The sequence below is a fragment of the Zoogloea sp. genome (genome assembly GCF_017302315.1).
Classification (GTDB): Bacteria; Pseudomonadota; Gammaproteobacteria; order Burkholderiales; family Rhodocyclaceae; genus Zoogloea.
Genome location: NZ_JAFLDT010000020.1, coordinates 1 through 53,315 on the forward strand (window position 1 = coordinate 1; position 53,315 = coordinate 53,315).

At 61.7% G+C, this 53,315-nt stretch carries 36 protein-coding genes; 18 read left to right on the top strand and 18 right to left on the bottom strand.

Annotated features, from left to right (window positions below; all coding sequences use genetic code 11):
- The first annotated feature begins 5,102 nt into the window (after positions 1-5,102).
- From J0L98_RS08485 to J0L98_RS08500, 4 genes are all read left to right on the top strand, one after another.
- Entirely contained in the window at positions 5,103-6,845 is a 1,743-nt protein-coding gene (locus J0L98_RS08485; RefSeq protein WP_296411243.1) for an autotransporter assembly complex family protein, read from the top strand.
- Positions 6,846-6,929: 84 nt separating this feature from the next.
- A complete protein-coding gene (locus tag J0L98_RS08490) occupies positions 6,930-8,990 on the top strand; it encodes a thioredoxin domain-containing protein (protein ID WP_296411244.1) in 2,061 nt (686 codons plus the stop codon).
- A gap of 43 nt (positions 8,991-9,033) precedes the next feature.
- Positions 9,034-9,348 carry a c-type cytochrome gene (locus J0L98_RS08495; RefSeq protein WP_296411245.1) on the top strand — a complete coding sequence of 105 codons (315 nt, stop codon included), beginning with the start codon at positions 9,034-9,036 and terminating at the stop codon, positions 9,346-9,348.
- A gap of 263 nt (positions 9,349-9,611) precedes the next feature.
- Positions 9,612-10,775 (top strand): porin, encoded by a 1,164-nt coding sequence (locus J0L98_RS08500; RefSeq protein WP_296411246.1) that lies wholly within the window; start codon positions 9,612-9,614, stop codon positions 10,773-10,775.
- 183 nt (positions 10,776-10,958) lie between these two features.
- Here J0L98_RS08500 and proB read toward each other — a convergent pair whose 3' ends face one another.
- From proB to J0L98_RS08545, 9 genes are all read right to left on the bottom strand, one after another.
- On the bottom strand, positions 10,959-12,077 hold the full coding sequence (gene proB / locus J0L98_RS08505) for a glutamate 5-kinase (RefSeq protein ID WP_296411247.1): 1,119 nt from the start codon (positions 12,075-12,077) through the stop codon (positions 10,959-10,961).
- The gene (gene obgE, locus J0L98_RS08510; protein WP_296411248.1) at positions 12,058-13,218 is read right to left on the bottom strand and encodes a GTPase ObgE; all 1,161 of its coding nucleotides are present in this window, start codon (positions 13,216-13,218) and stop codon (positions 12,058-12,060) included. Before obgE ends, proB begins: the two co-directional genes overlap by 20 nt.
- An 87-nt stretch (positions 13,219-13,305) precedes the next feature.
- Positions 13,306-13,569, bottom strand: coding sequence for a 50S ribosomal protein L27 (gene rpmA / locus J0L98_RS08515; RefSeq protein ID WP_296401798.1), 264 nt, complete (start codon positions 13,567-13,569; stop codon positions 13,306-13,308).
- 12 nt (positions 13,570-13,581) lie between these two features.
- Positions 13,582-13,893, bottom strand: a complete 312-nt coding sequence (gene rplU / locus J0L98_RS08520) for a 50S ribosomal protein L21 (RefSeq protein WP_296401799.1) — start codon at positions 13,891-13,893, stop codon at positions 13,582-13,584.
- Between the two features lie 83 nt (positions 13,894-13,976).
- Positions 13,977-14,852 carry a DUF4440 domain-containing protein gene (locus tag J0L98_RS08525; protein WP_296411249.1) on the bottom strand — a complete coding sequence of 292 codons (876 nt, stop codon included), beginning with the start codon at positions 14,850-14,852 and terminating at the stop codon, positions 13,977-13,979.
- A gap of 111 nt (positions 14,853-14,963) precedes the next feature.
- Positions 14,964-15,383: a hypothetical protein gene (locus J0L98_RS08530; protein WP_296411250.1), complete on the bottom strand. Its 420-nt coding sequence runs from the start codon at positions 15,381-15,383 to the stop codon at positions 14,964-14,966.
- A 4-nt stretch (positions 15,384-15,387) separates the two neighbouring features.
- Positions 15,388-16,599 (bottom strand): hypothetical protein, encoded by a 1,212-nt coding sequence (locus tag J0L98_RS08535; protein ID WP_296411252.1) that lies wholly within the window; start codon positions 16,597-16,599, stop codon positions 15,388-15,390.
- Positions 16,596-19,046, bottom strand: a complete 2,451-nt coding sequence (locus J0L98_RS08540; RefSeq protein WP_296411254.1) for an EAL domain-containing protein — start codon at positions 19,044-19,046, stop codon at positions 16,596-16,598. The genes J0L98_RS08535 and J0L98_RS08540 overlap by 4 nt, the downstream gene beginning before the upstream one ends.
- Positions 19,047-19,190: 144 nt before the next feature.
- Positions 19,191-20,912, bottom strand: a complete 1,722-nt coding sequence (locus J0L98_RS08545; RefSeq protein ID WP_296411255.1) for a glutamine--tRNA ligase/YqeY domain fusion protein — start codon at positions 20,910-20,912, stop codon at positions 19,191-19,193.
- 289 nt (positions 20,913-21,201) lie between these two features.
- Here J0L98_RS08545 and J0L98_RS08550 point away from each other — a divergent pair, with 289 nt between their 5' ends.
- The 4 genes from J0L98_RS08550 to J0L98_RS08565 are packed head-to-tail and all read left to right on the top strand — an operon-like array spanning position 21,202 to position 28,749.
- The gene (locus J0L98_RS08550; protein WP_296411256.1) at positions 21,202-23,232 is read left to right on the top strand and encodes a TonB-dependent receptor; all 2,031 of its coding nucleotides are present in this window, start codon (positions 21,202-21,204) and stop codon (positions 23,230-23,232) included.
- A gap of 11 nt (positions 23,233-23,243) precedes the next feature.
- The gene (locus J0L98_RS08555; protein WP_296411257.1) at positions 23,244-23,795 is read left to right on the top strand and encodes a YfiR family protein; all 552 of its coding nucleotides are present in this window, start codon (positions 23,244-23,246) and stop codon (positions 23,793-23,795) included.
- Positions 23,792-26,569 (top strand): response regulator, encoded by a 2,778-nt coding sequence (locus J0L98_RS08560; protein ID WP_296411258.1) that lies wholly within the window; start codon positions 23,792-23,794, stop codon positions 26,567-26,569. Before J0L98_RS08555 ends, J0L98_RS08560 begins: the two co-directional genes overlap by 4 nt.
- Complete coding sequence (locus J0L98_RS08565; RefSeq protein WP_296411259.1) at positions 26,566-28,749, top strand: EAL domain-containing protein; 2,184 nt, start codon at positions 26,566-26,568, stop codon at positions 28,747-28,749. The genes J0L98_RS08560 and J0L98_RS08565 overlap by 4 nt, the downstream gene beginning before the upstream one ends.
- A gap of 127 nt (positions 28,750-28,876) precedes the next feature.
- Here the strand turns inward: J0L98_RS08565 and J0L98_RS08570 are convergent, their stop codons facing one another.
- Genes J0L98_RS08570 through J0L98_RS08590 form a run of 5 tightly spaced genes read right to left on the bottom strand, consistent with a single transcriptional unit; the run spans position 28,877 to position 34,672 of the window.
- Positions 28,877-30,169, bottom strand: coding sequence for an HD domain-containing phosphohydrolase (locus J0L98_RS08570; protein WP_296411261.1), 1,293 nt, complete (start codon positions 30,167-30,169; stop codon positions 28,877-28,879).
- Positions 30,166-31,977 carry a PAS domain S-box protein gene (locus J0L98_RS08575; protein WP_296411262.1) on the bottom strand — a complete coding sequence of 604 codons (1,812 nt, stop codon included), beginning with the start codon at positions 31,975-31,977 and terminating at the stop codon, positions 30,166-30,168. Before J0L98_RS08575 ends, J0L98_RS08570 begins: the two co-directional genes overlap by 4 nt.
- A 3-nt stretch (positions 31,978-31,980) precedes the next feature.
- Positions 31,981-32,814, bottom strand: coding sequence for an HDOD domain-containing protein (locus tag J0L98_RS08580; protein WP_296411263.1), 834 nt, complete (start codon positions 32,812-32,814; stop codon positions 31,981-31,983).
- On the bottom strand, positions 32,811-33,125 hold the full coding sequence (locus J0L98_RS08585; protein ID WP_296411264.1) for a hypothetical protein: 315 nt from the start codon (positions 33,123-33,125) through the stop codon (positions 32,811-32,813). Before J0L98_RS08585 ends, J0L98_RS08580 begins: the two co-directional genes overlap by 4 nt.
- The gene (locus J0L98_RS08590; protein WP_296411266.1) at positions 33,110-34,672 is read right to left on the bottom strand and encodes an EAL domain-containing protein; all 1,563 of its coding nucleotides are present in this window, start codon (positions 34,670-34,672) and stop codon (positions 33,110-33,112) included. Before J0L98_RS08590 ends, J0L98_RS08585 begins: the two co-directional genes overlap by 16 nt.
- Positions 34,673-34,860: 188 nt before the next feature.
- On the opposite strand from J0L98_RS08590, the gene crcB reads away from it, so the two are divergent.
- The 3 genes from crcB (at position 34,861) to J0L98_RS08605 (ending at position 39,863) form a co-directional block, all read left to right on the top strand.
- The gene (gene crcB, locus J0L98_RS08595) at positions 34,861-35,265 is read left to right on the top strand and encodes a fluoride efflux transporter CrcB (protein WP_296411268.1); all 405 of its coding nucleotides are present in this window, start codon (positions 34,861-34,863) and stop codon (positions 35,263-35,265) included.
- Between the two features lie 48 nt (positions 35,266-35,313).
- Entirely contained in the window at positions 35,314-39,387 is a 4,074-nt protein-coding gene (gene hrpA / locus J0L98_RS08600; RefSeq protein WP_296411269.1) for an ATP-dependent RNA helicase HrpA, read from the top strand.
- Between the two features lie 62 nt (positions 39,388-39,449).
- Positions 39,450-39,863, top strand: coding sequence for a hypothetical protein (locus tag J0L98_RS08605; RefSeq protein WP_296411271.1), 414 nt, complete (start codon positions 39,450-39,452; stop codon positions 39,861-39,863).
- Positions 39,864-40,004: 141 nt separating this feature from the next.
- On the opposite strand, the gene J0L98_RS08610 is transcribed toward J0L98_RS08605, so the two are convergent.
- Positions 40,005-40,586 (bottom strand): hypothetical protein, encoded by a 582-nt coding sequence (locus tag J0L98_RS08610; protein ID WP_296411272.1) that lies wholly within the window; start codon positions 40,584-40,586, stop codon positions 40,005-40,007.
- A 153-nt stretch (positions 40,587-40,739) separates the two neighbouring features.
- Here J0L98_RS08610 and J0L98_RS08615 point away from each other — a divergent pair, with 153 nt between their 5' ends.
- The 3 genes from J0L98_RS08615 (at position 40,740) to J0L98_RS08625 (ending at position 43,968) form a co-directional block, all read left to right on the top strand.
- Complete coding sequence (locus J0L98_RS08615) at positions 40,740-41,579, top strand: tetratricopeptide repeat protein (RefSeq protein WP_296411273.1); 840 nt, start codon at positions 40,740-40,742, stop codon at positions 41,577-41,579.
- A gap of 163 nt (positions 41,580-41,742) precedes the next feature.
- Positions 41,743-42,684 (top strand): hypothetical protein, encoded by a 942-nt coding sequence (locus J0L98_RS08620; protein ID WP_296411276.1) that lies wholly within the window; start codon positions 41,743-41,745, stop codon positions 42,682-42,684.
- A gap of 78 nt (positions 42,685-42,762) precedes the next feature.
- Positions 42,763-43,968: a hypothetical protein gene (locus J0L98_RS08625; protein WP_296411277.1), complete on the top strand. Its 1,206-nt coding sequence runs from the start codon at positions 42,763-42,765 to the stop codon at positions 43,966-43,968.
- A gap of 53 nt (positions 43,969-44,021) precedes the next feature.
- Here J0L98_RS08625 and fusA read toward each other — a convergent pair whose 3' ends face one another.
- Positions 44,022-46,073 (bottom strand): elongation factor G, encoded by a 2,052-nt coding sequence (fusA, locus tag J0L98_RS08630; RefSeq protein ID WP_296411278.1) that lies wholly within the window; start codon positions 46,071-46,073, stop codon positions 44,022-44,024.
- A gap of 104 nt (positions 46,074-46,177) precedes the next feature.
- Positions 46,178-47,992, bottom strand: a complete 1,815-nt coding sequence (locus J0L98_RS08635; RefSeq protein ID WP_365954480.1) for a SulP family inorganic anion transporter — start codon at positions 47,990-47,992, stop codon at positions 46,178-46,180.
- 142 nt (positions 47,993-48,134) lie between these two features.
- Between J0L98_RS08635 and J0L98_RS08640 the strand changes: the two genes are divergently transcribed.
- Positions 48,135-49,358, top strand: coding sequence for an MFS transporter (locus tag J0L98_RS08640; protein ID WP_296411279.1), 1,224 nt, complete (start codon positions 48,135-48,137; stop codon positions 49,356-49,358).
- A gap of 13 nt (positions 49,359-49,371) precedes the next feature.
- Here the strand turns inward: J0L98_RS08640 and J0L98_RS08645 are convergent, their stop codons facing one another.
- The gene (locus tag J0L98_RS08645) at positions 49,372-50,508 is read right to left on the bottom strand and encodes a GNAT family N-acetyltransferase (protein WP_296411280.1); all 1,137 of its coding nucleotides are present in this window, start codon (positions 50,506-50,508) and stop codon (positions 49,372-49,374) included.
- A gap of 104 nt (positions 50,509-50,612) precedes the next feature.
- Between J0L98_RS08645 and J0L98_RS08650 the strand changes: the two genes are divergently transcribed.
- The 3 genes from J0L98_RS08650 to J0L98_RS08660 form a co-directional block, all read left to right on the top strand.
- Entirely contained in the window at positions 50,613-52,232 is a 1,620-nt protein-coding gene (locus J0L98_RS08650) for an NAD+ synthase (protein ID WP_296411282.1), read from the top strand.
- Positions 52,233-52,303: 71 nt separating this feature from the next.
- Complete coding sequence (locus J0L98_RS08655; RefSeq protein ID WP_296401841.1) at positions 52,304-52,642, top strand: P-II family nitrogen regulator; 339 nt, start codon at positions 52,304-52,306, stop codon at positions 52,640-52,642.
- Between the two features lie 105 nt (positions 52,643-52,747).
- A partial coding sequence (locus J0L98_RS08660; protein ID WP_296411283.1) for a glutamate--tRNA ligase family protein occupies positions 52,748-53,315 on the top strand: 568 nt, incomplete at its 3' end.

The window sequence follows — 53,315 nt, forward strand, 5'->3', positions numbered from 1 at the left end:
AGAAACTCATAAGCAATAAATAAATTAAAAAATCATCCGAAAACAGAATAAGTTAAAAATGGTATTCCGATAATAAAAAATTCAAAATAGAAATGGTAATAAAAAAAGAGATAAATAAAATCTCCTTCAAAATTATAAAAATAAGCATAAGCCCTTCAAAAACAGAAGGGATACCGAATTCAAAAGCCTGATTAAGTGTTTGATTAGCTATAAAAATAGAAGTAATAGCCAAGACTGAAACAACTACGCCCAACATAGATAGTGACAAATAACATAAAAAATGCTAAAAATTTGCTAAACGAAGGCGAATAGGAGTCAATAAAGAAAAATAGTATGAATAGTAAAAATAATAGTATGAGCAGTATGTACAACAATAAAGACAGTTAAAATAGCCCATCAATAATGTACAAATTCTCTCCATCCCCATTGAAGCATGCAAACATCTCAATCGAGCCTATCCAGTAATAAACATAAGGTAAAAATATGATAAATCTGATGAATCTGCGAAATAGTAACAAATTATCATCGAATAGCAAAAATGGGCAGAATAAAATATAAAGGATAATATCGACATGTTTGTTCAGGCTGAATCAGCAAAATTTCGATTATACAAAATGTAAATATTAAATAAATTAACTGTAAATAATAATAAACAATAGTTACCATATATCGTACTCGCATATAAATAAAATTAAACTAATATACAGCTAATTTAACCGTCCTTAAATTAAACTCACTTACCTACACACAGCTGATGATATTAGCAAAAGCAGAGAAAGCTATAAAGCTCATGTATCAAAATAAGTGGATGGGATGGCTGCTAAAAATGGGAGGCATACTTACGACCCTCGGAGTAGTTTCGTGGACAATATGAACATCAATTCGGATGGGAAATAAAAGGAATAATAATTTACATGTGCGAATGCTATTAGTCGATTTATACTATATTCTCCAGCATCATTACCCGAAAACTATTAAGAGAACCCCAGATATGCCAGGTACTCAAATTAGATACGTTGGCTGTTACTTCGCATATGCTGACCAATGGATTGAAATCACATGATTCCCAGCATGTTACATTTAATTACTCTGTCGATGGCACCATCATGAAAAAATCCAAGCATCTAAGAAACTGGGAAAAAAGATACGTGCGAATTGACAACTTTAACTTAAAATCATATAGAGTCACCTACTTGCCCATATCACAGAGCCAAACCCTCAAAAAACGATCTGGCAAATAGTCGCCAACATCATCCCCCAATCCTTTGTATGATTCCTACCCTGACTACAGATAATCGTATAGAGAGGGAATTGAAAAGATATCAAATTAATGTACATTTTAATTGAATTCCATTAAATAATTATGGACAAGATTTGAGATCATTGACAGGAAGTATCTGGTTTTGAAAATGCATAAAAAGAACAAAATATAAAAAATAGAATTTGGGATTCCTGTTATCAATTATTCGAATGTGCACTCAAGAGATAATTGGTTGTTTGGATTTGTATCTTTATTGAAAGGAGAAATTTGAGTATTTATTTAACAAATAATAATCAATTTTTATATATTATATCTTCAGTATATTTATCCTTTATCAGATAGTTCTATTCGTAAGTTAATTTATAATATGCGATATATAAAAGAATTAATATTAATAAGTTAAAACATTTCAATCATTAAGCTGAGTGAGCATTGCAACACCTCTTTGCACCCAGTGATCTGAATTTGTTGATTTCTATATGGGCAAATCGATACTTAAAACATAGTTTGTTGAATGGCCTGTCGTTGATAAGACACCTCTTCTGATTGAAGTTTTGTATACTGGACTTATATAATATTAATTCTATGTTATTTCAGCTTTTGTGTCTGTGGGCTTTAGCCAAATGTAAGGAACCTTTGAATAAAGGACTTTATTATGTGACTAATTTAAGCATTACAACTATTCGTCCCATCTTGCCCCATCTAAAAATAGACCATGGATGTAGCAACCATCTTTTGGTGAATGACTTACATCGAAATGTTTGGCACCTTTTCCAATAACCGAAAATTCAAATTGAAGGGTATCAATTGGTTTCTTGTACTTTCTGGCATAGTTTTGAAGGACACCTGTCAAGAATGATTGAGTAAAGAAGAACCCAGAAATCCAGAAGTTAGGAGGAGCACCCTAATCAATCCATTTTTGCATAAATTTCAGTCTCTAAACAAAGTCATTAACCCAACTACCCAACGGTTTCAAGCTGGGATAGGCAGCTTTATGCCAAGCATCAGGCACTTTATTATCAAATATACTATTGAACACTAGTTAGAGATCGTGACTCATGACCACGAAACCATCGATAGCCTTATCAACGTTGACCAAAGTTGACTTTACAGTATTAAGTAGCTTATTGAATCTGAATAATTATTGCTGTAGGACAGTATTCATAGACTCCTCATATTTAACTGGATGCTTCTTTGAAGCTTCAATGATATCGAATGGTTTGGGTATTTTAGCTAAAATCTATTTGATTTTTCCTTTAATAATTTATTCAGTTGAAGCACCTCCACCACCAACGTTTCTAGGAAGTAGAGCTAAAACCGTCGAGCAAATGAAATCAGTTTAAATAATGGCTGATGAAATTTCGGCATTTGGATGAAGGCCAAATACTTAAGTTCCATCATTGATTGGTAAATTTTTAATATAATCCATAGCAAGTTCAAAGTTAGGTTAGTCTAAGATTTTGTAAATTCCATCTGAGGTCATTTTAAATCCATTATCCATTATATGTGGACTATAAAATCTCTTTAGTATAATTTTAATTAATCTTCTATCCATGGGATCTGTGACTCTGCCACCATAGTTAGCTTAGGCTGCCATATAATTGAGTGCTTCATAGGGAATTAATTCATAAGCATTTAAAAACATTTTTAATTGAGATTGAGATATAGCGAAGTCAGCAGCTGTGAATTAATAAGGAATATTCCAACCTAAAGGACCAAACTTTCTCCTTTCTAAAATTAAAGCATGGAAGAAAGAAAGACCTAAGAACATTTTTTTCCACTCCTTTGGCTTTTAGCATTATTAGAAAGTTACTGCATTTTGAGTGCCAAAAGATCTTAGCAAGTTATTTTTTAACCCTCTTGGAGGTTCATAAGTCATTTTAATACCTTTCATTAGGATAGTGACTGGGAACACATTTGATGGCATACTAGTTAACCAAATTCTGAAGTTAGGGTTTGAATGTTAATCATTTTATAAGATAATTTACAATTGAGGCATAAATGAAGGAGCCAAATGACAATTTTGTAGAAGAACCCATCTACCTTCGTCCATTGCTAATTTGATAGCTCTTTCTGCAAGTTATCCTTGACCTTGACCCAATGACAAGCTGGAAAGACTATCTTTAAATCCAACTTTTTCTGCCAAGTTCGTAATTTAAATACGAGGATCAGCACCGGGACTTAAGATAAAGATTAAAGGAGTATGGCAAGTTGAGTCATCATATGCTTGTTGTAGGTTGAAAGGTGGAGGCTCGATAAATTAACTGCCTATTTATTTGCTGATCAAAATTTGGAGCGATTGTGAGAATTTGTCGGGTCGAATAACTCTGGTGATGATAAGTCTTTTAAATAAAGAAACTTAATTCCATTATCCAGGCCATTTTTAAGTAAATGGATTAGAACTGTTATAAATATGAGTCCATTCTCTGCCATTCTTTTTAAAACTTTAAACTATGTTTCCAAATCCATCTACAGTTTTTTGAAGCTCACATAATGTAAACCAAATTTTACTTGATACCCAATCTAGTTATGCAGGAATTGGCTCAGGAGCTTCAATCCAAGTACCTCCAACCATCATAAATCTTACTTAATTTGAATTTATTTTCTTTTATGCAGTTAAAATTTTGATGCAAATTAACAAAGAGAATATTAATTTATCTTTTTACAATAAACTTCGACAAAGTGACTCATAAAACAAACTTTGGAATTTATCGATGATATTTTTGCATCTGTTTTATTTTCCAGGTATTGATTTCTAAATGGCTCTTTCGAACAAGTTGATATAAAACTAAAGAGACCATTGATAAGTTGGTTAAATGTTGGCAAGATCAAGAGTAATGAAATACAAATTTGAAACTCTTTTTGAGACATCTTTATAGAAATTTCTAATATTGTTAAATTGAGTCCTGAAGAATTCAAGTTTTTCCATTTTCTAAGCAATTTATTAAGCTTCTTTTTGAGAATTTTTCAATGTATCGATAAGCTTTTCATCGTCCAGCAAATTACTTCCAGCTGATCCCAAAAGCTTCAAAATTAAATCTTCAGTTTACTTTTGTTTTCTCTTATTTTCGGCAAACTATTTTATATTTCTTTGTTTTTGTTATTCTTTAATTGGTTATTATTTCTTGACAACAATATTAAGCATTTGATCATCCAAACCTTATAATGTAACTTGGAAGTTCAACAAAGTGACCATGACACAAATTTACGGAGAATAATGAGGTCTGGCTAATTTAGTAGTCATATAAAATCTGAATTTTTAGTCATAATCCAATTCTCTATCCCCAGCCTTGATACGATAAGAGGCACCACTTTTAATTAGTTTCCTTTGGAGGACAAAGTCATAAAATGAATCTACAGTTTCACCAATATTTTCAAGTAATACAGGCATACCATTTTAAATAGCTCCATAAAGTTTATTTTCTATTTACTTTTAACTACTGTTTTGTTTAAGAATAATAAGTTCTCTTTATGGTTCTCTCTATTTGTTCTTAATCCAATTGTTAGCTTGGATTTGAGGATCAATCATTAAAGGCCATCTTTTTGAATTATTGAGAATAATTGCATTGTCAATTGAAAAATCGTCATTAGGTAGTTGTTGTTAATTGGTCCATCTGCCTATCTCGAGAGGATCTCCCGCCTGATCGTCGAGCGCTGTGTCAGCGTGAACGTGGCGGCAACGGGCGGAAATACCAGCTTGCTGCAACTTGGGGAGGCTTGACCGGCGCATTGATCGCCACAATCTCCTTCGTCAGTGGCTTGCGGCCACGGCGCAGCGTGGCGTGAAGGCCTTGAAGAAGGCCGGTCCCGATGGTCACTGTCCGGCTGTTAGAATCAAACGGTGTCGCGCCTTTTCATTTTCCTCCGTCTGCTGTGTGTATGCCTTGCCTTGTCCGGAGGTGCGTCGGCCCATGCGGCAGACGCGGCTGTCGAACTCCAGGTGCCTGACGCTTTGCGTCCCCTGCTCGAAAAACATCTTGATTTTCTTGAGCTTGCGCCGGATCAGTTGCTCGATGCCGGCGGCCGTATTGCCCTCATGCGGCGTGCACGCAAGGAGATCCGGGAAATGCTCGCCACCGAAGGCTATTTTTCACCGACCATCGAGCGGAGGGATCTTGAGAATGGGCGTCTTCTCGTTGTTGTGACACCGGGGGCGCGCACACATATCTCTTCCGTCGATCTGCGCTTTACCGGCGATCTGGCCGGAGTTGAGGGGGATCGGCCGGCGCGCCTGGCCGAGCTGCGCAGCTCGTGGGGGCTCCAGGCGGGTCAGCCTTTCCGGCAGGCGGATTGGGATGCCGCCAAACAGCGGCTGCTCGATGCCCTCTCCACCCGCGAATACGCTGCCGCCAGCATTGTGGAGAGCCAGGCGGTGATCAACCCAGATACGGCCAGTGCTGAGCTCAAGGTCGAAATGGACAGTGGCCCTGTGTTTCGCTTCGGCCCCATGGAGGTCAGCGGGCTTTCCGATTACGAGGAAAGCCTCGTGGAACGCTATCGCCCGCCCGAGCGTGGGGAGCTCTACAGCCAGGAGCGGCTTCTGCGTTTCCAGACGGCCCTGCAGAACACCAGTTATTTTGCTTCGGTGGTCGTCGATATTGATCGCAGCACACCCACGCCAGAGGCGGTGCCGGTGCGCGTTACGGTCATTGAGGCCAAGCCCAGGCGCATCGGTTTTGGTAGCGGCATCAGCAGTAACACCGGCTATCGGGTGGAAACCAGTTATCGGGACGCGCACTTCATGGGCCAGCCCTGGACCCTGGTGAGCGGTGTTCGGGTCGAGCAGCGTCGCCAACTTGGCTACGCAGACGTGTTCTTGCCGCCATCCCTGTCCGGGCACCTCGATAGCTTTGGCGTGCTTGCGGAGCACACCAACATCTCCGGTTTGCAGACCCAGCGCCAGTCGATTGGGGTGGTCCGGACGATTCCACGGGGCAGTATGGAAAACCGTCTGGCTCTCAATTTCCAGCATGAAATCCTGACCCCCGAGGGAAGCCTCCGGTCAAGCCGTTCTGCGCTCACTGCCAACTGGTCATGGACCTATCGGGCGGTGGACAACATTCTCGATCCCCGGCGTGGGCAGGTGGTGAATTTCCAGCTTGGCGGTGCGTCCCGGGCTTTCCTGTCGGACCGCAATTTTGTGCGTCTCTACGGGCGCTACCAGCACTTCTTTCCCGTCGCAGAGCGGGATGTACTGATTCTCCGGGCGGAGGGCGGGATGACGTTGGCGACGTCCCGCGACGGTGTTCCCCAGGACTTTCTGTTTCGTACTGGCGGTGCCCAGTCCGTGCGTGGCTACGCCTACCAGAGCCTCGGTGTGACCGAAGGAAGCGCGACGGTGGGCGGACGCTATCTGGCAGTGACCAGTGCGGAATACGTCCATTGGTACGAGGGCAACTGGGGCGTTGCCGCATTTGTCGACGCTGGCAACGCGAACGACGAGCGGGAACTGTTCAAGATGAATCTCGGTTACGGGTTCGGTCCCCGCTGGCGCAGTCCGGCAGGGCCGATAGCCGTCGATCTTGCCTATGGTCAGAGTGATCACCGGGTCCGGCTTCAGTTTGCCGTCGCCATCGCCTTCTGAATCCGGAGGCGGGGGAGCAAACATGGGTGAAACCCGGATGTAACGAGGCCTGAACCCAAGGTCCACTTTTCAACTGGAGCCCTCATGCCGAACCGACTTCAGCACCAAACCTCACCCTATTTGCTGCAGCACGCCGACAACCCCGTGGACTGGTGGCCGTGGGGCCAGGAAGCGCTTGATGAGGCACGCAGGCGGGACAAGCCGATCCTCTTGTCCATCGGCTATTCTGCCTGTCACTGGTGTCATGTGATGGCCCACGAGTCCTTTGAGGACGAGGCGGTTGCCGCTCGGATGAATCAGCTCTTCATCAACATCAAGGTGGACCGGGAGGAGCGACCGGATCTTGACCAGATCTACCAGTCGGCCCATCAGATGCTGGCCCGGCGCAATGGGGGCTGGCCGCTGACCATCTTCCTGACGCCGGATGGGGTGCCGTTTTTCAGCGGGACCTATTTTCCAAGAGAGTCCCGCCACCGTCTGCCCGGCTTTCCGGAGGTGCTGACGCGTATCGATGAGGCGTTTCGAACCCAGCGAGCAGCCATTGTCGAGCAGAGCCACGGGGTGGTGGCGGCGTTGGCGCGCCATGACGGGGGTGTGCGCGCCCACTCTGCCGATTTCTCTCCGGCGCCGCTGGACGCTTTGCGCGATACGCTCTTCTCCACATTTGACCGGGAAAACGGCGGCTTTGGTAGCGCGCCAAAGTTTCCTCATCCGGTGGAGCTGGAGTTCCTGTTGCGCCACCATGCGGCGAGGGGAGACGAAGCGGCCCGCGATATGGTGCTCACGACCCTGCGCCACATGGCCGAAGGGGGCATCTTCGACCACCTGGGGGGCGGATTTGCCCGTTACAGCGTTGATGATCGCTGGAATATTCCGCATTTTGAAAAGATGCTCTATGACAACGGTCCGCTACTGGCCTTGTATGCCGATGCCTGGCAGATGACCGGGGAACCCCTGTTCGCGAGGGTGGCTGAGCAGACCGCCGAGTGGGTGTTGCGTGAGATGTGCCTGGAAGGGGGCGGTTTTGCTTCCTCGCTCGATGCCGACTCTGAGGGGGAGGAGGGCCGTTACTACATTTGGGACAGGGCCGAAGTCAGGGCTCTGCTGGATGAAACCCGATTCTCCATTGTGGCCCGCCACTATGGCTTGGCGCGCCGCCCCAACTTCGAGGGCGAGCACTGGCACCTCCATGTGGCTGAGCCCCTCGAGCGGATTGCCGAAGATCTTGGCATCGGCGAGGTGGAGGCTCGGGCACTGCTGGATGAGGCCCGAAAGACACTCCGTGATCGCCGGGCCTTGCGCGTTCCGCCCGCCCGTGACGACAAGCTGCTGGTGAGCTGGAATGCCCTGATGATCAAGGGGCTTGCCCGGGGCGCCCGGGTCTTCGGCCGATCCGACTGGCTCGCCGCCGCGTTCGCGGCAGTTGATGCCATTTGCGACACATTGTGGGTCGATGGGCGGCTTCTCGCGACGGCACGGGCCGGCAAGGCCCATTTGAATGCCTACCTGGATGACCACGCGCTGCTCATCTCCGCGCTCATCGAGCTCATGCAGACCCGTTTTCGGCCTGGAGATCTCGCTTTTGCAGAGGATCTGGCCGACGCCCTGTTGGATGACTTCGAGGACCGGGGGCGGGGCGGTTTCTTCTTCACCCGTCACGATCATGAGGCGCTGATCCATCGGCCGCGCAGCGCACACGACGGCGCCATGCCTTCCGGAAATGGGGTTGCCGCCCAGGTTCTTGGCCGCCTCGGGCATCTCACCGGTGAAACGCGTTACCTGGATGCGGCCGAAAGAACCCTTCAGGCCTTCGTGACGGCCCTTCATCAGTCTCCTGCAGGGCATGCCAGCTTGGCGCTGGCCCTCGCAGAGCGTTTGCAGCCACCTGCCGTGCTGATCCTTCGGGGGCCGGAGGAGAAGGCCATGTGGTGGGCGAAACAGCTCGCCAGCCTGTATTTGCCTTCCGTCATCGGGCTGGTCCTGCCCGAGGGCATCCAAGGTTTGCCTCCGGTACTCGACAAACCCGCCAGTGGCGAGGTCAACGCCTGGTTGTGCTCCGGCGTTGAGTGCTTGCGACCTTATGCCACGTGGACGGCACTTGAAGAGGAGCTCATGAGAATTGGCAAACCTGCGGGGGAAGTTTAGACTTCCCTGATATTTTTTCGCCACACAACCCGAGAGGATCACAATGAAGAAACTCGTTGCTGTTGCTGCCGTCGTCGGCCTGATGGGCTCCACCGCCGCCTTCGCCGACGCAGGCGCCGATCTGGCCAAAGCCAAGAACTGCCTGGCTTGTCACGCCGTGGACAAGAAGCTTGTCGGCCCGGCATACAAGGATGTCGCCGCCAAGTACAAGGGCGACAAGACCGCTGAAGCCAAGCTTGCCGAGAAGGTCGTCAAGGGCGGTGTCGGCGCCTGGGGCCAGATCCCGATGCCCCCCAACCCGCAGGTCAGCGCTGCGGAAGCCAAGACCCTCGTCGCCTGGGTGCTGGCACAGAAGTAAGCAGAGCCCCGTCGCTGAGGCCAGCCTGCGGGCTGGCTTTTTTGCTTTTTTGGAGGGCGGTGTTGGGGGTCTGTGGCAAGTGCTTTTGTTCTTGTCGCGAAATTGCAACACTTCATCCGGTCGTCGCGTCCAAAAAACAACGCTGTCCTTGCCTCACCCTTTGCCTCGCACCCACAATGCAGGCCAACTTCTCGTTAGAGAGGTGAAATTGGTCGGCCCCGTGAAAGCGGTGCGTGCCAGTCTTCAATCAAGAGGAGAAACATATGCAAAAGAAACTGATCGCTCTGGCCGTCGCCGGCCTGGCTTCCACCGGTGCCTTCGCTCAAGCCAACGTGACCGTTTACGGTGTGGCTGACGCTTCCTTCGACGTCGTCAAGATCTCTGGCGATGCCAACAACGAACTCGGCAACACCACCCGTGTTTCCACCAACTCTTCTTTGCTTGGTTTCAAGGGTGCTGAAGCCCTGGGCAACGGCCTGACCGCCGTGTTCCAGTTTGAAACCGCTGTTGGTTTCGACAACGCCGGTGCCCTGGGCGCCAACCGTGACAGCTACGTCGGTCTGGCCGGCGGCTTCGGTACCGTGGTTCTGGGTAACCTGACCGGCCCGACCCGCGCTCTGGGCGGTGCTGTTGATGTCAACGCTGGCGCCACCGGCATTGGCGCCAACGCTGCCCTGCTGGGCAAGCTGGGCAACAACCTGATCGGCACCACCGACGCCAACGGTTCCTATGGCGGCGGCTCCACCTGCGGTCGTTCCTCCACCTGCACCTCGATCTTCGACACCCGCTGGAAGAACGCCATTGCCTACGTGTCCCCGAGCTTCGCTGGCCTGAACGCCACCGTCGCTTACGTGGCCAACGAGAACAAGGCTCTGAACGGCCTGGCCGCTGCCAACACCACCGGCTACGACGTCGGCCTGAAGTACGCCAACGGCCCGGCCATGGCTGCTGTGACCTACAACGCCGTGTCCGTCGGCAACGCTGCTGACCTGAAGGTTAGCGACCTGCGCGTTGGTGGTAGCTTCAACATGGGCGCCGCTTCCCTGCGCGCCATCTTCGATCTGGCCCGTGCTGACAACTTCGGCGGCAACAAGGTTACCCAAGCCGTCTATGGTCTGGGCGCCACTTTCAACGTGACCCCGGCTTCCAAGCTGCTGGGTCAGGTGTATGTTGCTCGTGACCTGAAGGTCAACGGCTCCAGCGCCAACGACACCGGTGCCAAGCTGTTCGAACTGGGCGTCGAGCACAGCCTGTCCAAGCGCACCATGCTGAAGGCCACCTACGCCATGATCAACAACGACAAGGGCGCTGCCTACGACTTCGGCATCAACGCCGCTGGCATCAACACCGGCACCCTGCCGGGCGGTGCCAACGCTGTTGGTGGCACCGTTCAGGGTCTGTCCCTGGGCCTGCGTCACACCTTCTAATCCAGACTTCGTCTGAATTAGAAATTGACGGGCACCTTCGGGTGCCCGTTTTTCATGGGCTTCGCCGGGATGTGTTGGTATGGAGATGGTTTTTCCTGTTGCCGGAATGGAGTATGGCAGCGTTCGAATCTGCAAATGAAATGGCCACCCGAGGGTGGCCATTTCATTTGCAGTGTGCTGGGTTCAGCCTATCCTGATCAGATTATCCCGGTGAATCAACTCCGGCTCTTCGACAAAGCCGAGAATGCTCTCGATCTCGGTTGAGGGCTTGCGGGCGATCCGGCGGGCATCGTTGCTGGCGTAATTGACCAGGCCGCGGGCGACTTCGCGGCCATCCGTATTGCGGCAGGCCACCACGGAGCCCCGGGTGAAGTCGCCTTCCACGGCGGTGACGCCAATGGGGAGCAGGCTTTTTCCGGACTCCAGGGCTTCGATGGCGCCCTGGTCGAGGGTCAGGCTTCCGGCGAGCTGGAGGTGGTCGGCCAGCCATTGCTTGCGCGCAGCCAGGGGGGTGCTGGTGGCGTACAGCAGCGTGCCGATGTCGTTGCCGGCAGCGACCCGTAGCAGTGCATCCACTTCGCGGCCGCTGGCAATGCAGGTGTGGGCGCCGCTGCGTGCGGCGCGTTGCGCCGCGCGGACCTTGGTGATCATGCCGCCCTTGCTGATGCCGCTGCCAGCGCCACCTGCCATCGCTTCCAGGGCGATATTTTCGGCGCGGTCCTCGCTGATCAGGCTCGCGCCCGGATCCTTTCGCGGGTCTGCCGTATAGAGCCCCTGCTGGTCGGTGAGGATGATCAGGGCATCGGCATCGATCAGATTGGCCACCAGCGCGCCGAGGGTGTCGTTGTCGCCGAACTTGATCTCGTCGGTGACGACCGTGTCGTTCTCGTTGATGATCGGTACGACGCCCAGTTCCAGCAGGGTGACCAGGGTTGAGCGGGCGTTGAGGTAGCGCGTCCGGTCGGCCAGGTCGGCATGAGTCAGCAGGATCTGGGCTGTGTGGAGCTTGTTCTGGGCAAAGACGCTTTCATAGGCTTGGGCCAGCCCCATCTGGCCGACTGCGGCGGCGGCTTGAAGGTGGTGCATTTCCTGGGGGCGGGTGTTCCAGCCCAGGCGCTGCATGCCGGCGGCGATGGCGCCAGAGCTGACCAGGACGACTTCCCGGCCTTCGGCACGCAGTCCGGCGATCTGTCGGGCCCAGTCAGCAAGGGCCTCAAGGGCGAGACCTTCGCCGTTGTTGGTCACAAGGGCGCTGCCGACCTTGACGACCAGCCGGCGGGCGTTACGGATTGAGGTTCTCATCGTCGTCTTCTTCTTCGTATTCGTCGTCAGCGTCGTCGTAGTCTGCTTCGAGTGGCTCGGTGCCGGATGTGGCCGCCAGTTCGAGGGCTGCGGCGGCGGCTACGTCAGCGGCGGCCTGGGCGGCGGCCTTTTCTTCGTCGAGGATGTCCTGAATGGCGAAGACGACGCCCTGGCAGCCATCGCGGCTGATGGCGGAAACTTCAAAGTGGCGCTCCACCGGGCCGTAAGCATCCAGGAAGGCCTTGATGCGTTCCTTGCGCTCATTCTCATCAGGGATCAGGTCAAGCTTGTTCAACACCAGCCAGCGGCGCTTGCTGACCAGATCTTCGTCGTACTTGCGTAGCTCCTCGACAATGGCGTGGGCGTCGCGGACCGGGTCGGCCTCGGGGTCGAAGGGGGCGATGTCGACGATGTGGAGCAGAATGTGGGTGCGCTGCAGGTGGCGCAGGAATTGGTGGCCCAGGCCGGCACCATCGGCGGCGCCCTCGATCAGGCCGGGGATGTCGGCAATCACGAAGCTGCGGTTCTCGGAGGTGCGTACCACGCCCAGGTTGGGGGCGAGGGTGGTGAAGGGGTAGTCGGCCACCTTCGGCTTGGCTGACGATACCGCGCGGATGAAGGTGGATTTGCCTGCGTTGGGCATGCCCAGCAGGCCGACGTCGGCCAGGACCTTCAGTTCAAGGTTGAGTGCCTTGCGCTCGCCTTCCTGGCCCATGGTTTTCTTGCGGGGCGCGCGGTTGGTGCTGGTCTTGAAGTGCAGGTTGCCCAGGCCGCCGCGGCCGCCGCGGGCGATCATCACGCGCTTGCCATCGGCGTCCAGGTCGGCAACGAGCTCGCCTGTCTCCTGTAGGGTGATGATGGTGCCGACGGGCATGTGCAGTTCGATATCGTTTCCGCCCTTGCCGTAGCAGTCTGCGCCGCGGCCATTTTCGCCGCGCTCGGCGAGGAAGGTGCGCTTGTAGCGGAAGTCGATCAGGGTGTTGAGGTTGCGGTCGGCAACGGCGTACACATCGCCGCCCTGGCCGCCGTCACCGCCGTCCGGGCCGCCCATGGGGATGTATTTTTCGCGGCGGAAGGTGGCGGCGCCGTTACCGCCGTCGCCGGCGATGACTTCAATACGGGCTTCGTCGAAAAATTTCATGGGTGTTTCCGGTTGGGGCTTGTACTGAAGCCCTGAAAGAAAAAAGCCCTATCGCTAGATAGGGCTTTGAAGGCATGCAGTCGGCGCTTATTCAGCGGCGGCGACGATGCTCACGGTCCGGCGCTTGTTGGCGCCCTTGACGGCGAACTGCACGGTGCCTTCGGTCAGCGCGAACAGGGTGTGATCCTTGCCGATGCCGACGTTTTCGCCCGGGTGGTATTCGGTGCCGCGCTGGCGAACGATGATGTTGCCGGCGAGGACGAATTGACCGCCGTAGCGCTTGACGCCAAGGCGTTTGCTTTCTGAGTCGCGACCGTTACGGGAACTGCCGCCAGCCTTTTTGTGTGCCATGTCGGTTTCTCCTTAGGCCGAGATCGCTTCGATGCGAAGCTCGGTGTAGTTCTGACGGTGACCCTGATGCTTCTGGTAGTGCTTGCGACGACGCATCTTGAAGATCTTGATCTTGTCGTGACGGCCGTGGGATACCACGGTTGCCGTGACGCTGGCGCCGGCCACCACGGGGGTGCCGATCTTGACCGACTCGCCTTCGCCGACCATGAAGACCTGGTCGATGGTGATTTGCGAGCCCACGTCTGCCGGTATCTGTTCTACTTTGAGTTTTTCGCCGGCAACAACGCGATACTGCTTGCCGCCGGTTTTTATGACCGCGTACATGGATGTACTCCGATTAAGGGTTTGCAGGAAACGCGGCAGTATATAGGCTGCTCGAATTTCTGTCAAACCTCGTTCCGGCCGCCTTACTGTCCGATGCGCTCCTGGCGAATCAGCCAGTGTCCGTCTCGGAGGACGAGGGCGAGGGTCTTGGTTTCCTTGAGGGTCTTTCCCTGGGCGCTGTAGGACTGGGTGAATCGGGCTGTTGCGACGCGGCCGTCGGTAGTGATGTTCATGTTGGAGAGCTGGACGGTGATTTCATCAGGTCGGCCAAGTCTTTCCCTGCGCTGCTTAAGCCAGTCGGTATGGGTGATTCCACCTGTAGGGGTGAAGTCATCTGCGTAGTGCTTGAGGTAGGCATCGACATCCTTTTTTTGCCACGCGGAGGCCCAGTCCGTAATGCGCTGCTGAATGTCTTCAGTCGGTGTCCGGGGTGGCGTGGCATTGGCCGCGGTCGAAGCTACCAGTGTTGCGGGAGTTGGCGCAGCAGGCGTGGAGGACGGTCCGGGCTCCGGGGTGGCTGCGGAGGCAGGAGGGCCGCTCGCCGCTTTGGAAGACGTGTCGCTGGCAAGGTGTGCAACCTCGGGTGGCAGGATATTCTCAGTGCCGGGAACAAAAGTGGCGTTGCTGCCGGGCCTGATCAGCGAGGGGGTTACAGTCTGCTCGGGCTGCGCCTGAGCGCTGCTGGATGATATGGGCGGGGATTCGGGCGCTGCGGACGATGCCCTTTGCACAGTGGGGGGGGCGATCGCCTCAGCTCTGGCTGACTTGCCCAGGAAGGGTAGTCGGCCTTCGGCGCCCAGCTTCACCGCGAAGACCAACGAGACAACGAGAAACATTGCAAGGATGCCGCCGAGGAACCAAAGAAGGGTTTGCCCGGGTGTAAGCAATGCAGGTGGCGAGTAGCGGTTGGAGCCGTGTTTGGTGTTTGACGTCATCGAAGTGGGAGCAATCAGTGCCATTGCGACGGATTCTAGGGCGACTGATGTTTCCTCGCTGCGACTTAAGGCCGAACTGACGCTTGTTTGCAGATGACGGTGCCGGCGGCAGCCGGAAAGGGGCGGTTTGAGGGGTCAGGGCAAGCGCAGAAGAATCCGCATGCCCGTGGTAGGTTCGTTTCGGTCGAGGTAACCGATCAGGTTGGGCGTGTCAGTCAGCCACTGCCGGGCTTCAGCCAGGGATCGGGCCTCTTTGGGCGGGAGGGCTCGCCCGGTGAAGACGAGGCGTGACCAGTAGGCCTGGATTTGTGCGGGGTTTTTGCCAGTCAGTTTCAGGTAGAACTCGTCACGGACCTGACCGTTGGGCAGGTCCACCAGGCTTGCAGGGGTGCCGTCGCTGAAGGTGGAGCTACGACCCAGATACAGCTTTTCGGCCTGGTCGCGGGTCAACTCGATAGGGCCGCTGCGGCTGCTGGTGACGATGAGTATCTCCGCCCGGATGGGGCTGGAAGCAAGCAGTGCCACTAGGAGCAGGAGGACGCGGAGTGGACGCATCGTTCTAGAAGACGAAATCAGCGGATATGCTGAACACGTGGACCGGGCCGCCAGGATCTACAACATCGCGAAAGTTGTCGTTCACGAATATCCCTAGTCCTCCCGGGCCTGGATGAATACGCTCGAGTTGCGTCTTGATGGCGACGTTGCGGGTGACATCCCATCGCGCGCCAATCGCCATGCTATCTTGGGACTTGTTGCGCATCGCGTTGAAAAGGCTGAGCAGACTGTCAATGGGCGCGATACCACTCTGTTTGGTTGTAACGGGAGCGGTTTGGGTCTGTCTGGCAACCGTCATGTATGGGGTCAGGGAATTGAAACGGTAGCCCGCGGTGAAATACCAGCCAGCGGCGCTGACCGTGTAGCGGTCCACGGTGCGGCGCGCATACTCGCCAATCATCAGAAGGCGGTCGCTGTCGTACTGGAAGCCGGCCGAGAGGAAGGTTCCCTTGCTATCGTCTCCAGATAAATCACGTGCGATGGCATCGTTTCCCGAGGCTATGAGGTGATTGTTCAGCGACGTAAACATCGGGTCACCCCAATGTATGGACAGATTCGAGCGGGCGTAACCCGCCTGTAACGTCAGACTCGATATGCTAAGGGCTGCCTTCACTCCGCGAACGGCCTGGAGCTTGCCGCCGCCATTGCGGATGTCTAGCGAACTCTGGCCTCCATACACGTGAAGTTCGAGATCGGTGGCGCCGATCGGCGCGCGATAGAGGGCGTCAACACCGTTAAGGTCGGCAAACGGATTCAGGCTGTAGACCTCTACCGGTGGGCGTACCCAGGGCGTGGCATAGTTGAGGTTCAGGGAATCGGAATACATGAAGAAGGGCGTGCGCATGCGTCCAGCCCGAACGACGATCTCCGGCATGGCCTGAAAACGCAGGAAACCCCAGGTGAGTTGCGGTGAATAGCTATCGGCAACGCCCTTGCGAACAACGGACTGAACCGTCAGATCAAGGGCGTTGCTGAGGATGAGGGATGCCTGTACGCCCAGAACGGAATCCACTGAAGAGTCGAAATCAGTGCCGGCACCGCTGACTTGTTCCGTGCTGCTTCGAAACATCCGGTTGTCCTTGTCGGTACGAACGGCGCCCACGGTGCCGAAACCGGAGAGGCTGAACGGCGACGGGACATCGGATGCATGGGCATTGGTCAGCAGCAGGCTCGCAACAAGACCGAGGTGGAGGCGGTGCGCGGCGATGGATCTCATGCGTGACTCCGTTGAACCTTGCTGGCGCGGGTGGTGAGCCACGCTTCTACCTTGTTTGCGGGTATGGCGGGGGAAAAGAGGTAGCCCTGCCCGAAATTGCAATTGAGTTCCTTCAGTAGATCCGCCTGGGCGCTGGTTTCGATGCACTCGGCGACAACACTCATGCCCAGTTCATGGGCAAGGTGGATGCTTGCTCCGACAATGGCACGCAGACGGGTGTCGCGCACGATTTCACGGATGAACGACCCATCGAGCTTGATGGTGTCGCAGGGAATGGAGTGCAGGTAGCTCAAGGAGGAGTAGCCCGTACCGAAGTCATCGATGAGGATCTTGAGGCCCTTGGCGCGGAGCTTGCCCAACTGGCTGGTGGCCAGTTCCTTTCGGGTGACCAGGGTGCCTTCGGTAATCTCCAGCTTCAGGGCGCCAGGAGGCAGGTCGTGTCGTTCAATGCAGGCCACGATCTGATCGGCAAGATCCAGCTGGGTCAGTTGCCGCGCCGACAGGTTGACGCTGATGCTGATCTCGTCGTTGGCGAGACCATGGTCGCGCCATGCCTTGAGGCACCGGCAGCTCTGGTCGAGCATCTGCATCCCCAGGTCATGAACCAGGCCAAGGGATTCGGCGAGGGGGATGAATACGTCGGGGCCGATCTGGCGGGTGTTTGCCTGGGGCCAGCGGACCAGGGCTTCGAAGCCGATGGTCAGACCCGTACTCAAATCCACGATCGGCTGGAAATGGGCGACCAATTGCTCTTCACGCAGGGCGGCGCGGAGCAGGGACTCGAGCTGCAGGTCACGCATCACCTGCTGGTGCATGGCGGACTGGAATACGGTGATGGTGCTTTCGGTGCTGCTGCGGGAACGATGCATGGCGTTGTCGGCATCACGCATCAGGTCTTCGGCATTGTGGAAGCCGCCACTTCCCAGGGCGACACCAATGCGTGTCTTGGGATAAAGGGCATGGCCGTTGAGTTCGGCGTTCTCGGCCAGGTGGGTTTGCAGCCTTTCGGAGAACCGGATGGCCTCTCCCGCCTCGGCGATGTCGTTGAGAAGCACTGCGAACTGGTCGCCACCGATGCGCCCGACAACGTCGCCGGGACGGGCCAGGGTGCGGATGCGGGATGCCACAAGGCGCAGCAGATCATCGCCGGCCGAGTAGCCGAGGCTGTCGTTAACCACATGGAAGCGTTCGATATTGACGTGAAGAACGGCAAACAGGCTGCCTTCGACGCGGTCGGCGTGGCGCAGGGTGTTCTGCAGATGCTCGACAAACAAGGCCCGATTGGCGAGGCCCGTGAGGCCATCATGGAGTGCGTCGTGGATGAGTTGATCTTCGGCGCGCTTGCGCAGGTGGATGTCGCTGATGGAGCCTGCCATCCGGACGGCCCGGCCGCTGACCGGATCGAAGACGGCAATGCCGCAGGTCAGAATCCAGCGGTAGGAGCCGTCCGAGTGAAGGATGCGATGCTCGACCATCAATTGGGCCGATTCGCGTTTGAGGTGGGCGAGCAGACGCAGGCGGAACGCTTCCCGGTCCTCCGGGTGAAGGTGCTCGATGAGCGTTTCCCTGGTGACGAGCGACGAATCCGCGGGCAAGCCCAGGATCTCCATGAAGCGCGGCGCAAAGTAGGTTCGGTCGCTGACAATGTCCCAGTCCCAGAGGCCGTCGTTGGCCGCGCGGGTGGCGAGGGCATAGCGTTCCTCGCTGATGGTGAGCTGGCGGGCGGTTGTTTCGAGTTCATGGATCCGTGACTGAAGCGCCTCGGCCATGCGGTTGAAATGCTGGCAAAGCTGGGCCAGTTCATCCTTGCCCTGTTCGGGTAGCCGGTGGGATAGCTGCCCGGCGGCAATGGCCTGGCTGCCCCGCAACAGGCGCCCCAGGTTGCGCGTCATCAGATAGCCGACCGCGCCCAGCAGGAGCAGCGTCAAGAGCACTTCCGCACTGGCGATGGCAATGCCCTGGTTGAGGATGCGCTGTTTGGCCAGGCTGAGGGCCGATACGGAGACGCCGAACTGCACATAGCCCACCTGATTGCGTTCGAGGAGGACAGGGCGTCGGATGTGGATGAGATTGTGCTGCGTCCCCGAACTGAAATTGAGTGCCGAGGCATCGTCCGGCTGGGGGAGGGTGAGCATTTCCGGTAACCCGGCGCGAACCCGGGTCTGGCCGGTGCTGTCCACGATACGGACGTAGATCAGCCCTTCATTGGTTTCGTTCAGGAGTTCGCCGAGGGCGTCCTGAAGTTCGTTGTAGCGTCCCTGGGGTACGAATGTGGCCGTTACCACGTTCAGAATGCCGGCATTCTGTGCGATCAGCGTGTTCAGACTTGCGGTGGTGGCCTCGTTCATGAGCCGGCCACTATTGGTCAGCAGAAGCGTCAGCATTGCAACCTGGACCACGGTGCTGGCCAGCAAGAGGCGAACGCGGATCGAAAGGTTGCTCAACATGCAATACGAAGGCCTGGAGAGGTGGTCGGGTTAGGGCCGCGTTCGTCCTGAAGTCCAGGCGGAGAAGGGCTTTCACTTGTCTGCCCCTTGTAATCGGCAGAAAGGAGACAAGCTTAAGCCCGACGCGCCCTGGCCCGGTTGCAGTTACTTCTTCCAGGTGTCGCGCAGCGTGACCGTGCGATTGAACACCGGTGCGCCATCCCTGGAGTCGATCCGGTCGGCCACGAAGTAGCCATGACGTTCGAACTGGAAGCGTGCTTCAGGTCGGGCGGCTCGCAGGGCGGGCTCCAGTTGTGCGGTGATGATCTTCAGACTGTCACGGTTGATGTCCTCCAGGAAATCCCGCTCAACCCCGTCGGCATCGCCCTCGCGTCTGGCGCCGGGGTAGGCGCAGGCGAAGAGGCGGTCATAGAGGCGAACCTCGGCAGTATAGGCGTGGGCCACCGCGACCCAGTGCAGGTTGCCCTTGACCTTGTAGTTGTCCGCACCAGGGGTACCGGATTTGGAGTCGGGCATGTATTCGCACAGTACCGCGGTGATGTTGCCGTTTTCATCCTTCTGGCAGCCGGTGCATTTGACCACGTAGCCATAGCGCAGCCTCGCCATGTTGCCGGGGTAGAGGCGATGGTAGCCCTTGACGGGGGTTTCCATGAAATCTTCGCGCTCGATCCACAGCTCCCGCCCGAAGGGCATCTCGCGCTTGCCCAGTTCTGGGAAGAGCGGGTGGTTGGGGGCGTGGCAGCGTTCGGTGCGGCCCTCGGGGTAATTGGTGATGATCAGTTTGAGCGGATCAAGCACGGCAACGCGACGTTCTGCGGCTTCGTTGAGATGCTCGCGCATGCAGTCCTCAAGGACGCTCATGTCAATCCATGAATCACCTTTGGATACGCCGATGCGATCGGCGAAGCGGCGAAAGCCTTCCGGCGTGAAGCCGCGGCGGCGGGCGCCGACGAGGGTGGGAAGGCGGGGGTCGTCCCAGCCGGCCACGTGTTTTTCGTCCACCAGCTGGATCAGTTTGCGCTTGGACAGCACCACGTAAGTCAGGTTGAGGCGGGCAAACTCGATCTGGCGCGGAACCGGGCGGGGGAAAAATCCGCCATCGGCCAGGCTGTCCAGCAGCCAGTCGTAGAAGGGGCGTTGATCCTCGAACTCCAGGGTGCAGATGGAATGGGTTACATCCTCGAGGGCATCCTCGATGGGATGTGCAAAGGTATACATCGGATACACGCACCACCGGTCCCCGGTCCGGTGATGTGTGGCATGGCGGATGCGGTAGATGGCCGGGTCACGCAGGTTGATGTTGGGCGAAGCCATGTCGATCTTCGCGCGCAGGATGTGGGTGCCGTCCGGGAATTCGCCCGACTTCATGCGCTGGAAGAGTTCGAGGTTCTCGGTAACGCTGCGGTTGCGGTAGGGGCTGTCGGTGCCGGGCGTCGACAGGGTGCCCCGGTAGGCGCGCATTTCTTCCGCAGAGAGGGAATCCACATAGGCCTTGCCCACCGTGATCAGGTGTTCGGCCATGGCGTACATCTTGTCGAAGTAGTCCGACGCAAAGTACAGGTGCTCCCCCCAGTCGAAACCGAGCCATTGCACCGCCTCGATGATGGCATCGACGTATTCCTGTTCTTCCTTGGTCGGATTGGTGTCATCGAAGCGCATGTGGCAGGCGCCACCGTAGGCTTCCGCGAGACCGAAGTTCAGGCAGATGCTCTTGGCGTGACCGTAATGCAGGTAGCCATTGGGTTCCGGCGGGAAGCGCGTTTCAACCCGCCCGGACCATTTGCCGAGACGGCGATCTTCGTCAATGATGCTGCGGATGAAATTGCTGGGGGTGGCATCGGAGGCCGGGGCGGTGGGAGCGGTCATCGGGAGGCTTACCTTGACGGGCGCGGGCGGGGGTCCGCCGGGTTCGAAAAATCTTTAGATTGTAGCCGATGGCGGGCGGGGCGATGGGCTCCGGGGCAGGCGCACGTCCGGGTATCTAGCGTGATCGGTGTCGCGCGGATGGGCGCTGAAACGTCTTTCTCGTTGTGCGTGTGCGATCTTTGCCACCGGAACCCTTGCGTGTAAGGTAAAAGCCCGCCTGATTGTGTTGAAATTTAACAGTCTGGGCGGGTCATGTCGTGTTCCCGCGTGTCATCTATTGAGAGTCCCCATGACCATTCGATTTGCCTACTGCTTCCTCGTACCGGCACTGTGCTGGGGCCTTGCTGCGCGTGCCCAAGACGCATCGCTGGCAGACCTGAGCCTTGAGGAACTGGTCAGGCTCGATGTCACGGCGGTATCCCGCAAGGCGCAGAAGCTCTCGGATACGCCTGCAGCGGTGACGGTGCTGTCGGCCGCCGACATCCGGCGCAGTGGCGCCCGCAGCGTGCCCGAAGCCCTGCGCGAGGTTCCCGGCGTGATCGTCGCGCAAATCGGGGCCGGGCGATGGTCGGTGGGGGTTCGCGGGGTTGAGGGGCGGTTCTCCAACAAGCTGCTTGTCCAGATTGACGGCCGCAGCATTTACAGTCCCTTGTTCTCCGGGGTGTTCTGGGAGGCCCTTGATGTAGTCCTTGAAGACGTCGAGCGGATCGAGGTGATTCGTGGCCCCGGTGCTTCCCTATGGGGCGCGAACGCGGTGAATGGGGTGATCAACATCATCACCCGCAAGGCAACGGCAACCGTTGGAAGCCTGGTGTCCGCCACGGTGGATGATGGAGGGCATTCCTCCCTGGCGGTACGCCAGGGTGTCAGTCTGGGGGATGTCGGAGCCCTGCGCGTCTTTGCCAAAGGCAGTGAGCTGGGCGGGTCGCGGACCCGGGATGGTGCATCCGAGCCGGATTACAACCGTGGCTGGCTCGCAGGCTTTCGCATGGATGGTGCGGGGTCCGGGGCGGACGCCTGGACGCTGCAGGGCAACAGCAGCCGCCGAACGAGTGGTGAGAACATCGTTGCCACATCCCTGACGGGTCAGCCAGCCCCGCTCTCCCTCGATTTCGTGTTCGAGAGCGCCAGCCTGCTGGGGCGTTACAACTGGGGTCTTGCCGGAGGAGAAGCCTCCCTCCAGGCCTATGTGGATCATCAGTTTGCCAACGTTGGCACCTACGGCAAGGGTACGGTCAACACGGCAGACCTGGATTTCCAGCATCGCCTGGTTCCTTACGGTGTCCATGAAATCATGTGGGGGCTTGGCGGGCGGATGTTGCAGACGGAAATCGTTGCGGCCTCATCGGTGTTGAGCATCACCCCACCGCGACGACAGTCCCGGGTATTCAGTGCATTTGTACAGGATGAGATCACCCTGGTTCCCCAGACCTGGAAGCTGACGGTCGGCGGCCGCTTCGAGTATTCCAGCCGGTCGCGCTTCGAGCCCCAGCCAACCGCTCGGCTGATGTGGACACCCAATATGGAAGACAGCGTCTGGGCGAGCTGGTCCCGGGCGGCACGCACGCCTTCCATCGGCGAGAGTGATGCCACCATTCTTTTCGGTGCCCAGCCGACGCCGCCAGGATCCCCGTTTCCGATGGTGGTACTGGCCTCCCGGCCCGGAGACGGCTGGAGCCGACGCGCCGAGCGGGTGGATACGCTGGAGTTGGGCTATCGGCGGAACCTGGGCAATGGCAGCTTCGAGGCCGTGTTTTTCCACAGTGATTACCACCGCCTGATCTCCGAGCAGACGGACCCCAACGGACTGGTCTTTCCGACTTCGCCGCTGCCTGTCGCGCCCTTCGTCGCGCCGATCCAGTACTTGGAGCGGGGCAGCCGGTCTGCCGCGCGGCGCCAAGGGATCGAGGTGGGCGCGGATCTGCCCCTTACCACCGCCTTGCGTCTGCAGGCCAGCTACACGCTCATGGATACCCGTGTCCGGCGCAGCGCCGATGCCGCCGCCAATGCGACCGCTCGAAATCTGGAGGAGTCCGCGCCAAAGCATTGGGCCAGCCTGCGCATGACGGTGAATCTGGGGCGCGGTCAGGAGTTCGATGTGGCGGCCCGACGGGTTGGCGCCATCGGCACGGGCGAAGTGCCCGCTTACACGGCTGTTGACCTCCGCTACGCCTGGCGGGTGAACCGCTATTTCGATCTGTATTTCATTGCCCAGAACCTGTTTGACCCGCTTCACCTCGAGTACGTGTCCAACTTCTTTCCTGGGCAGCCGGTATATCAACCCCGGCGTGCCTTTGTCCAGGGCGTGTGGCGTTTCTGAGGACTTGCCCGGTGTTGCGCCACCTCTCCCGGTTCGCATTGTTCCTGGCCCTCGGGCTGGCGGGGCTGCCCGTGGTGGTGGCCTCCCAGCCCGGCGAGTACCAGATCAAGGCGGCCTACCTGATCAACTTCGCCCGCTACGTGGAATGGCCGGCCAGTCGTTTGCCGCTGGGGGCGGTGCTGCGCCTGTGCGTGCTCGGCCGTGATCCGTTCGGGGGGGCTTTGCTTGGCCTGGACGGACGGCAGGTGCAGGGGCGCGAGGTGCGCTTCCGTCCGGTGGATAGTCTTGAGCAGGCCCTGGAGTGTCATCTCGTGTTTGTCTCCGGCTCGGAGGAGCGCCGTTTGGGCTTGATCCTGCGCGGCTTGGCAGGTCGGGGAGTGCTCTCCGTCAGCGATATCGAGGGCTTCGCCGAGGCGGGCGGAGGCATAGGGATGGTCACTGAAGATGATCGGGTCCGTTTCGACATCAATCAGGCGACCCTGGCCAGGGACGGCCTTCGCGCCAGTTCCCAGCTTTTGCGCCTCGGGCGACAGGTGTTCGGCACCGAAAGGGCGTCCCGATGAAGCCGCTGCGTGACCGCCCCATCGGCGCCAAGCTCGGCATCGTGGTCATCCTGAGCGTATTGATTGCCCTTGGTGTCGCCTTGCTAACGATCTTCATCATCGAGGTCCGCACGGAACTGCGGCGTGCCGACGAAGATGCCATGACGCTTTCCGAAATCGTTGCGGACAGCGCCATATCACCCCTTCGGTTCGACGATCCGCAGGTGGCACGCACACTGCTGGCATCGTTGCGCTACCACGAGCGCGTGGCCACGGCAATGCTCGTGCGCGCGGATGGTTCCGTGTTTGCAAGCTACCCTTCCGATCTAGGCGAGGATGCGGCGGGAATCGCCGCATTGAAGCTACGCGCCGGCCAGGAAGCCGCCCCGGGTACGGTACAGGGTGGGCTGCTTCAGCGCCTCGTCACCCAGCCGCTGCGCAGTGATGGTGAGGATCTCGGGGTGCTGGTCATTGAATTTGATCTGCATTCCATCCTGCGCCGGATTGTGCTCTGGATCGGCTTTGCCGTGTTCGGGTTGCTTGTCGGGTTGGTGGCAGCCGGTCTTTTCATCCGGCGTGTGAGGGGGATGATCGTCCATCCGCTGCAGCAGCTTGCCCAGGTCGTGCGCGAGGTGGGCGCCGAGAAGCGCTACGACCTGCGTGCCCCGGCGGGGTATGCAGATGAAGTGGGTGAGCTGATCGCCGGGTTCAATGGCATGCTGGGTGAGATCGCCGTCCGTGACCGGGAGCTCACCTTGCACCGGGAGCACCTGGCGTCCGAAGTGGCTGTCCGTACCGCGGAACTCCAGGCAGCCAAGGAACAGGCGGAGGCCGCCAGTAAAGCCAAGTCCCAGTTCCTGGCCAACATGAGCCACGAGATCCGTACGCCGATGAACGGCGTGATGGGCATGATAGGCCTGTTGCGGCAGACGCCCCTGGTGGAGCGCCAGGGGCACTTTGTTGATATGCTCGACCACTCCGCCCGTGCGCTCATGGAAATCATCAACGACGTGCTCGATGTATCGAAAATCGAGGCAGGCCGCCTTGAACTCGAGAGCCTGCCGTTCTCGCTTCGCGACACTGTAGACCAGGTGGCGGCCCTGTTTGCCACCTCAGCCCACGAACGCGGGCTGCTGCTGCGCCTGCACATCGACCGGGAGGTGCCGGAATCGGCCGTGGGTGATGCGCTGCGCGTCCGTCAGGTGCTCAACAACCTGGTGTCGAACGCCCAGAAGTTTACCGAGGAGGGCGAGATCGCCATCCATATCTCCCGGGTCACCGGTAAACGGACGGGTTGTATGCGCCTGCGCGCTGAAGTGCGTGACACGGGCATCGGCGTGCCCAGTGGGGCCGGTGCGCGGCTCTTCCAGTCCTTCTCCCAGGCCGACAATTCCATGGCGCGGCGCTTCGGCGGAACCGGGCTCGGTCTTTCCATTGCAAAGCAACTGGTTGAGCTGATGAATGGCGAAATCGGCTACGTCACGGAGCCGGGGCAGGGGTCGTGTTTCTGGGTCGAGTTTGAACTGGGTGTTGATTCCTCGGCGGACCCGGGCCGGCCGACCCTGATGGGGCGTACCGCCCTGCTGGCCATCGCGGATCCGCTGCTGCGCGATGAGCTCACCGAGCAGTTGGCGTTCCTGGGGTGTCGCAGCGAATTTGCGTTCGACCTGCCGGCTGTGGATGAAATGCTTTCCGACGGCACGGGCTTCGATTGGCTGGTGGTGGATGCCCCCTTCGGGGGCGGCGGGTGCTTTGCGTCGCTCGGCAGTCTGCGGGCTCGTCGCGGCTGCCCGCAGCTGGCGGCGGTGGTCGGTGTCGGCCGAGAGGGCGAGGACGAAGCACGTGCGGCCGGTGCCACCGTCACGGTGGCGCGTCCCCTCATCGGGGCCGAGATTCGCCGCTTTCTGATCACTGAGCTGGCGCAACCCGATGCGGCACTGTCCGCCACGGGGAAGACCCTTGCCGCCCATGTGCTGGTGGCCGAGGATCACCCGGTGAATCGCGAAGTGGTGACCGTCGTGCTGCAATCCCTTGGATGCCGCGTTTCGGTGGCCGAGAATGGCCGTGAGGCGCTTGAGCGATGCTGTGCGGAGCGGTTCGATCTGGTCCTGATGGATATTCAGATGCCTGAAATGGACGGCCGCCAGGCCACCGTGGGTATCCGTGCCCACGAGGCCCGGGCTGGCTGGCCGCGCTTGCCGATCATTGCCCTGACGGCCAACGCGCTCAAGGAGGATCGCGATGCCTGTCTGGCCGCAGGAATGGACGATTACCTGGTCAAGCCTGTGTCGCGGGAGCAGCTATGGGCGGTATTGAGTCGCTGGCTGCGCGATGCGCTGCCGTCCGATCCTGATGGGTCGGCACCCCGGGCTTTCCCGGAGTCCGAGGCGGCGACCCGGAACCTTGAGCCGGCCATGGACATGGATCTCCTGATGTCCCTGCCCGGCGTGAACGGCAATCGTGCCTCTCCGATGCTGCAGCGGCTGATTCCCCTTTTCGTGGGCGAGACCGAGCGGAACCTGCTGGCTTTGCGGGTGGGCGTTGAGAGCGCCGACGCCGAGGCGGTGCGGGCGCTTGCCCACAAGATGAAATCGGGCTGCCTGGCGGTCGGTGCAACATGGCTGGCCAGCCGGGCGCGTAGCCTGGACGAACGGATCAAGTCCGGCGGAACCCCGACCGGTGCGGATATTGATGCCATTGCCGAGGCCTGGGCGGCCTGCAAACAGGTTCTCCTGCGGGAGAAGCTGATCGGCGTGGATTTACTGGATCGGGCTGACAGCCTGATGGAACGATGACGGCAACTGAAAGCGCCCGAATACTTGTTGTGGACGATGACCCCCTGACCCGCCTGATGGCCTCCGAGGCGCTGCGCGAAGGGGGCTTCGCGACGCTGGAGGCGCAAGACGGTGCACAGGCGCTCGGCATGTTCGACGCGGCCGTGCCGGATCTGGTGCTGCTGGATGTGATGATGCCCGGTCTGAGCGGCTTCGAGGTCTGCGAGCAGATGCGTGCCCGGCCCAATGGTGCGTTGGTGCCGATCATCATGCTCACCGGGCTGGATGATGGCGACTCCGTGCAACGCGCTTTCGACGTCGGGGCCACCGACTTCATCTCCAAGCCGATCAACTGGACCTTGTTGCGTTTCCGCATTCGTTACGTACTGCGTTCGGCCCAGGTCATGAAGGAGCTGACGCGCAACAAGGAAAGCCTTTCCAACGCCCAGCGCATCGCCCGCCTCGGAAGCTGGGAGTGGCTCGTCGGAGATGACCGGGTGCAGCGCTCCGATCAGTACTACCGGCTTTTTGGCCAGCCAGCCAGCGCTTTCGGCGCAGGGATGGAGGCTGTGCTGGACCATGTCTATCTGCCGGACCGGCCCCTTGTGGCAGCGGCCCTTGAAGGCGCCCGCCGCGGCGTCGGCTTCCAGCTCACCTATCGGGTGGTATGGCCAGATGGCAGCGTCCGCACCGTTGTTGAAACCGTGGAGCCCGGGGACTCAAGCGAAGGGGCCGGACTGGTGATGGAGGGCAGCGCCCAGGACATCACCGATCAGGTCGATGCCCAGCGGCGAATCCGTCAGCTTGCGTACTATGACCACCTCACCGGGCTCCCCAATCGGGAGTTCTTCCGCGAAAACCTTCTTGGCGCAGCCGTGCGCTGCCTGCGCAACGACAGCCGATGTGCCGTGATGGTGGTGGATATCGACCGCTTCGCGCGCATTAACGACAGCCTGGGTCCCGAGCGCGGGGATCAGGTGCTTCAGGTCATCGGCCACCGGCTGCGGGAGTGCATGGGCGACCGGGCGCCCGCCGAGCCGGCTGGCGGAGGTGCCCTGCCCAGCTTCAAGGTGGCGCGTCTGGCCGCCGATGAATTCGGTATCCTGATGCCGGACGTGGGGCACCTGGATGAGGCGGTGGCGGTTGCCCATCGTTTGCTGGGTGTGGTGCGTGCCCCCATCCACGTGCCCGGGCAGGACATCACCCTGTCTGCCCGCATCGGGCTTGCGGTGATGCCTGATCATACCGGCGACGCCGACGCCCTCCTGAAGGCCGCCGAGACGGCCCTCAACCGGGCCAAGCGTACCAATGGCGAGCCGGTTGCCCTGTTTTCCGAGGAGATGAAGATCGCTGCCTTTCTGCGCTTCACCCTTGAGGGTGAGTTGCGCCGAGCCATCGGGGAGCATGAATTGCGGGTCGTCTATCAACCCATCGTCGATGCGGCGACCGGCATTATTGTGAAAGCAGAGGCGCTCGTGCGCTGGCCTCACATGGGGCGCGGGCCCGTACCGCCACCCGAGTTCATCTCCCTGGCCGAGGAAACGGGCATGATCGTGCCCCTCAGCCGCGAGGTCTTCGAGCGCGTCTGCGCCGACATTGCCGAGCTGGAGGCCGACATGCCCCCCGGCTTCCGGATCAGCGTCAATCTCTCGGGGGTCAATTTCATGGACGCCCAGCTGATCCCGACCGTGCGTGCGGAACTGGCCAAGGCCGGTGTGCCGGCCTCGCGCATCGAGTTTGAGCTCACCGAAACGGTGCTGATGCGTGACCTGGATTACGCCACGGGCATCCTGGCCCAGTTGCGGGAAATGGGTGTGCGGGTGGCTGTGGATGATTTCGGCACGGGCTACTCATCCCTTGCCTATCTACGCCGTCTGGCCGTGGATACCCTGAAGATCGACAGATCCTTTGTCAGCGAACTGGACGATGGTCAGGGGATCGCAATCGTCGAAGCGGTGATCGGGCTGGCACACAGCCTCGGCCTGGAGGTGGTCGCTGAAGGCGTCGAGACGATCTCCCAGTTGGCTGCGCTGCACCAGCGCGGCTGCCATCTGATCCAGGGCTATCTGTTTGCACGGCCCATGTCGGCCAAGATGCTCTCCCAGGCCTTGCAGAGCGGCATCCGGCTGCCCCCCGGCTTGTCCCTGCCCTTGGTCGGGAAGGATGAGGGCATGTTTCCGGGTTCCTTCAGCAGCCCTTAGATCTTGCGACGGCTGGCGCCCGGTTTCCCTGGCGTGCGGCTCGGCAAACCCATTGATCGGGCTGGCAGGGTGCACAGCGGCGGGATAGTCCCGGGCTGCTCTGGGACTGCAAGTACCCTCCCCGGGGTCACGCGCCGCGCTGTGCCGGGCGAATGGCGATGGACAGGCGATGTCCCTCGGTGGCTTCCAGCTCCCGCAACTGACGGATCAGGCTCTCGTCGAGCACAAAATCGGCTGCCAGCAGCATCACGCCGTCCCGCGTGACCAGATCGCGCGCCAGCACCATGCCGGGCTTCAGGGAGGACGGGCTGAGTTCGTTGCCCGTGCTGACCATCGTTTCGGTCGCGCCCAGTACCTCCACCAGGGCGTCCACCACCTGGGGGCAATAGCGCTTGCCACGGTTCTGCTGGATGAAAGCCACGGCTTCTTCCAGCTTCAGCTTGCGTGGCGAAAGGGTGCCGATCTGCAGGGCGTCGAAGTCGTTGGCGACGGCGAGTACGCGTGCCCCATAGGGGATGGCCAGACCGGAAAGCCGGTCCGGGTAGCCTTGACCATCCCAGCGTTCGTGGTGCCCGCGGATGAAACTGCCGGCCTTGCGCAGGTTCTCCAGGCCCATCAGGACGGCCTGGCCGGTGACCGGGTGTTTGCGTAGCAGGCCCAGTTCGTCCCCGCTCATGTGAGATACGGGTTTGGACAGCAGTTCGTCGGGCAGGCCGATCTTTCCCACATCGTGGAGCAGCCCGGCCAGCATCACGTCCTGAGCCTCGGTGGCCGGAAAGTTGAGCTTGATGGCGATCTTGCGGGCCAGGTCCGCCACCCGGCGGGAGTGGCCAGAACTGACACCTTCGCGTAGTTCGATCAGATTGGAGAACACCCGGATGGAGGTCAGGAAGCTCTGCTTGAGCTTCTCGTGGGCGATTTTCAGCTCGCCGGTTCGGGCCTCGACCTTTTCCTCAAGGCTGGCATTGAGGGACTTGAGTTCCTCGTTCTGGCTGCGGGTAAGCGCCTCCAGGCGGGCCTTCTCGCGTTCGAGGGCCTTGCGCTCAAGGGCTTCCCGGACGGTCAGCACGACGTCTTGATCATTCCAGGGCTTGGAGATGTAACGCGCAATCTGGCCGGCGTTGATGGCGGCGACAGTGGATTCCATGTCCGCGTAGCCGGTGAGGAGCAGGCGCACCGTGTCCGGATGGCGGCGGCGGGCTTCGGCCAGGAAGGTGGCGCCGTCCATCCCCGGCATGCGCATATCGGAGATGATCAGGTCCACATGTTCCCGGCTCAGCATCTCCAGCCCTTCGGCACCGCCTCCGGCGACCAGCACCTTGTAGCCATGGGGGCGGAACAGGCGTCTGAGGGATGACAGGATGTTTGCCTCGTCATCAACGCACAGCAGGGTGAAACTCTCTTCGGTGGATGTACTCATTCTTGGGCTCCGGCAGATGCCTCCTGATGAACGGGAAGGGTGATGCGGAAGCGAGTCCCCGCCCCGGGGGTACTGCTTGCGCTGATGGTGCCGCGGTGCTTCTTGACGATGCCGTAGGACAGGGACAGCCCCAGGCCCGTCCCCTTGCCGATGGGCTTGGTGGTGAAGAAGGGGTCGAAGACCTTGTCGAGAACATCGGGGGGGATGCCCTGGCCATCGTCGGCCACTTCTATCCAGACCATCTCCCCATCCCGGCCCGTGCGAACGGTGATGGTGCCCCGGCGCCCGTCGGGCATGGCCTGGGCCGCATTCACGAAGAGGTTCATGAAAACCTGGTTGAGCTGGGAGGGCAGACACTCCACCAGGGGCAGCTCCCCATACTCGCGGACCACGTCGGCCCGATACTTGATTTCGTTGCTGGCGATGTTGAGGGTGCTGTCCAGCCCGTGGTGCAGGTCGGCGGCTTGCCAGTCCTGGGTCGTCTCCGCGCGGGAGAAATCGCGCAGATCCTGGACGATCTGGCGTACCCGGTTGGTGCCCTCCTCGGATTCGCCGAGCAACTGGTGGATATCCTCACGCAGGTAGTCGAAGTCCGCGGCCTTCTTGGCTGCCTCGATCCTGGCCCGGTGTTCGGGCGGCAGGGCTGCTTCACCCTCTTCGTAGCAGCTCACGACGCTCAGCAACTGCTCGACATAGCCCTTCAAGCTACGGATGTTCGAATTCACATAGCCGATGGGATTGTTGATCTCATGGGCCACGCCGGCCGCGAGCTGGCCGATGGACGCCATCTTCTCGGACTGGACCAGTTGCTGACGGGTGTCCTGCAGGCGCACATTGAGTTCGGTCAGTTCAGCGTAACGCCTGAGCAATTCCTCCTCCGCCTGCTCCCTGCGCGCAATGTCGTCCTCGAGGCTGGCCTTGGCCCGCTGTAGCTCCTCGGTGCGGCGAGCCACCTTGGCTTCCAGGTCGGCATGCATGCGCAGGAGTTCCATTTCGGCGGACTTGCGCTCCGAGATGTCCTGGAGCGTCTCGATGGCACCGATGACCTCGCCCAGGGCATTGCGCAGGGGGGCGGCGGTGAAGTAGAGCCAGCGCCCTTTTTCACCCATGTTGGGAAAGAAGTCCTCCGCCTCGTAGGCGCCTTCGATGGTCGGAGAGCGCCGGAGCTTCTTGCCACCATAAAGTCTCAGCATGTCTTCGATCTGCCCCGACACAATGAGGTCGGCCATGATCGGGCGTTTCTCGGGGTAGAAGGCTGACCACTGATCGCAGGTTCCGATCAGCTTGCTGGCTTTCAGTCCGATGACTTGCTCGCAGGCGCGGTTCCAGTGGGTGACGGTATGCCGGGCATTGATGACCAGGGTCGGGACGGGGTCGGCATCAATGATCTGGGTCAGCAGTTGCTGGGCCTGCTTCTGGGCTGCCTCCGCACGCTTGCGCTCGGTCACGTCGATGAAGTTGCAGACGATGGTCCGCTTCTCCTGGATCTCTTGATGGGAAACCACCAGTTCGACCCAGCGCTCATCGCCCGACTTGGTGAGCAGCAGCGTCTCGTAGCGGCCGACGGCATGTTCGCCTTCCAGCCGGGCCTGACCCCGCTCGCGGATGGTATTGCTGACGCTGGCGGGGTAGAAGGCCCAGAAGTCCTTTTCGATGAGTTCCGCCGGGGTGAATCCGCTCAGCCGGGACATGGCCTTGTTGGCATAAAGCACTTTGCCGCCCCGATGCAGCAGCAGGCCTGAACTGAGCGAATCGGCGAGGGGGAAAAGGGTGCCGGGCAAGGGATACACGTTGGTTGGGGCCGTCATGGTCTATCCCAGCAGGGTCTCGAAGCTGTCAAACCCGGCCCGGGTTTCGGTCAGCACCCCGTTCAGTGCTTCCCAGCCAAGGTCCAGCGCGTCCACGGTTTGGGCGTCCAGGCGCGGCACCTGGCCCGTTGCGGCGCCATCCAGATCCAGGGCGTGGGCAATTGCGTCCGCGTAGTGAACGATACCGGCGAGCCCCCCTGGAATACCTTGGGCAGGGTCGTGGTGCCAGGCCAGGGCGTCGACGATGTCGGCGGGAAAGTTCCAGCGCCGGGCCAGCTCTGCCCCCACCCTGGCGTGGTCAAAACCGAAATGCCGGCGCTCGGCCTCCAACAGCGTGCAGTCCCGGGCCTGGACTTCGGCCAATACGCGGCAGAGATCTTCGGGGTAGATCGTCATCATGGCCAGCCGGCCGATATCGTGGAGCAGCCCGGCGACAAAAAGGGGTTCGGGTGGGCGCCTGAGGGGGCGGGCCAGGGCCCGGGCGGCAGCGGCTACGCCGAGAACGTGCCGCCAGAAGCGGCTCTGGCTGAAATCCGGGCAACGCCCCCCCGGCAGGCCCGTGATGACGGCGGCGGCCAGCACGAGAGAACGTACCGAAGAAAGGCCGAGCACGACGATCGCATCGTGGATGGAGCCAACCTTTGACTGTAGCCCGTAGAAGGGCGAGTTGGCGACCCGCAGGACCCGGGCCGCGATGGCCTGATCCTGGGCGATGCGCTTCGCGAGCGCGTCGATGTCGGTGTCGGTGCCACTCATGGACTGCAGAACCTCCATGGCCACCACCGGCATGGCCGGCAGCTTTTGGACGTGGCTGACCATCTCCTCGAGGCGAGTCATTGGCCGGTCTCCTGGCGGAAGGCCAGCACGGCATGCAGCAGGGCCTGGGAGCCGGCGTCATCGGCGGTATGGCGGAACAGGTACATGACCCGCGCGCGGATTCTCTCCTGCTTGCGCGCCCGTGCTTCGGCATCTTCGGGGCGTATCACGAGGAGCGTGGCGACGTCTCTCCGTCGCAGGCCGTCCAGCTGCGCCTCGGTGAGACTGAGTCCGGCAGGCAGAAGCACGGCGCCCGAGTGGTCGAGGACCGGGGCGGCCAGCACGATGCCCGGCAGCACGTCGGCGAGGGGGAGTGTCAGGGTGTCATCCATGGCACATCGGCACGACAGGTAAAGGTCAGCAGGCAACCACGGTGCGGCGACCGGGCGCCGAGGGGGTGGGCCTCGACCCGGAACAGCCGGGTGCCGCAGTGCAGCTCCACCTGACCGGTGCCGGTCTGGAGCAGCCCGCGGAACTCGTTGGGAAGAACCTCTTCGGCCCCCAGGCCAAGCAGGGGCGCCTGGTCGGAAAAGAGATTTTCGGCGGCGCCATTGGCAAAGGCGATCATGCCGTCGGGATCCACGCCGAGGACCGGCAGGGGCATCACGGCCAGTGCTTCCTGGGTCAGGCTGAGGGCGGCTTCGTCTAGGCCGAGGCGGCGCTCCCGCTCGGCCAGAACGGCGGTAAGGCGCTCGTTGATGCGCTCCAGTTCCTGGTTGGCGTGGTGCAGCTCGGCTGCCAGACGCTGGTTCTCGTCGGACATGGCCTTGCGCCGGAAGGCCTCCTCGATATTGGCCCGCAGCATTGCATCGTCCCAGGGCTTGGTGAGGAACTTGTAGATGGCCCCTTCGTTGATCGCGTCGGTGACCGACTGGAGGTCGGTGTAGCCGGACAGCACGAGGCGCACGGTATCCGGGCACATGTCCTTGGCCTTATGGAGGAACTCGACCCCCGTCATGGCCGGCATGCGCTGATCGGAGACGATGACATCCACCCGGTTGGAGGCCAGGATTTCGAGCCCCTGCTTGCCGCTGGTGGCGGTCAGGATGGTGTAAGCGTCGCGGCGGAGAAGCCGCCGCAGCGAAGAGAGGATGTTTTCCTCATCATCGACCAGGAGCAGCGTCCGCTCGGTCGTGGGGTGGTGCATCAGGCTTCCGTCCAGGGGCTCATCCCTGGACAGCAGTGCCCCGAACGCCTCAGGAGGTACCGCGCCCGACAGCAGCGGCCCCTGGAGGTAGTCGCAGCCGCAGGCCTGCATCACCGAGGCGGAATGGGCGCTGGCAATGCCCTTGGCGCACACCTTCAGATTCATGTTGTGGGCCCGGGTGACCAGCGCCCGGACAATGGCCACGCCTTCGGGGTCGGTTGTGACGTTCTGGACCAGTCCGGCGGGCACCTCGATGCCGTCCACCGGGAGGCGTCCCGTCCAGGCAAGAAGGGCGTTGGACTGGCTGGCGGCGCTGATGATGAAGCGGACGCCGCAGGCCTTGAGGTGCCGGAGGGTTGCCGCGCTCGTGTCGGGGATGTCTCCCTGTCCGGTGATGATGTTGAGTTCAAGGCATCCGGGGTCCAGTCGGGATTCCAGCAGTACGCTGTTCAGGGCGCTGGCAAAGTCCGGATCGCAGAGTGCCTCCAGGTGGGCACCCACGGTCAGGAACAGGTGTCGTCCGCTGACCGAGTTCCATGCGCTGGCCTGTCGGCAACCGTGCCCTAGCGACGCCAGGCCTGCCGGGTCGGCACTGCGTATGACCACATTGTCCTGGCGACGGGGCGTGACCACGTAGAGCTTCGCCCCGACGAGCAGGCCGCTCCGGCCGTCGAAGCGGGGCTGGTAAAGGAGGGGTGGTGCGTCGTTGGTGATTTGGTCGGGCTTGTCCATCGGATCTCCGGGCGCGAGGCGACGTGCGGCAGGCGACGGGATCGGGTCTTGGCAACACGCCTGCCCATCACGGTCTGTCGCAGCGGATATCGGCCCGGACGAAGGTGGCTTGAGGAAATAAGTCACGTCGTCGCCCGATCCCGCGGTGTGGCGGGCAGCCGGAGCCCGGGCAGAGTAAAATCGCACCCATGCCGAGCCACGCGCCCCATTTCCCCGTCCTTTCCCTTGCCGCCATCGGCCTTGGTGCCGCCTTCGGCGCCTGGTTGCGTTGGTGGCTGGGCCTGCGCCTCAACCCCGTTTTGTCCCAGATGCCCCTCGGCACCCTCGCGGCCAATCTGCTTGGCGGCTATCTGGTGGGGGTTGCAGTGGCCGTGTTTGCCCTTCGCCCCGAGCTGCCTCCCGAGGTGCGTTTGTTCGTCGTGACCGGCTTTCTGGGTGGTCTCACCACGTTTTCCACGTTCTCGGCAGAGGTCGTCCACCTTGTTGATACGGCCCGCTATGCCTGGGCGGCCGGTGCCGCCGCCTTGCATCTGTTCGGCTCCCTGTCGATGACCGCGCTGGGCATGTGGACAGTGCACAACCTGCGCGCCTGATCCCTCGTCCTCGTTCCCGATCGATTTCCCGCTTCCGTTGCAATCCCGATGGCCTCTCCGCAAGACCGGCAAGACCCGTATTCCCTCCTTGAACAGTGCCTGTCGGCAGATCGCCCGGCCCTGCGCCGCGATCTGCGCCGGCTGCCCGCTCGCCCCCGCAGTCTGGCGGACTTGCCCGAAGCGCTGCGTCTGCGCATTGCCGACTCCGCTGCCCGGCTGATTGTCCGCGCCAACGGCCTGCCCAAGCCGGACTTCCCCCCAGACCTGCCGGTCAATCAGCGCAAGGACGAGATCGCGGAGGCCATCCGCAAGCACCAGGTGGTCATCGTGTGTGGCGAAACCGGCTCCGGCAAGACCACCCAGCTGCCCAAGATCTGTCTCGAACTGGGCCGCGGGGTTGCCGGCCTGATCGGCCACACCCAGCCGCGGCGGATCGCCGCCCGGGCCACCGCCAGCCGCATCGCCCAGGAGCTGAAGAGCGAGCTGGGCAGCACCGTTGGCTACAAGATCCGCTTCACTGACCGCATCGGCCCCCAGAGCTACATCAAACTGATGACCGACGGCATCCTGCTGGCCGAGACCCAGGGTGACCCGCTGTTGTCGGCCTATGACACTTTGATCATCGACGAGGCCCACGAGCGCAGCCTGAATATTGACTTCCTGCTCGGCTACCTGCGCCAGCTGCTGCAGAAGCGGCCGGACATGAAGCTGATCGTGACCTCCGCCACCCTGGACGCCGAGCGCTTCGCCCGCCACTTCGGCCGCGGCGACACGCCCGCTCCGGTGATCGAGGTGTCCGGCCGCCTCTTCCCCATCGAGATGCGTTACCGGCCGGTGGAGCGGGACGAGCCCAAGCCGGCACGTCCTGGCGAACCCGCGCCACGCCAGGACAACCGCGGCCCGGATCGCGACCTCTACGACGCCCTGGTGGACGCGGTGGATGAAGCTCACCGCAGCGGCCCCGGCGATGTGCTGGTCTTCCTGCCCGGCGAGCGCGAGATCCGCGAAGCCGCCGAGGCCCTGCGCAAGGCCCACCACGCCGCCGGCACCGAGATCCTGCCCCTGTTCGCCCGCCAGTCGGCCCAGGACCAGGCACGCGTCTTTTCCCCCTCGAAGGGGCGCCGGGTGGTGCTGGCCACCAACGTGGCCGAAACCTCCCTTACCGTGCCGGGCATCCGCTACGTGGTGGATACCGGCCTGGCCCGGCTCAAGCGCTACAGCCACCGCAACAAGGTGGAGCAATTGCAGATCGAGAAGATCGCCCAGTCGGCGGCGCGCCAGCGGGCCGGGCGCTGCGGCCGGGTCAGCGATGGCGTGTGCTTCCGCCTGTACGACGAGGACGACTTCAACAAACGCCCCGCCCACACCGATCCGGAGATACTGCGTTCGTCCCTGGCCGGGGTGATCCTGCGTATGAAGTCCCTCAAGCTTGGCGAGGTGGCGGACTTCCCCTTCATCGACGCGCCCTTGCCGCGCATGGTGGCCGACGGCTACCAGCTACTGGCCGAGTTGGGCGCGGTGGAGGAGGTGGAGGGGGCGGCGGCCATGAACCTCACCCCCATCGGCCGCGAGCTGGCCAAGCTGCCCCTGGACCCAAAGATCGGCCGCATGATCCTCGCCGCCCGCGACCGGGGCAGCCTGGCCGAGGTGCTGGTGATCGCCGCGGCCCTGTCCACCCAGGACGTGCGCGAGCGTCCGCCCGAGCGTCAGGCCGCCGCCGACCAGGCCCACGCCCGTTTCCGCGGCACCGAGCACGAGCAGAAATCCGAGTTCCTGTGGTTCTGGAACCTGTGGAAGGCCTGGGAGGAGGTCCAGCGCCACGAGACCTCCAGCAAGCAGAAGGCCTGGTGCAAGACCCACTTCCTGTCCTGGCTGCGCCTGCGCGAGTGGCGCGATGTGTACAACCAGCTCCACACCCTGTGCGCCGAGCATGGCTGGAAGGAGAACGATCAGCCGGGCAGTTACGAAGCCATCCACAAGGCCCTGCTCACCGGCCTGATGGGCCATGTGGGCTGCAAGATCGAGGACGCCTCCGGGCCGGCCGCCGGCAGCTACCTGGGGGCCCGCGGCATCAAGTTCTGGCCCCATCCCGGCTCGGCCATCGCCAAGAAGGCGGGCAAGTGGATCATGGCCGCCGAGCTGGTGGATACCTCGCGCCTGTTTGGCCGCTGCCTGGCCCGCATCGAGCCCGAGTGGCTGGAGGAGGTGGGCGAGCATCTGCTCAAGCGTCAGGTGTCCGAGCCCCACTGGTCCAAGGCCAGCGGCGCGGTACGGGCCTGGGAGCGCGGCACCCTGTACGGCCTCACCGTGTATCCGCGGCGGGGGGTGAGCTACCGGGAGATCGACCCGGCCCTGTGCCGCGAGCTGTTCATCCGCGAAGGCCTGGTCCAGGGCGAGATCGCCGAAGGCCCGGCCCGGGGCATGGCCTTCCTGGCCCACAACCGGCGCCTGGTGGCCGAGATCGAACGCCTGGAGCACAAATCCCGGCGCCCCGATGTGCTGGTGGACGAGGAGCTGATCTACGCCTTCTATGACGCCAAACTGCCTCCGGAGGTACTCGACCTGGCCAGCTTCGAGGCCTGGCGCAAGCGCACCGAACAGAAGTCGCCCAAGGCCCTGCAGCTAAGCCGTGACCAGCTCATGCGCCACGACGCGGAGGGCATCACCACCGATCGCTTCCCGTCCAGCCTCGAGGTGCTGGGGCAGAAGCTCAAGCTCACCTACCTACATGCGCCGGGCGAGTCCGACGACGGTGTGACCCTGACGGTGCCCCTGGCCATGCTCAACCAGGTGCCCGCCAACCGCTGCGAGTGGCTGGTGCCCGGCCTGCTGGAAGAGAAGGTGATGGCCTTGCTGAAGACCGTTCCCCAGAAGCACCGCCACCGCCTGCAGCCCATGGCCGAGAGCGCTGGCGTCTTCATGGAGCGCTTCGATGCGGGCGATTTCGATACGGACGAGCCACTGATCAAGATGCTTCAGCGCTTTGTGGAAGAGCGGGTGTCCCTGAAGCTGCCCATGGAGAGCTTCCGCCCGGAGAACCTCAACCCCCACTGTTTCATGAACTTCCGCGTCCAGGACGAGCACGGCCGCATCATCGGCCAGTCCCGCAACCTGGCGGAGCTGCGGGCCAAGTACCGGGACCAGGTGGCGGCGCGTTTTCAGTCGGCGCGCATCGTGCCGGCGGCGGAGGCCTCGGCGCCTGCCCGCAAGGGGAGCGCACCGGAAGGCAAGCAGGCTGCAGTTGCGGCGGCGCCCACCGGCGAGAAGGCCCTGGCCGGCTTCACCGACTGGACTTTCGGTGCCCTCCCCGAGCTGCTCGAGGTGAAGGTGGCCGGGCGCGACATCGTCGGCTTTCCTGCCCTCCACGATGACGGCGGCAGCGTCTCCCTGCGACCCTACGACACGCCCGAAGAGGCCGCCAAGGTGCACAGGGGCGGCCTGGCCCGCCTGTTTGCGCTGGCGCTGTCGGCCCAGGTGAAGGCCATCGAGAAGCTGCCGGGCATCCGCGACCTGGCCCTGCAGTTCATCAACTACGGTTCCGAGGCCGAGCTCAAGGCCCAGCTGGTCACCGCCACCCTGGAGCGCTGCTGCCTGCTGGAGCCGCTGCCCGGCGATGCCGACGGCTTTGCCCGGCGCTGCCAGGAGGCCAAGCCGCGCATCACCCTGGTGGCCCAGGAACTGATGCGCCTTACCGGCCAGCTGATCGTCGAGCACGCCACCATGGCCAAGCGCGTCGCCGGCCTGAAGACCTTCCCCGAGGTGGTGGCCGACATCAACGCCCAGGTGGCCAGACTGATGCCGAAGAACTTCCTGGTGGCCCTGCCTTACGAGCGTATCGCCCAGATCCCCCGCTACCTGAAGGGGGTGACGGTGCGCATCGACAAGCTGCGCACCAGCCCTGCCCGGGACGCCCAGTTGATGGCCGAGTGGAAGGGCTTGGCCCAACCCTTCGAGCGTGAATGGCTGGCCAAGTCCAAGGCCGGCGTCACCGACCCGCAGCTGGAGGAGTTCCGCTGGATGCTGGAGGAGCTGCGGGTGGGGCTGTTCGCCCAGGAGCTGAAGACGCCCATGCCGGTGTCGGTGAAGCGCCTGCAGAAGATCTGGGACAGCCGGCCGCGGTAAAGTGACGGTGGCGCGTGCCGCGCCGGCATGCGCCTGATCCCCTGTTCAACGGAGTCTGTCCCATGAATGAAGCCCTTTCCGTACCGGACCTGCGCGGGGTCAGCCCCTCGCTGGTGCGCCTCACCCACGTGATCTACCTCTTGCATGCCTTTGCCGTGGTGGTGGGCGTGACGTCGTCGGCGGCCACCGTGGCTGGCGGCTTCGTGTTCGGCCTGCCGTCCCTGCTGGCGGTGATTCTCAACTACATCAAGCGGGGGGCAGTGCGCGGCACCTGGCTCGACAGCCACTTCAGCTGGCAGATCCGCACCTTCTGGTTCACCCTGCTGTGGCTGGTGCTGTCCGGCCTGGTGATGCTGACCATCATCGGCATCCCGGTGGCCGCCTGGCTGATGATCCCGGTGCTCGGGCTGTGGGTGGGGTATCGCGTGGTACGCGGCTGGCTGGCTTTGTCAGGCGCCCGGCCGGTGGGTATCTGAGAGGGTGTGATAACTATAATGCGCAGCCCGATTTCGCCCCTGCGATGCTCACCGTACCCCTTTACCGTACCTCTATACGGCTGCGCTTCTCGGCGCGAACTCGAACCGCTCGCGACGACTTCTTCACACCCTTTGAGTGCTTCAGCAGCCGCCAGGCTGATAGATCAGTAGCGTATGCACCACCGCGCCCTGGTGGCGTACCGTGTAGCGATGGCCGCGCAGGAAGGGCGCGCAGGTCCGCGTCTCGTCTGTGCTGGCCAAGCCCGTCTCCCCGTAGGCGTCGCGGATCGCCCGGCGTAGTTCGCGGGAGGTGTAGTGGGGAAAGGTCGGCATCGGCATGGCCAGGATACCGGCGTCTACGACGAAGCGCTGACCCTGGCGGCGCAGCAGGCGGGGGGCGGAAAGACCTTGCTTCCAGCCATCGAGTTCCAGATGGGGGCCTTCGTAGTCGCAACGCATCACCGTCACGGCCCGGGCCTCGATGCTGAAGGGGCCACTGACGCCCTGCGTCGGTTTCACCACGATATGGCTGATGGTGGCCCGGGCGTCCAGATCGTACTCGTAGGCCGTCACCGCGCTGGCGCTGCCGTCGGCCTCGGCCAGCAGGGTGTTGCCTGCCCAGGCCTGGATGCGGGAGAAGGGGCGTTGCGCGTCGCCTGCCCGGAGCGTGGGGGTGGCGGCCAGCAGGACCACGGGCAGCAGGAGGCGAGCGAGGAGAGGCATGGAGGTGCTCCGAGACAGCCAGGGAGGGTGCGTGCTGACCCTCGGGCACCTGCCCGCCGGGAGCGCGCCGGTACGCATTTAAAAAAAGGGGCTTGAATCTTCGCCCGCCAGCCCCGATGCTAAACACCATTGTCCATTCTTGCTCAACTTCCCATGCGTGATTTTTCCCTGGACGTCAGCGAATCGGAGTTCGATACCGCGGTCATCGCCCTGTCCCGCCGGGTGCCGGTGCTGGTGGATTTCTGGGCGCCCTGGTGCGGACCCTGCCGTACCCTCAAGCCCCTGCTCGAAAAGCTGGCCGTCGAGTATGGCGGTCGCTTCGTGCTGGCCAAGATCAACTCCGATGAAGCCCAGGCGGTGGCCGCCCGCTATGCGGTGCGCAGCATTCCGGCCGTAAAGCTGTTCGTGAATGGCGAAGTGGTGGACGAGTTTGCGGGCGCGCTGCTGGAAGGCCAGGTGCGTGCCTTTCTCGACGGGCATCTGCCGGACGAAGCCGAGCGCCTGCGCCTGAGTGCCGAGGGCATTGCCGATCCGCTGCTGCGGGCCGAGCGGCTGCGCCAGGCAGCCAGCCTGTCCGGTGGCCGGCAGTCCATTGTCCTGGAACTGGTGGGCGCGCTCCTCGATGCCCACCTCGTGGAGGATGCGGCAGCGGGCCTGGAGACCATTGCGGCCCAGGACCGGGACGAGGCCTGGCGGTCATTGAAGGCCCGGCTGGAGCTGATGAACGGTGCCTCGGCGCTGGACGAGTCGGCCCTGACGGCGCGCATCGGTGCGGATGCAAAGGACTTTGAGGCCCGCTTTGCCTTGGCGACGGCGCTCGCCGGGAGGGGAGAGTGGGGTGCCGCTTTCGAGCACCTGCTCGAGGTTGTGCTGCGCGACCGGGCGGATGCCCGTGGCCAGGCGCGGGATAAGCTGGTGGAGTGGTTTGGTCTGTGTCCGGACGCAAAGGCCGTGATGAGCGCCCGGCGTCAGCTATCCATGTATCTGAACTAGCAAGCGCGTGTCCCGCTGCCCCGGTTTCTGGAAAATTTTACAAAAACCTGTTTCGGCCGCTAGGTTCCATACTTTTCATGTTCTTCTTCAATCAGTTAGTTTTCTTGGCGTGAAGCTTGCTCCAAAGCTCGGACTTTGTTTTTACTGAGCGAAGAGGTGATAAATGAAAAGAAATTTTGCGATCCTGGTTGCTTCCCTGATGGCCATGGGCAGCATGGGGGCCGCGCAGGCTGATGTGCTGACGGTGAATGGCTCCGTTGCCACCCTGCCCGGCACCACCCAGACCTTCGGCCCGACGACCAACTCCACCTACGTCTCCGATGGTATTTCCATTTATGACGTCGTCGGCAACTCCTCGTCCGCATCGGCCTGGGGCAACGACCACGGTACCTATCGGGCCTCGTCCTCCGGCACCGGCACCTTTGACAGCATGTCGCATTTCCAGCGCAGCCTGGACGTGGTGAACAACCTGGGTGGCGACGCGAGCTTCGCTCTCAATTTCTTCATCTACTACGGCGGCCTTTACATCGATAACTCCTACGGCGTGGCGGGCAGCGGCTCGGTGGGCTACGATCTCAAGATCAACAGCGGTGCAACCAGCCTCTACAACAGCTCTGCTGTGCTCGACTCCAACGGCAATGTCGCTGTTGTCAATGCCCTGAACGGTGCTTCCCTGTCCAGCAGCGGTGGCTACCACTCCTACTCGTGGGGTGGCACCTATGTAACGCTTGATCTGGGCGTGCTGGGTGCCGGCCAGAGCAAGACCATCGATTTCGACCTGGTGTCCACCGCCGTCGGCAGTTTCGGCATTGAGAGCTATGCCTGCGGCGAATGGGGCTATGGTGAGCAGCCCATGACCTTTGCCGTCGTGGTGGATGATGGCTACGGTGGCTATGGCGGCTATGGCGGCGGTACCTGCTATCGCAGTGCGTACGCTGGCGGCGGTCTGGGTGATCCCAACAACGTGAGTTCCACCCTTCCCCCCGGAGGGACGAACTTCCAGGTGACCGGTTCTTTGCTGAACCAGGTGCCCACCCCCGCCAGCTTGCCGCTCGTGGGCGTCGGGCTCGCTGCCCTGGGTGCCCTCCGGCGCCGTCGGCGTTGATCAGGCTTCGCAGTTTCGGTTAGCCTTTGCGGGCCGCCTGAGGGCGGCCCGCTTCACTTCGACCGACCACCACCGATCATGGCCACGATTGCACTCATCTGGGAACTGGGTTCCGACTACGGCCATATTGGCCGATTCCTGCCGATTGCCCTTGAGCTGAAGTCCCGCGGGCACCGGCCGGTCATGATCCTGCGGGATATCTCGCGGGCTGACGAGATGCTCGGTCGGCACGGGATCGAGTTCCTGCAGGCGCCCCTGTGGCTGCCGCCGGTTCAGGGCTTGCCGGCCCCCATCAACTTCACTGAATCGCTCTTCCTGTTCGGTTTCCTGCAGCCCGCGGGACTGCTGTCGGTGCTGCGCGCCTGGCGTGCGGTGCTGGCCTTGCTCAAGCCCGACCTTCTGATTTTCGACCATGCGCCGACGGCCCTGCTGGCGAGCCGCGGGCTGGGTTTGCCGCGCCTCGTGACCGGCAACAGTTTTGCCGTGCCACCGCGGCGTACTCCGCTGCCCCTCTACGAATGGTGGAACCCCAAGGCGGGCGCGCCCCAGCGGGAGCTGGACTGCGAAGAGCGGCTGCTGCGCAACGCCAATCATGCCCTTTCCGCACTGGGGGCGCCGCCGATGACCTGCGTTGCCGACCTCTACGACGCCGAGGTGACCCACATTACCGGCGCGCCGGAACTCGACGTCTATGGCCCGCGGGATGCTGCGTGTTACGTGGGCGCGATCAATGCGCTCGATCAGGGGGTCGAGCCCCGCTGGCCGGCGGGGCCGGCCCGGCGGGTGTTCGCCTACCTGAAGCCCCGCTATATGCACTTCGATGCGGTCGTTACCGCGCTCGCCCGCCTGGACGCCAGTGTGCTGGTGTTCGCCCCGGGCCTCGCCCGCCAGAACATGCTGCGCCTGCAGGCGGCAAATCTGGCCTTCAGTACCGAGCCCCTGCGGATGCGCAGCGTGCGCGAGCAGGTGGAGATGGCTGTCTGCCACGCGGGCGGGATGGTGGACGTGATGCTCCAGGCCGGGCGGCCGGTCTTTCTGCTGCCCATGCAGATGGAGCAGACCATGACCTCACGGCGCGTGGAGGCCGCGGGCTGCGGGCTCTTCCATAGCGCCCAGCAGGGGGCCAAGGAGCTGGAAAAGGGCCTCAAGCGGGTATTCACCACGCCCGCCTTTGCCGCCAGCGCAGCCGCCTACCAGCAGCGCAACGCCAACTTCACCCAGGCCTTTGCCATGGAACGGATGATCGGTAGCTGCGAAGCCCTTCTTGCCCAGGCTGCCCGCTGATTTCAAAAAAAGCCCCGCACGGGGCGGGGCTGAGTGATCGCGCCGGTGAGGTCTTACTGCTCGCCACCCCGCTTGCCCACGTGCTCCCGGGCGAGACGCTGCTGGACGTCGTTGGGTGCCGGTTCGTAGTGGCTGAAGGCGATGCTGCAGCTACCGTCGCCGCCGCTGATGGACTTGAGGCGGGATTCGAAGCCTTCCATTTCGGCCATGGGCACCTGGCTGGTGATCTCCGTCCAGCCGGGTTGCGGGCTGTCGGTGCCGGTGACGCGGCCGCGGCGGCCGGAGAGTTCGGCGCTGATGCCACCGAAGTGCTCATCGGCAACCCGCACGGTCAGGGTGATCAACGGCTCCAGCACGACCGGCCGGGCGCCCTGGACGGCTTCCTGCAGGGCGTGGCGGGAGGCAGTGATGAAGGAGATTTCGTTGGAGTCCACGGCGTGATGCTTGCCGTCGAACACCGTCACCTTCAGATCCTGTAGCGGGAAGCCGGCCATGACGCCTTCGGCGATGGCCTGACGCACACCCTTTTCCACCGCGGGCATGAAGTTGTAGGGGATGGTGCCGCCCTTCACCTCGTCGGCCAGCTGCAGCCCGGCGCCACGCTCCAGGGTTTCGACGCGCAGGGCCACTTCACCGAACTGGCCGGCGCCGCCGCTCTGCTTCTTGTGGCGGTAGCGGGCTTCGGCGCTGCCGGCGATGGTCTCCCGGTAGGGGATGGCCGGCGGCTTGGTGCCGAGGGTGAGGTTCCAGCGGGTCTTGAGGGTGTCGAGCACTGACTTGAGGTGCACTTCGCCGAGGCCGCGGATCACGGTCTCCTTGGCCTGGATGTTGTGCTCGACGGCGAGGCAGGGGTCTTCGTCCAGGAGGCGGTGCAGGGCTTCGGAGAGCTTCTGCTCGTCGCCGTGCTTTTCGGCGGCCAGGGCCAGGCCGAAGACCGCCTGGGGATAGCGCGGCGGCGCCAGATGGAAGTGATCCTCGTCGTGGGAGTCGTGGAGGACGGCGTCCCGGTGGATGTCGTCCACCCGCGCCACGGCGCAGATGTCGCCGGGGATGCCGATGTCGATCTCGGTCTGGGTCTTGCCTTGGACGCGCAACAGGTGACTGACCTTGAAGGGCTTGCGGGCGTCGCCGATGAACAGCTGGGTGTTGGGCGTGACCGTGCCCTGGTGGATGCGGAACAGGCCGAGCTTGCCGCGGAAGGGGTCGTTGCTCACCTGGAAGACGTGGGCGATGACGTGTTTGTCGGCGTCGGTGGTGGCTTCGACGGCTTCGGCAGCCGGGCCTTCACCCTTCAGGAAGTGTGGCGGGTTGCCTTCGGTGGGGTCGGGCAGCAGGCGTCCCATGATGTCCAGGAGTTCGCGGATGCCGGCGCCCGTGCGGGCCGAGGTGAAGCACACGGGGATCAGGTGGCCTTCGCGCAGGGCGATCTCGAAGGGGTCGTGGAGCTGTTCCGGCTGCAGGGATTCGCCCTGTTCGAGGTAGAGGGCCATCAGCTCCTCATCCACCTCGACCACCTGGTCGACGATGCGGTCGTGGGCCTCGCGCACGCTGGAGAAAGCCGGTACGGCGTCGTAGTCGGGTTTGAAGAAGCAGTCGATGACGCTGGCGCCGCCCGCGGTGGGCAGGTTGATGGGCAGGCATTCCTTGCCGAAGCTGGCGCTGATGCGCTCCATCAGGGCGCCGAAGTCCACGGCCGGGGCGTCGATGCGATTGACCACGATCATCCGGCATTTGTCGGCGGAGAGCTCCATGACCTTGCGGGTCAGGGTTTCGACGCCGGCGGCGGCGTTGATGACCACCACCGCCGTCTCCACCGCCGGCAGGGTCGCCAGGGCCCGGCCGAGGAAGTCGGGCAGGCCCGGGGTGTCGAGGATGTTCACCCAGTGCTCGGCCCATTCCAGGTGGGCGAGGGCGCTGTTGAGGGAGTGGCCGAAGGCTTTCTCCTGGGGGTCGTAGTCGCTGACCGTGTCGCCCTTCTCGACCGAACCGGGTGCGCCGATGGCGCCGGCGGTGGCCAGCAGTTTCTCCAGCAGCGTGGTCTTGCCGCTGCCGGACTGGCCGAGGAGGCTGAGGTTGCGGATGTCGCGGACCGAGGTGGGTGTCATGCTTGCTCCCTTGTCGTTAGAGTTCTGAAGACTGGATGCACGGATAGGCAAAAGTATCTGCCTCCGCAAGGGCCGCGACAACGACTCAGGTCAACAAAGCGCTGTCACCAGGCGAATCCCTGGCGTGGGGTGTCCGGTGCCGGCGGGGGCGACAAGTTGGGCAACAGGTGCTGCAGGGCGTGGTCTTCGGTGCGGTAGGCGGCCCGGGGTGCCAGGTCGTTCCAAAGCCCGGTGCGCTCCATCACGTCGATGACCTGCTTCTTGAGACCACAGCAGGCCAGGCAGCGTCCGCTGTCGGCCAACTGGCGGTGGACGCGGCGCAGGGTGTCGATGCCGCTGGCGTCGATGTCGTTGATGCCTGCACAGGACAGCAGCAGCACCCTGAGGCGGGGGTGGTCGCGGCCGACGGCAAGCACGGCATCTTCGAAGGTGGCGGCGTTGACGAAGTGGAGCGGGCCGTCGAAGCGCAGGATGGCGAGTTCCGGGTGGGGCGGCGGCAGATTGAAGCGGGCTGCGTCCCGCCAGGTGCCGTCCGGATGGCGCCCGAGCACGGCCACCCGGGGCTTCATGCTGCGGTAGATCAGCAGCGCCAGGGACAGGATCAGGCCGGCCAGGATGCCGATCTCGATGTGAGGCGCGAAGGCCAGGGTAGCGACGAAGCTAATGGTGCCGGCCAGGCCGTCGTCCCGGCTGGTGCGCCAGGCTTCCCGAAGCTGGGCCGGCGAGAGCAGGGTGGCCAGGGTGACCAGGATGACGGCCGCCAGAACGGGCAGCGGAATGTGGGCGATCAGCCCGGGCATGCTCAGCAGGGCGGCCAGCACCATCAGGGCGCCGACCACCGAGGCCAGTCCGGTGCGGGCACCGCTGGAGAGCAGGAAGGCCGAGCGCCCGAAGGAGCCGCTGACTGGGTAGGCCTGGCACACCGAGGCGGTGAGCTTGGCCAGACCCTGGCCGATGAGCTCCTGATTGCCGTCCCAGCGCTGGCCGGTGCGTGCCGAGGCCACCTTGCAGCTCGACATGGCCTCCAGAAAGCTGACCAGGGCCAGCACGAAGGCCGAGGGTAGCAGGTCCACGGTCTGGCCCCAGTCGGCCCGAGGCAGGGCAAAGGCCAGGGTTTCGGCGGGCAGGGCGCCGACGACGCGCCCGCCCTCCGCTTCGAAGCCTGTCAGCCCGGCCACCACGCTCAGCCCGGCCACCACGATGAGTACCCCCGGCCAGCGCGGCAGCAGGCGCCGCAGGGCCACCAGCAGCCCGATGGCGGCGAGGCCCAGGGCGGCGGAGGGCAGGTGGATGTCAGGCAGGGCGCGGGCCAGGTCGATGACGGCCTCGGCAAAGGGGCGCTGGCCGAAATTGGGCAGCCCCAGCAGGGTTGGCAACTGGGCGGCGCAGATGAGCAGGGAGCAGGCGTTGATGAAGCCGTGGAGCACCGGATGGGATAGCAGGTCGGAGAAATGGGCCAGGCGCAGCATGCCGAAGGCCACCTGGATGAGGCCGGCCAGCATGGCCAGTTGTACGGCCAGCACGAGGTAGGTTTCGGAGCCGGGCAGGGCCAGAGGCGCAAGACTGGTGGCGGTCAAAAGGCTGGTCAGGGCCACCGGCCCGGTATTGAGCTGGGCGGACGACCCGAACAGGGCGCCGACAATGCACGGCAGCAGGGACGCGTAGAGGCCGACGTAGGGCGGCAGGCCGGCCAACTGGGCATAGGCGAGGGCCTGGGGGATGGCCACCAGGGCCACCGTGAAGCCCGCCAGCAGATCGGCGCGGAGGGCGGTTCTGTCGAGCTGATTGCCCCAGGCAAGAAAGGGCAGAAATCGGGCGAGGTGAGGCGGCATGGTGCGGGTGGGCGTTCCGGAACGGGTGTCGGGCTGGAGTTTAGCGCGGCTTGCCGGCCGGCGTCCCTTGGCCGGGACCGCGGGCATGGGGCTGTCCGGTCACGGGCCGGTGCCCCGTGCCGGATGCCCCCGAAGTGCCTTACGTACACGTAAATCCTGATTGACCGGGGCAGCGCTTCCGGGAGATGCTGGCAAGCCGTAAAAAGCCCGTCAGCGGGTGGATGATTCGATGAACGCCGTCGCGCCCCCCGAACCGGTCACGCCGATCTCATACTGGCCCATGGTCCTCACGGCATCCGCCGTGCTGATGATCACCATGGGCATCCGGCAGTCCCTCGGCCTGTATGTCTCTCCCCTCAATACGGCCACCGGGCTGGGGCTGGCCAGCATCAGTTTTGCGCTGGCGGTGGGGCAGTTCATGTGGGGCGCCTCCCAGCCGATCTTCGGTGCCGTGGCCGACCGCTACGGCCCGGGCGGCTCCCTCTTCACCGGGGCGGCCCTGCTGGTTCTCGGGCTGGTCCTGACGCCTTTCGTCAGCAGCGAATTCGGCCTCACCGTGACCCTGGGCGTGCTGGTGGCCGCCGGCGCCGGGGCCGGCAGTTTTTCGATCCTGATCGGTGCCCTGGCCCAGCGCCTGCCGCCTGAAAAGCGTGCTTTTGCATCCGGTTTCATCAATGCGGGCGGATCCTTCGGGCAGTTCCTGTTTGCGCCCCTCTCCCAGTTCCTGATCGCCGGCTTCGGTTGGGCCACCGCCTTGTTCGGCCTGGCGGCCTGCGCCCTGGCAACGATTCCGCTGTCGTGGCCCCTGCGCCACAAGGTCGAGCACCCCCCTTCTGCCGCCGCCGATCTCGGGCTGCGTCAGCAGTTGCGGGTGGCCCTGCGTGACCGCAGCTACTGGTGTCTGCATGCCGGCTTCTTCACCTGCGGCTTCCACATCGCCTTTCTGGTCACCCACCTGCCCGGGGCGGTGGACCTGTGCGGTCTGCCCGCCAGCGTGTCGGCGGTGTCCCTGGCCCTGATCGGTCTGGCCAACATCGTCGGCAGCCTGGGGGCCGGTGCGCTTGGCCAGCATTACCGCATGAAGTGGATCCTGGCCGTGATGTACGGCTCCCGTGCCGTGCTGGTGGCCCTGTATCTGATCGCGCCGAAGACGGACATCACCTTCTACGCCTTCTCCATCGGCCTCGGGCTGACCTGGCTGGCCACGGTGCCCCCCACGGCCGGCCTGGTGGGCAAGCTCTTTGGCCTGCGTTACCTGGCCACCCTGTTCGGCCTGACCCTGCTGTCCCACCAGATCGGCGGCTTCTTCGGCGCGTGGCTGGGCGGGCTGGCCATGGTGAATTTCGGCAACTACGACTGGATGTGGTATGCCGACATCGTGCTGGCTTCGCTGGCGGCGCTGGTGAATGTGCCGATCCGCGAAGCGCATCCGCGGCGGGTCGCCGCCGTTTGAGCCCCGGGCAGGCTCAGCCCTTGTCCCGGAAAGGCATTCGCTCCGACAGCTCGTCCAGGTAGGCGTCCATGCCGCCCCGTTCCTGGGCCAGGAAGCGGGCCAAGGCGTCACGGAAGCGCGGGTCGGCGATCCAGTGGGCGGAGACGGTGCGCACCGGTTCGAGGCCGCGGGACAGTTTGTGTTCGCCCTGGGCGCCGCCTTCGAAGTGTTGCAGACCCTCGCGGATGGCGTAGTCGATGGCTTGGTAGTAGCAGGCTTCGAAATGCAGACAGGGGACGAACTCGATGGCGCCCCAGTAGCGGCCGTAGAGGGTTGCCTCGTCGCGCAGGAAGAAGCTGGCGGCGACGGGGGAACCGGCCCGCTCGGCGATCATCAGCACACAGGCGTCCGGCGAGCGGTGTCCGAAATCCTCGAAGAAGGCGCGGCTCAGATAGGGCGTGGAGCGGTGCTCGGCGTAGGTCAGGCTGTAGCAGGCATGAAAGAAGGCCCATTCCTCCGGGCCGATGTCGGTGCCCCGGAGGATGCGGAAGACCACCCCGGCCTCGGCCACCTTGCGGCGCTCCTGGCGGATCTTCTTGCGCTTCGGCTGGGCCAGATGGGCGAGGAAGTCATCGAAATCGCGGTAGCCGGTGTTGTGCCAGTGAAACTGCACGCCGTGGCGGATCTCCATGCCCGCCGCCTGCATCCAGCGGGCTTCGTCCGCATCGGGAAAGAGGATGTGCAGGGATGAGGCGCCAGCGCGCTCCACTTCCTCGCGCACGGCGTGGATCAGCAGGCGCCGGCTGGCCTCGTCGCGCCCGGGAACACGCAGCCCCGGGACCGGGGTGAAGGGCACGGCCGCCAGCCACTTGGGGTAGTAGTCCAGCCCGTGGCGCCGGTAGGCGTCGGCCCAGGCCCAGTCGAAGACGTACTCGCCGTAGGAGTGGGTCTTGAGATAGAGGGGCATGGCGGCCAGCAGGGTGTCGCCCTCCCAGAGGGCGGCGTGGCGGGGCGTCCAGCCCGTGCGCGGGGAAACGCAACCGGAGGCTTCCAGGGCCGACAGGTAGGCATGGGACAGGCTGGGCTGATCGCCAGCCAACGCATCCCAGGCCGGGGCGGGGATCTCGTCGATGGCGGAATGGAGATGGAGATGGGGATGGAGGTGGGGCATGTGCGCTTCGGGCCGGATTTGATGACAGGATACAAGCAAGCCAAGCCCTCCGCGCAGGCGTCGTGCACGCGGCTTGCGCTGCCTTCGCGGTATAGTGTTGCCCCATGAAAACCCCTCTTACCGTCGCTGTCGCCCAGCTCAATTGTGTCGTGGGCGACATTTCCGGCAATGCGCGCCGGATCCTGGATGCGGTGGCCCGGGCGAAGGCTGCGGGCGCCGATGTGGTGTTGACCCCCGAGCTGGCCCTGTGCGGCTATCCGCCGGAAGATCTGCTGCTGCGCCCCGCCTTTTTGCAGGCCTGCGCGGATGAGCTTGCCGCGCTGGCGGCCCAGGTGCAGGGCATCACGCTGCTGGTGGGCTATCCCGCCGAGCAAGACGGCCTGCGCTTCAATGCGGCGGCGGTGATCCGCGATGGCCGCATTGTCGATACCTATTTCAAGCATCGCCTGCCCAACTACGAGGTCTTCGACGAGGAGCGCTACTTCGAGCCCGGTAGCGGGGCCTGCGTGTTCGAGCTCAAGGGTGTGCGCATCGGCGTGAACATCTGTGCCGACGTATGGGAGTCCGGTGCCGCCGAGGTGGCCCGGGATGCCGGCGCCGAGCTCTTGCTGGTGCTCAACGCCTCGCCCTTCCACATGAACAAGCAGCAGCGCCGTTACGAGGTCATGCGCGAGCGCATCGCCGATACCGGGCTGCCGGTAGCCTACTGCAACCTGGTGGGCGGGCAGGACGAGCTGGTTTTTGACGGGGGCTCCTTTGCCCTCGACCAGGATGGTCTGCTGGCCTGGCAGGGGGCGTCCTTTGTGGATGAGCTGACCCTGTTGCAGTTCTCCGATGGCGTATGGCGTGACCAGGGCGTGCCCGATATGCGCCCCGTGGAGGCCGACGTGTATGACGCGCTGGTGCTGGGAGTGCGCGACTACCTGGGCAAGAACGGTTTTCCGGGTGCCCTGATCGGCTTGTCGGGGGGCGTCGATTCGGCCCTGACCCTGGCGATTGCCGTGGACGCCCTGGGTGCCGACAAGGTGCGCGCGGTGATGATGCCCTCGCCCTATACGGCGCGGATGAGCCTCGACGACTCGCGGGAGATGGTGCGCTGGCTGGGCGTGCGCTACGACGAGATCTCCATCGAGCCGGCCATGAAGACCTTCGCCGACATGCTGGCGCCCCAGTTTGCCGGTCTGCCGGAAGACACCACCGAAGAGAACCTCCAGTCGCGCATCCGCGGCATGCTGTTGATGGCCCTCTCCAACAAGACCGGCGCCATCGTGCTGACCACCGGCAACAAGAGTGAGATGGCCACCGGCTACGCCACCCTGTATGGCGACATGGCCGGCGGGTTCGCGGTGATCAAGGATATCTACAAGACCTTCGTCTATCGCCTGTGTGCCTGGCGCAATGCCCAGCCGGGCGGGCCGGTGATCCCCGAGAACATCCTGACCCGCCCGCCGTCGGCGGAGCTGAAGCCCGACCAGTGCGACCAGGACTCGCTGCCGCCCTACGAGGTGCTGGATGCGATCATTGCTGCGTACATGGAGGAAGACCTGTCGCCGCCGGAGATCATCGCCCGGGGCTATCCCGAGGCTGATGTGCGCCGCACCGTGGGCATGCTCCGGCGCAATGAGTACAAGCGCCGTCAGGCGCCACCGGGTGTTCGCGTGACCCAGCGCGGTTTTGGCAAGGACTGGCGTTACCCCATCACTTCCCGATACCGGGACGCCTGAACGCGACCGGCACGAGCCAATCCGCATGCCTTTCCGGCTAGAATGCGGGACTGTTCCAAAGGAGACTATCCATGAAGAAAATCGAAGCGGTGATCAAGCCCTTCAAGCTCGACGAGGTGCGTGAGGCCCTGTCGGAGGTCGGCATCACCGGCCTGACCGTGACCGAAGTGAAGGGTTTTGGCCGTCAGAAGGGGCACACCGAGCTGTATCGCGGCGCCGAGTACGTGGTCGACTTCCTCCCCAAGATCAAGATTGAAGTGGTGGTGGCCGGTGATGTGGTCGATCAGGCGGTCGAAGCCATCATCAAGTCTGCCCGCACCGGCAAGATCGGCGACGGCAAGATTTTCGTGATGCCTGTCGAGCAGGTGGTGCGCATCCGCACCGGCGAGACCAACGAATCGGCCATCTGAGCCCTTTCGATTCGTCTGCCCGAAGCCCGGTCATGCCGGGCTTTTTGTTGTTGTCGCGCGGCTTTGCGTAAAATGCCGGGTTTTACGCATTCCCGGATTCCCGTCATGGCCGCTACCGTCCGTACCCGCTTCGCCCCCAGCCCCACCGGCTACCTGCACATCGGGGGCGCACGCACGGCGCTCTTCTCGTGGGCCTACGCCCGCCGCCACGGCGGCCAGTTCATCCTGCGCATCGAGGATACCGACGTAGCCCGGTCCACGCCCGAGGCGGTGCAGGCCATTCTGGATGGCATGAGCTGGCTCGACTTGAAGTGGGACGAAGGCCCCTTCTACCAGATGCAGCGCATGGAGCGGTACAAGGCGGTGATCCAGGAGATGCTGGCCGCCGGCACCGCCTACCCCTGTTACATGCCCCCGGAAGAGCTGGACGCCCTGCGCGAGGCGCAGCGCGCCCGTGGCGAGAAGCCCCGTTACGACGGGCGCTGGCGCCCCGAGGCCGGCAAGGCGCTGCCCGCGCCGCCGGTGGGTGTCGCGCCGGTGATCCGTTTCCGGAACCCCGCCGACGGCGTGGTGGCCTGGGATGATCTGGTCAAGGGCCGCATCGAGATCGCCAATGCCGAGATGGACGACCTCATCATTGCCCGTGCCGACGGTACGCCCACCTACAACTTCT

Coding starts and splice junctions, on each gene's coding strand:
- J0L98_RS08490 (WP_296411244.1), top strand. CDS start 6,930: ATGCCGAACCGACTTCAGCACCAAACCTCACCCTATTTGCTGCAGCAC.
- J0L98_RS08495 (WP_296411245.1), top strand. CDS start 9,034: ATGAAGAAACTCGTTGCTGTTGCTGCCGTCGTCGGCCTGATGGGCTCC.
- J0L98_RS08500 (WP_296411246.1), top strand. CDS start 9,612: ATGCAAAAGAAACTGATCGCTCTGGCCGTCGCCGGCCTGGCTTCCACC.
- proB (WP_296411247.1), bottom strand. CDS start 12,077: ATGAGAACCTCAATCCGTAACGCCCGCCGGCTGGTCGTCAAGGTCGGC.
- obgE (WP_296411248.1), bottom strand. CDS start 13,218: ATGAAATTTTTCGACGAAGCCCGTATTGAAGTCATCGCCGGCGACGGC.
- rpmA (WP_296401798.1), bottom strand. CDS start 13,569: ATGGCACACAAAAAGGCTGGCGGCAGTTCCCGTAACGGTCGCGACTCA.
- rplU (WP_296401799.1), bottom strand. CDS start 13,893: ATGTACGCGGTCATAAAAACCGGCGGCAAGCAGTATCGCGTTGTTGCC.
- J0L98_RS08525 (WP_296411249.1), bottom strand. CDS start 14,852: ATGGCACTGATTGCTCCCACTTCGATGACGTCAAACACCAAACACGGC.
- J0L98_RS08530 (WP_296411250.1), bottom strand. CDS start 15,383: ATGCGTCCACTCCGCGTCCTCCTGCTCCTAGTGGCACTGCTTGCTTCC.
- J0L98_RS08535 (WP_296411252.1), bottom strand. CDS start 16,599: ATGAGATCCATCGCCGCGCACCGCCTCCACCTCGGTCTTGTTGCGAGC.
- J0L98_RS08540 (WP_296411254.1), bottom strand. CDS start 19,046: ATGTTGAGCAACCTTTCGATCCGCGTTCGCCTCTTGCTGGCCAGCACC.
- J0L98_RS08545 (WP_296411255.1), bottom strand. CDS start 20,912: ATGACCGCTCCCACCGCCCCGGCCTCCGATGCCACCCCCAGCAATTTC.
- J0L98_RS08550 (WP_296411256.1), top strand. CDS start 21,202: ATGACCATTCGATTTGCCTACTGCTTCCTCGTACCGGCACTGTGCTGG.
- J0L98_RS08560 (WP_296411258.1), top strand. CDS start 23,792: ATGAAGCCGCTGCGTGACCGCCCCATCGGCGCCAAGCTCGGCATCGTG.
- J0L98_RS08565 (WP_296411259.1), top strand. CDS start 26,566: ATGACGGCAACTGAAAGCGCCCGAATACTTGTTGTGGACGATGACCCC.
- J0L98_RS08570 (WP_296411261.1), bottom strand. CDS start 30,169: ATGAGTACATCCACCGAAGAGAGTTTCACCCTGCTGTGCGTTGATGAC.
- J0L98_RS08575 (WP_296411262.1), bottom strand. CDS start 31,977: ATGACGGCCCCAACCAACGTGTATCCCTTGCCCGGCACCCTTTTCCCC.
- J0L98_RS08580 (WP_296411263.1), bottom strand. CDS start 32,814: ATGACTCGCCTCGAGGAGATGGTCAGCCACGTCCAAAAGCTGCCGGCC.
- J0L98_RS08585 (WP_296411264.1), bottom strand. CDS start 33,125: ATGGATGACACCCTGACACTCCCCCTCGCCGACGTGCTGCCGGGCATC.
- J0L98_RS08590 (WP_296411266.1), bottom strand. CDS start 34,672: ATGGACAAGCCCGACCAAATCACCAACGACGCACCACCCCTCCTTTAC.
- crcB (WP_296411268.1), top strand. CDS start 34,861: ATGCCGAGCCACGCGCCCCATTTCCCCGTCCTTTCCCTTGCCGCCATC.
- hrpA (WP_296411269.1), top strand. CDS start 35,314: ATGGCCTCTCCGCAAGACCGGCAAGACCCGTATTCCCTCCTTGAACAG.
- J0L98_RS08605 (WP_296411271.1), top strand. CDS start 39,450: ATGAATGAAGCCCTTTCCGTACCGGACCTGCGCGGGGTCAGCCCCTCG.
- J0L98_RS08610 (WP_296411272.1), bottom strand. CDS start 40,586: ATGCCTCTCCTCGCTCGCCTCCTGCTGCCCGTGGTCCTGCTGGCCGCC.
- J0L98_RS08615 (WP_296411273.1), top strand. CDS start 40,740: ATGCGTGATTTTTCCCTGGACGTCAGCGAATCGGAGTTCGATACCGCG.
- J0L98_RS08620 (WP_296411276.1), top strand. CDS start 41,743: ATGAAAAGAAATTTTGCGATCCTGGTTGCTTCCCTGATGGCCATGGGC.
- J0L98_RS08625 (WP_296411277.1), top strand. CDS start 42,763: ATGGCCACGATTGCACTCATCTGGGAACTGGGTTCCGACTACGGCCAT.
- fusA (WP_296411278.1), bottom strand. CDS start 46,073: ATGACACCCACCTCGGTCCGCGACATCCGCAACCTCAGCCTCCTCGGC.
- J0L98_RS08635 (WP_365954480.1), bottom strand. CDS start 47,992: ATGCCCGCGGTCCCGGCCAAGGGACGCCGGCCGGCAAGCCGCGCTAAA.
- J0L98_RS08640 (WP_296411279.1), top strand. CDS start 48,135: ATGAACGCCGTCGCGCCCCCCGAACCGGTCACGCCGATCTCATACTGG.
- J0L98_RS08645 (WP_296411280.1), bottom strand. CDS start 50,508: ATGCCCCACCTCCATCCCCATCTCCATCTCCATTCCGCCATCGACGAG.
- J0L98_RS08650 (WP_296411282.1), top strand. CDS start 50,613: ATGAAAACCCCTCTTACCGTCGCTGTCGCCCAGCTCAATTGTGTCGTG.
- J0L98_RS08655 (WP_296401841.1), top strand. CDS start 52,304: ATGAAGAAAATCGAAGCGGTGATCAAGCCCTTCAAGCTCGACGAGGTG.